Source organism: Rhizobium sp. 21-4511-3d (genome assembly GCF_053522545.1).
This window is the reverse complement of sequence record NZ_JBNWCF010000005.1, coordinates 166,635-224,305: the sequence shown is the minus strand read 5'-3', so window position 1 is coordinate 224,305 and position 57,671 is coordinate 166,635. Positions and strand designations below refer to the sequence as shown.

Here is a 57,671-nt window from a genome sequence, read left to right as displayed (position 1 = left end):
TCTTGTTGTTGATGCGGTCAGGGTAAAGCTTGTGCAGGTCGGCGAAGACCGTGACCTTCATCAGATCGGTATGCAGCGCCGAGACGCCGTTGATCGAATGCGAACCGACGAAGGCGAGGTTGCCCATGCGCACGCGGCGATCGCCGCTTTCGTCGATCAGCGAGATCGAGCGGATTTCGGTGTCGGAGAAGTTCTTCTCGCGGCGCGCCTCGACCAGAACCTTGGCATTGATCGCATAGATCAGCTGCATGTGGCGCGGCAGCAGGCGCTCGAACAGCGGGATCGGCCAGGTTTCCAGCGCTTCCGGCAGCAGCGTGTGGTTGGTGTAGGAGATCGTGCGGCGGACGATATCGAAGGCGGTTTCGAAATCCAGGCCGTGAACGTCGCAGAGCAGGCGGGTGAGCTCGGCCACCGAGACGGCCGGGTGCGTGTCGTTCAGCTGGATCGCGACCTTGTCGGGCAGTGAGGTGAAATCCTCATATTGCTGCAGGTGGCGGCGCAGGATGTCCTGCAGCGAAGCCGACGAGAAGAAGAATTCCTGGCGCAGGCGCAGCTCCTGCCCGGCGGGCGTTGCGTCTGCCGGGTAGAGAACGCGGGTCAGGCTTTCTGCCTTGTTGCTCTCGCGCAGCGCGCCGATGTGGTCGCCGGCATTGAAGGCGTCGAGCAAGATCGGGTCGATCGGCTGGGCCGACCAGAGGCGCAGCGTATTGACGCGCTTGCCGCGCCAGCCGACAACCGGCGTATCGAAGGCGGCGGCGATGACGCGCTCCGCGGGCTTCCACACGTAGCGCGGTTCGCCATCGTGATCGCCGACCACTTCGACGGCGCCGCCGAAGCCGATTTCATAGGCGCTTTCGCGGCGCTCGAATTCCCAGGGATTGCCGTGGGCGAGCCAGCTTTCCGGCAGCTCGACCTGCCAGCCGTCGGCCAGCTGCTGGCGGAACAGGCCGTGGACATAGCGGATGCCGTAGCCATAAGCGGGGACATCGACGGTCGCCATCGATTCCATGAAGCAGGCGGCGAGACGGCCGAGGCCGCCATTGCCGAGCGCGGCATCGGGCTCAAGGCCGGCAATGACGTTGATATCGACGCCGAGAGAGGTCAGCGCATCGCGCACCTCTTCCATCAGGCCGAGATTGGAGACGGCATCGCGCATCAGGCGGCCGATCAGGAACTCGAGGGATAGATAGTAAACGCGCTTGTCGCCCGTGGCGTAAACCTTGCGCGTGGAATCCATCCATTTGTCGATGATGCGGTCGCGGACCACGAGGATCGTGGCGGTCAGCCAGTCATGCGGCTTGGCGACTTTGGCATCCTTGCCGATGCGGTATGTGAGGCGCTCAATAATTTCTTCTGCAAGAATTTCAGGCCGGGAGCTGCGAGGAGCGGGGGAGGGGATGGTCGGCTTGGAAGCTGTGTTCATCGTCAGGTCTCGCCAATTTTGATTGGATTTCAGTATGTTATGCCTGAGGTAATCGCTTTGTCACACACACGAATACTGTCAGTTTATGCACCGTTACCAAGCACTTGCAACAGCCGATTTAACCAAAGCAAAAATTTGCGAAACCTTCACATTCCCCTCCGCCCCGGGACTTGATTTCAATCGATTTTCCCGATTTGATACAGAGCATTAGCAGACAACGAAAAGCCGCCCCGGTTTGTTCCGGAGCGGCTTTTGTTTTGGGAGGATTTGGACGGGTTAGTTGGTGAGCAGAGTTTTGTCTTTGCCGGTGTCTTCGCCGATTTTCTGGAAGGCATCGAGAAGATCCTTCATGCTCTCCGCTTTGAAGTAAAACCCTGTTCCGCTTGAGCATGCTTCCAAGAGTTTTTGACCTGCGTCAGGCGCCATGAATGCGATCGAGTAAATCTTGATGCCGTCGGTCTTTGCACTGGTGCATGTCTTCAAGGTCGAGGTATCCGATGAGGAGGCGTTGTTCTCGCCGTCTGTCATGAAAACGATGTACTTCGTGAGGCTGGTATTTCCTGCAGCCTTCTGAATTTCGGTTTCCGACTGCGAATTCGTGGTTATCAGATCCTCATAGGCCTTTTTCATTGGCGCGGCGGACTCTGTGTTACCACCTGCCGACATCGTGTTGATCACCTGTGTTCGGGTTTTGGCCGTCCCCCAAGAAAAGGCGTTGGAGTCCTGGATAGTGCCGCTCCAGGCTATCGCATTTGTTCTAACAAACTTGGCCTTGGGATCTGCTTCGTCCAGTTCGTCAAGCAGCAAGTTGGACGCGCTCTTCAAGGCGTCAATTTTCTTCACATAGCAAGGGCTGATATTACCGATCGACCTGCCGCTGGTGTTGTACTGTTGGCAAGATGTGGTCGGGACGATTTTTGTTCCGGTATTCGCGAGCATCGAGCCCGATTCATCCAGTACCAGCGTCATGGACACTGCGCTGCGAAATTGATTGACACCGCTCGTCGTCGTGCTTCCTGCCGCGACGTTGAAAGTGCTGTAGCCGAAGACCTTCGACAGCGGCGTCGTTGTCAGCGCGTAGTTGCTGTTGACATTGATTTTGTAACTCGTGCCATTTGATGTCACTGTTGTCTGAACATCCACTACGAGTGATTGTTTGATCGCCGCAACGGTTGCCTGATCGACAAAGTTAGACATTTGTCCGGCGACAAAATCCTTCGCCAGCGCCTTCGCCTCGTCGGCATTGGCCACTTTGCCATTTTTGAGTGCTGTCGCTGCCGCGAGCGCCGCAGAATCGGAGGCTTCTTGCAGTTGCCTTTGCGAAACGACGATATTCGAGACATCGATGGCGAGACTAGCGGCTCCAACGAGAACCGGAACGAGGATCGCGGTCACCATGCCAAAATTACCGGAGCGATCGCGAAGCAGGGCGGATGCCTCGGAGAGCAAAGTCGAAATGGGAGACATCATGTCACCTGCAAAGGGGTTGAGTTAACATGACGGTTTACAGCCCGATTGTTACCGTACTCCTTAAGGTAAAACCTAAAATTGAATGCAACTCACGATTTCGGCACAGAACTTATGCGTATCAATGCATCATTGATATTGAAGCCGGAATATTCGTGACATCGGCCCATTAATATCTATGGCACGGGCCTTTGCGGCTTCACTGCTTCAGCGGCACCACATCCACCGCCTGCACCGCCCGCTGCCCCCCATAGCTCTTGAGCACGCCGATCACCGGCGCCACATCGCTGTAGTCGCGGCCATAGGCGACGACGATGTGGTCGGTGCTGGCGGGGATGTTGTTGGTCGGGTCAAGCTCGACCCAGCCGAGCGTCTTGCCGCACCAGACACGGACCCAGGCATGCATGGCATCGGCGCCTTCGAGGCGTTCCTTGCCGGGTGGGGGGATGGTGCGCAGGAAGCCGGAGACGTAGCCGGCGGGGATGCCGAGGCTGCGCAGCGCCAGGATCATCACGTGAGAAAAATCCTGGCAGACGCCGCGTTTCAGCTCGAAGGCATCGAGCGGCGTCGAGTCCACCGAGGTCGCCTCGGTGTCATAGGTGAAATCCTTGTTGATGCGGGCGCAGACGGCCGTGGCGATCTGCAGCACGGTGCGTGAGGCATCGGCGCTTTCGCGGGCGTAATCCGAAATCGCTTTGGTCTCGCTGAGGCGCGGGCTGTCGCCCAGAAAATGGTGCGGCGATTCCGGGTCGAGCGACCAGATGGCTGCGACTTCTCCGGGTAAGCCCGTCAGCATCGGCGAGAAGTCGGCGGCGATCGAATGGCTCTCCACCTGGACGCGCGCCTGCATGCGGATATCCAGCGTTTCGTGCGGCGAGCGCAGCAGGAAGGATGTGGAGGGATGGCGGAAGAAATCGGTGAAATGCGACTGCTCGTCGGGTGACGGCGAAATGGTGATCGAGCCGGCGATCAGCCGCTGGCGGTCGGGCAGGGACAGCGGCATCAGCCGCATGATGTGGCGGGCGCCGGAGGCCGGGCTGTCGTAGATGTAACCCATATGGAGCGAGAGGTCGTAGAGCACGGCGTCACCCCAGATAGGTCTGTGCGAGCAGATCGGAGAGCGCTTCGAGTTCGCGCTCCAGCTTCTTGTAGACCTCGACGCTCATCGTTTCCGGCGTCATCACGGCGAGGCCGGAATGCAGGCGCATCGCCTCGCGGTAGAAGGGCGACATCTGGCCGTTGATGAACGCGTTCGGCAGCTGCTCGACTTCGCGATGGATCTCGTTCATCTGGAACAGGATGGAGCGCGGGTTGAGCGGATCGAGCGCCAGCAGGTCGGTCACCGTCAGCCGGGCGGTGTTGACGTTGTAGCGGCGACGATGGGTCATGACGCTGTCGCCGATCTCGAGCAGCATGTCGAGCGCGCCATCGGGTGCATCGGGGCCGGACATGTGGCTGAGCAGGCGGGTCAGATGCAGGCCGCGCTCGATATAGCGGCCGAGCGACAGGAAGCGCCAGCCGGTGAAGCGGTACATGTTTTCGTGGACGAGACCGGCAAAGCCCGCGAGCTTGCGGAGCAGGATGGTCATCGCATGGCTGGCGTCGTCGCCGGCGGCCACCGTCATGCGGAAGCGGCGGGCGGTCTTGGCCAGATCGTTCAGTGCCAGCCAGCCATCGGGCGAGAAGCGGTCGCGGATATTGCTGGCGGAATAGACGGCGCTGTCGATATTGCGCAGCAGTGTTTCCGGCACCGGTTCCTCGGTGTCGATGTCGAGCGCCGCCAGATATTCCGAGACGTCTGCCAGCAGCGGCTGGTTCGGGTCGGCGGCCTCGGCATAGCGGGCGTGCCAGGCACGCAGAATGCGCAGCGCGCCTTCGGCCCGCTCGATGTAGCGGCCGAGCCAGAAGAGATTGTCGGCGGCGCGGCTCGGCAGGCTGCCCGGCATGTTGCGGGTGAAGCTGCCTTCGGCAGGTAGAAGTGTATGGCGCTCGACCGGCTTGTCGCTGACGATCCAGACGTCGGCGGCAGCACCGCCGGATTGCATGGCGATCGCCTCGACATCGTCGCTGGCGCCGATGCGGGCGAAACCGCCGGGCATGATCTGCCAGCCGTTCGCGGTACGGGCAGCGAAGACGCGCAGCGACATCGGCCGCGGCGTGAGCTTGCCGTCGACCCAGGCGGGCGTGGTCGAGAGCGTTACGACTTCCTGGCCGACGAGCTTCGGGCCGTCGCTGCCAAGCCAATCGGAAATCGAATCCTTCGCGGTGGCGCGCAGGGAGGAGCCGAGCACGGATTCGCCGTTGTCGTCGAAGAACGGGGCGCGGGAGAAGGCCGGTCCGATCACCATCTTCTCGATATTGCCCGCCACATGTTCCTGCTCACCCTTCTGGCCGCACCACCAGGTGGCGATCGAGGGCAGGCGCAGGTCTTCGCCAAGCAGGCGGCGACATATGGTCGGCATGAAGGCGAGCAGCGCGCGGGTTTCGAGAATGCCGGTGCCGAGGCCGTTGACGATCGTCACCGTTTCGGCGCGGAGCGCATCGAGCAGGCCGGGCGTGCCGATATGCGAATTCTGGTTCAGCTCGAGCGGGTCGGCATAGGCGGAATCGAGGCGGCGCCAGAGCACGCCGATGGGCTTCAGGCCAGCGACGGTACGCACCATGATGCGGCCGTTGACGACAGTCAGATCCTCGCCCTCGAGCAGCATGAAGCCGAGATAGCGGGCGATATAGGCGTGTTCGTAATAGGTCTCGTTCGCGGGGCCCGGCGTCAGGACCGCGATGCGGTCGTCGCCCGAATGCTTCATCGTCTGCAGCGTATCGCGGAAGGCGCCGAAGAAGGAGGCGAGGCGGTGCACCGGCGTTTCGGCATAGACATCCGAGAAGGCGCGGGTGGTGGCGACACGGTTTTCCAGAGCGAAGCCGGCGCCTGACGGTGCCTGCGTCCTGTCGGCGAGCACCCACCAGTTTCCGTCGGGACCGCGGCCGATTTCGAAGGCGCAGAAATGCAGGTAGTGGCCGTTCGCCGGTTTGACGCCGACGAGCGGGCGCTGGAATTCAGGGTTGGAAGCGATCAGGCCGGGCGGCACGAAGCCTTCCTGGACGAGGGAATTGTTGCCGTAGATATCGGCGACGATCGCTTCCAGGAGATCGGCGCGCTGCACGAGACCGGCCGACAGCTGCTGCCATTCGCGCTCGTCGATCAGAACCGGGATATGGGAGAGCGGCCAAGAGCGCTCGCCGGTGCCCTTGTTGCCATAGGCGCGGTAGAAGACGCCGGCGTCGCGCAGATAACGGTCGGCACGGGCGAAGCGTTCGGCAAGCTCGGGTTTCGGCACGCGGCCGAAGGCGGAGAGGAAGCGCTGCCAGACCGGGCGGATGGCGCCGTTGTTGTCGACCATCTCGTCGGCAACGCCGGGCAATGGCGAATAATCGAGGATCGCATCGTTGCCGCTGCGGTTCTCGACTGCCTTGCGTTCTGTTGCCGGTTTCTTGCCCATTAAAACCTAGCCTAAAGCCCTGCCGGGCGCCTGAGATCGAGCGTCAGCGGGAATTCCTGCGAACCTGTTTCGGCGCGCGGAATGAAGCCGCCTGCCGTATGTCCCCACGGTTCGAATCGCGCCAGCCGCCGGGCTTCCGCTTCGTTTCCGTTGACCGGGAAGGTGTCATAGTTGCGGCCGCCCGGATGGGCAACATGATAGATGCAGCCGCCGATCGAACGCTTCGACCATGTATCATAAATGTCAAAGGTGAGCGGCGTGTTGACCGGGAGGACGGGGTGCAGGCCCGACGAAGGCTGCCAAGCCTTGTAGCGCACGCCGGCGACGGAAACGCCCGACGTGCCTGTTGGCGTCAGCGGTACCGTCCGGCCATTGCAGGTGACGGTGTAGCGCGAGGCGTTGTTGGTTTCGAGCCGTACCTGCAGGCGCTCGACGGAACTGTCGACGTAACGCACCGTGCCGCCGATCGCGCCCTCCTCGCCCATCACATGCCAGGGCTCCAGCGCCTGGCGCAGCTCGAGCTTCGAACCCTCGTATTCGACTTCGCCGCAGAAGGGGAAGCGGAACTCCAGCTGCGCCTTGAACCATTCGGGGCTGAGGTCGAAGCCGTTTTCGCGGAGGTCGTTGAGGACATCGAGGAAATCGGCCCAGACGAAATGCGGCAGCATGAACCGGTCGTGCAGCGAGGTGCCCCAGCGCACGAACTTGCCGTCGGCGGGATTGATCCAGAAGCGGGCGATCAGCGCGCGCACCAGTAGTTGCTGGGCAAGCGACATACGGGCATTCGGCGGCATTTCAAAGCCGCGGAACTCGACGAGGCCGAGCCGGCCGGTGGGGCCATCTGGCGAGAACAGCTTGTCGATGCAGATTTCGGCGCGGTGCGTATTGCCGGTGACGTCGGTCAGGAGGTTGCGGAAGAGCCGGTCGACGAGCCAGGGAAGCGGTGCGACGCCGCGGCCGGGCATCGGCACCTGCGCCATGGCGATTTCGAGCTCGTAGAGGCTGTCGTGGCGGGCTTCGTCAATGCGCGGCGCCTGGCTAGTCGGGCCGATGAACATGCCGGAGAACATGTAGGAGAGCGAGGGATGCCGCTGCCACTGCAGCACCAAGCTCTTCAAGAGATCCGGGCGGCGCAGGAACGGGCTGTCGCCCGGATTGGCGCCGCCGACGACGACATGGTTGCCGCCGCCGGTGCCGGTGTGGCGGCCGTCGATCATGAACTTGTCGGCGCCGAGGCGTGTCTCGCGGGCTTCCTCGTAGATGGTGGTGGTGATGTCGATGCAGTCCTGCCAGTTCGAGGCAGGGTGGATGTTGACCTCGATGACGCCGGGATCGGGTGCAACGCGGATGACGTTGATGCGCTCGTCCTGCGGCGGCGAGTAGCCTTCGATATGGACGGGAAGACCGAGATCGCGGGCGGCATGCTCTGCAGCGGCGATCAGCTCGAGATAGTCCTCGATGCGCTCGACCGGCGGCATGAAGATGCAAAGCCTTCCGTCGCGCGGCTCGACGGACATCGCCGTGCGCACGGAGCCGCCGATCTCGCCGATCGTCTGCTCGACACGGGTCTGGCCGCCTTCTTCGGCGTGGCGCGAGGCTTCCAGCATGGCGCGGCCGGGCGGCGTCATCACCTTCGGCAGCGCTTCGCGCGGGATCGAGGGGTCTGCGGTGTGGATATAGGGAAACTGCGCGGGCGAGATATAGGGCAGGGTGCCGAGCGGCAGGCGGTAGCCCACGGGGCTGTCGCCGGGGACGAGGAAAATCTTGCCGCGGCGCGTCTGCCACTTCTCGCTCATCCAGCGGCGGCCGGAGGCCTGGGCGTTCCAGGCCTGGACGGGAAGGATGTAGCCGGTCGGAACCGTCAGGCCGCGTTCGAAGACGCGGGCGATGCGGTTGCGCTCTTCGGGGTCCTTGAGCTTCGAATTCGATGGATCCACATTCTCCGGCAGATTGCCTTCCTTGACGATCCAATCGGCGGGATCCTCATAGGCGGGCAGCACCATATCCGGCGAGATCGCCAGCTCGCGGGCGATGCCGGTCATTAGCCGTTCGGCATCGGCCGGTGTCACGCCGGTATCCTTGCCTTCGGCGGCAATCAGGTTCGGGTCCTGCCAGATCGGCATGCCGTCCTTGCGCCAGTAGAGCGAGAAGGTCCAGCGCGGCAGGCTTTCGCCTGGGTACCACTTGCCCTGGCCGTAATGCAGGAAGCCGCCGGGCGCGAAGCGCTCGCGCAGCTTGCGGATCAGGCTATCGGCCTTTTCGCGCTTGGTCGGGCCGACGGCGGCGGTGTTCCATTCGGCGGATTCGAAGTCGTCGATCGACACGAAAGTCGGCTCACCGCCCATGGTGAGCCGGACGTCCTCGGCTTCGAGAATGCGGTCGATCTTCTCGCCGAGTTCGTTCAGCTCGTCCCAGCTCTCGTCGGAGAAGGGCTTGGTGATGCGCGGATGCTCGGCGACGCGGGCGACCTTCATGTCGAAGGCGAATTCGGTATTCGCCTCGCCGAAATAGCCGCCGGAGATCGGCGCCGCATTGCGGAAATGCGGAGTGGCGGCGAGCGGGATATGGCTTTCTCCGGTGAGCAGGCCGGAGGTCGGGTCAAGGCCGATCCAGCCGGCACCCGGCAGATAGACTTCCGCCCAGGCATGCAGGTCGGTGAAATCGACTTCGGTGCCGGAGGGGCCGTCGAGCGCCTTCAGATCAGGCGTCAGCTGGATCAGGTAGCCGGAGACGAAGCGGGCGGCGAGGCCGAGATGGCGCAAGATCTGCACCAGCAGCCAGCTGGTGTCGCGGCAGGAGCCCTTGGCGGTTTCCAGCGTCTGCTCCGGCGTCTGGACGCCGGCTTCCATGCGGATGACGTAGCCGATCTGCTGCTGCAGCCGGGCATTGAGGCCGACGACCATATCGACGGTCGGCTGGCCCGGCGTGTAGTCGAGCGTTTCCAGAAGCGCCTTGAGCCGCGGGCCGGGCTCCTCGGGCTTCATGTAGATCGACAGGTCTTCGCGGATGGTCTCGGGATAGTCGAACGGCCATTTCGTCGCTTCCTCTTCGACGAAGAAGTCGAAGGGGTTGTAGACGGTCATGTCGGCGACGAGATCGACCTCGATCTTGAATTCGGTTACCGGCTCCGGAAAGACGAAGCGGGCGAGATAGTTGCCGTAGGGATCCTGCTGCAGGTTCACGAAATGGTTCGACGGCGTCACTTTCAGCGAATGGCTGAGCACGCGAGTCTTCGAATGCGAGGCGGGTTTCAGGCGGATGACCTGCGGCCCGAGCCGGACCGGCTTGTCATAGGTATAGTGCGTCAGATGATAGATGCTGGCCTTGATCGACATATTTCGCCTTATCCACGGCTGTTCCCAAGGCGATAGTGTGCAATGCAGCGAAAGAATGCAAGGCACAAAGGTTAACGGCTGGAAGGCTTTACGACAGTTTTGCGAAGGTGACCGAAGCCTTGAGGCCCTTTCCATCCGGGCCATTGGCGAGCGTCAGGCTGGCATTGAAGAGATTGGCGATCTCCTCGACGATCGGCAGGCCGAGACCGGCGCCGGGCGCGCCCGAATCGTTGCCGCGCGAGAAGCGCTGGCGCACGGCTTCAAGCTTTTCCGGCGGAATGCCGGGGCCGTTGTCCTCGACTTCGAGCGCCACCGTCTCGCCGTTGCGGCAAACGCGGACGGTCACCTCGGCGCCCTTTCCGGCATAGGCGATGGCGTTGCCGGCGAGATTGCGCAGGAGTTCGCCGATCAGCAGCGGCTCGGCGCGGATCATCGCGGCACCTTCGCCTTCGAAACCGAGATCGATCCCCGCCTCGGCGGCGGTCGGGATCAGCTCGCCGGTGATTTCCTGGGCGATCGGGGTGAGATCGATCGCGGTCGCCGTCAGCGCCTCCTTGGCGGTTGCGGCATCGATCTTCGCCATCAGCAGCAGCTGGGCAAGGATGCGCTCGGCATGAGCGACCGCCTGGTCGCCTTTCAGGGCTGAACGGTGGGCTTCGTCCAAGGTCGCGGAGCGGGCGGAGAGCGCAAGCTGCGTGCGGATGATTGCCAGCGGCGTGCGCAGCTGATGGCTTGCATTGCCGGTGAAATTGCGCAGCGCGTCGAGCGCCGACTGCAGGCGGACCATGAAGCTGTTGACGGTATCGACGAGCGGCTCGACTTCTGTCGGGACCGACTGGCGGATCGGGTGAAGGTCGTCGGGGCTGCGCTCGCCGATGGCGTCACGGAGCTTGTAGAGCGGGCGAAGCGCCACGGTGACCGAGATCCAGACGATAACCGCAGCGCCGGCGATCATGAACAGCAGGCGCAGCGCCGAGCGCAGCAGGATGGCGCGGGCGAGCTGGCGGCGGGCGATGGTGGTCTCGGCAACGGTGACGGCGAATGGCACGGAGCGGATACCCGTCGAGGCCGAACGCCGGAGCGTGGCGACGCGGATCGGCTCGCCGCGGAAGGTATCGTCGGCAAAGCCTGCGACTTCGCCGGATGTGTCGGCAAGCGTCGGCAGGTTCTGATAGCCGGTGATGAACTCGCCGGGCGGTCCATCGACGCGGTAGAAGACCCGGTCCTGGGCGGCCGAGGTCAGCATTTCCAGTGCGACATAGGGAATGTCGACCTCGAGCGTTCCGTCTTCGGCAACGACGACACGCTCGGCGATCGCCAGCGCCGAACCGGCGAGCACGCGGTCGGAAACGATGTTCGATGTCTGGATCGCCTCGCGATAGGTATCGGCGAGCGCCAGCGTTCCGATGATGGCGGTGGAGATCAGCAGCCAGAACAGCAGCCTGCGGCGCAGCGAATAGGCAGCGCTCATGCGGCCTCGGTCAGTTTGTCGAGATAGTAGCCGATGCCGCGGGCGGTCTTGACCGTCAGGCCATAGGGCGCGAGGCGCTTGCGCAGGCGGCTGACATATTGCTCGATCGCATTGGCCGAGATGTCATCGTCGAAGGCCGTCAGCGACTGGATGATGGCTTCCTTGGCGACGACCTTTCCGGCGCGCATGAAGAGGATTTCGAGCAGGCCGAGTTCGCGGGCGGGGATATCGATCTGCACGCCGGCTGCCGAGAAGGTGCGGGAATTGAGATCGAACGAAACCGGGCCATACATCACGGTCGCCGAATGCAGCCCCGCCTGCCGGCGCAGCAGAACGCGCACGCGGGCCTCGAATTCGGCAATGTCGAAGGGCTTGATCAGGTAATCATCCGCACCAAGATCGAGGCCGCGGACGCGCTCTTCGGGCGTCCCGCGTGCGGTCAGGATCAGGACGGCGGCCTTGCTCTGGCGGGCGCGCATGTTGCGCAGCACTTCGAGCCCGTCCATCTCCGGCAGATTGAGATCGAGAATCACCAGATCGAAGTTTTCAGCGGCGATGACGGCATTGGCGGAGGCTCCGTCATGCACGACATCGACCGCATGCCCCGTACCGCGCAAGATCGCGGACAGGCCATCGGCAAGCGCGACATTGTCTTCGGTCAGCAGGATGCGCACGGATGTTTCCTTTTTTGGAAAGGAGATTACAGGGCGGGTGTGCCGCTGTCATCAGCCGTGCTGTCGGTGTTTTTGCTGATGCGGGGGTGAGCTGCCTCTTCCTGCTGCGCAATCTCGCGCAGCCTGATGAAGCGCGGGTGGGTACGGACGTTGTCCAGGTCGGAATCGTTGTCGAACCATTTGATATGGTAGATCGAGCTGCGCACCAGCAGCCTTTCCAGGAGCACCATCGCCTCGTCCACATCGCCGAGGACGGAATAGACGCAGGCGAGATTGTACTGCGCGACGATGTCATCGGGGTCGATGGCGATGGCGCGGGCCGCCCAGTTGCGGGCTCGGCCGGCATCGCCGAGATGGGCGAGCGCCAGCGCGCCGCGATGCGCCGGCCCGGAATTTTCCGGGTTGAGGTTGAGGGCCCGTTCGGCGCGCAGCAGCCCGAGCTTTGCCCAGTTTTCGGTGTCGGCGGCGCGCCCGAGCGAGCGGTAGGCGCTCATCAGGTGGATCGGCGATACGTAATCGTCGGTGCGGATATGGGCGGCGCGGGTGAAATAATGCACCGAATTCGCATAGTCGCCGCGCATGAAGAAGAAGCGGCCGTAGTGGAAATTCGCTTCATAGAGGTTCGGGTCGAGGGCCAGCGCGCGCTCGAAGGATTCGATCGCCTGCTGCTCCTCGCCGTTCTGATGCAGCGCCAGCCCGTGTGAGGCATGGGCCTCGGCCAGATCAGGATTGAGCTCCAGCGCCCGGGCGCTCGCCTTGAGAATCTGCTCGACGGAGACCTGATCCGGATCCCAGTCGCGGATGGCGGCGTCACAATCGGCAATACCGGCATAGGCGCGGCCATATTCGGGATCGAGCTCGACGGCCTTTTCGAACATGCGGCGGGCAAGGACGAGATAGGATTTCGTCCAGGTATGGGAGAGCTGCCGGCCGCGGAGGTAATAGGTATAGGCCTCGACATTGGCGGTCGGCTCTTCGGCGATCGCCTTGCGCTCCTCCGGCAGCAGCCGGATCTTCAGCTGGCCGACGATCGAATTGGCGATCTCGTCCTGGATGGCGAAGATGTCGGTCAGGTTCCGGTCATAGCGGTCGGCCCAGAGGTGGTCGCCATTGGTGGTGTCTATCAGGTGGCTGGAGATGCGCACGCGGGTGCCCGCCATGCGCACGCTGCCCTCCAGCACATAGCGGACGCCGAGTTCCTGGGCGACCTGCTTGATGCGCACCGAAGTGCCCTTGTAGGTGAAGACTGTGTGGCGCGGCACGACATGCAGGCTGGAGACCTTGGAGAGATCGGTGATGATGTCCTCGGTGATGCCGTCGGAGAAGTAGTCCTGCTCGGTATCGCCGCTCATGTTCGTAAAGGGTAGCACCGCTATGAAGCAGGTGTTGCGGCGCTGGGTGGCGCTGCGGCTGCTGCCGGAACCCTTGGTGATGTCGATGGTATAGACCTGCACCGGCTGCTTGATGTTTTTCAGCGCATGCTCGCCCTGCAGCTCGAAGCCGACATTCAGGCGGGTGCCGACTTGGTCACGGACCGAGCCGGACACGCAGATGCCGCCGGGCTGCGCGAGCTTTTCCAGCCGCGCCGCCACGTTGACGCCATCGCCGAACACGTCACCATCCTGGACGACGACGTCGCCAAGATTGATGCCGATGCGGAATTCGATGCGTTGTTCCTTCGGTACGCCCTCGTTGCGCGCCGCCATGTTTCGCTGGATTTCGACCGCGCAGGCAACGGCATTCACGACGCTCTGGAACTCGACAAACATTCCATCGCCTGTCAGCTTGAATGTCCGGCCCTTGTAGTCGGAGATCCTGACATCGATCAGTTCGCAGCGGTGACGGTTGAGAGCCTGGAGGGTGCCGGACTCGTCGATACCCATCAGGCGGCTATAACCCACGACGTCGGCAGCGAGTATTGCACTCAGCCGTCGTTCCAACATCCCCTCCATGAAAACGGTCTAATTTAGCTTAACTTCTTTTGAAGTTCTTGTCGCGGGGCGACTGCGATTTTGCCGCTTTGACTAGAGTATCGGCGCTTGCTCCCGTTTTGCACGCATGCAATCCTTGGGGCATGAGGAGACTTTTCATTCTTTTACTAATGCTCTGTCCGGGCTTTGCTTACGGCAACCAGACCTTCTACCCGGCAAAGTCGGGCAAGGCGGATGCCAGGGTGCTGACGGTTTATTCGTCGCTGGACGAGCCGCTTGCCAAGCCGATGATAACGGGCTTCCAGCATGCCAATCCCGATGTGGCGATCCGCTATGAGGATATGCTGACGGGGGAGATCTACGACCGGATCGTGCGGGAAACCGATGCCGGCAAGAAGACGGCTGATTTCGCCTTTTCATCGGCGATGGATCTGCAGGTGAAGCTGTCCAACGACGGTTACGCGCAGGTCAGCAACCTGCCGATGAGCGGGCGCTGGCCGAAATGGGCGAACTGGCGCAACACCGCCTATGCGTTGACCTTCGAGCCCGCCGTCTTCGTCTATCACAAGCCGAGCTTCAAGCATGAGGCGGTGCCGTCGTCGCGTGCCGAGTTCGTCGATTACCTCACGCGCAAGGGCAACGCCGTTTATGGCCGTATCGGTACCTATGACATCGAGCGGTCGGGCGTCGGCTTCCTGTTCATGGCGCGCGACCAGGAGCAGTTCGGTGATATCTGGTCGGTGATCGGCGCCATGGGAGCGGCGGGCGTCAAGCTTTACTCGACGAGCTCGGCGATCCTCGAGCGCGTTGCCGATGGGCGCTTCGTGCTCGGCTACAACATCCTCGGCTCCTACGCCGCCGACTGGGCAGCCCGGCATCCGGATGTCGGGATCGTGCTGCCGAAGGATTATACGGTGGTGATGTCGCGCATCGGGCTCGTGCCGCAGGCAGCGGCCGACCCGGAGCTCGGGCGGCAATATCTCTCCTTCTTCATGTCGAGGCAGGGGCAGACGATCATGGCGCGCGAGCTGCAGATACCTGCCGTCAGCCCTGAGGTGGCGGGCGACAATACTGCCAACACCATGCAGGAGCTGCTCGGCGCGCAGCTGAAGCCGGTGCCGGTCAGTCCCGGTTTGATGGTCTATCTCGATCAGGTGAAGCGGGCGCGGCTGATCGCCCATTGGAACGAGGTGCTGCGCCGGCAGTAAGTCCGGCTCAGCGTCCCTTGAAGAAGGCCGCGGTCCGGCCTCTCAGTTCTTCATTCTGTTCGGCCGCGCTGTCATAGTCGAAATGGCCGGCATCGAGGATGAAGACCTCCTTCTCGCCCGGCAGCGCATTGGCGACGGAAAACTGGCAGGGGGGTGCCACGGCAGGATCGAACCGGGCGGGTGCGACGAGCATCGGCACGCGGATGCGCGTTGCGGCCGTTGCGGCATCGAAGAAGCGCAGGGTTTCCAGAACGCTGCCGTGCTTTCGCTGATATTGCTGGACGGAATCGGCGCTGCCGACGGTCGGCAGGCGCAGCCAGAGCGGCCGGTTTCCGAAGGTCGGCACAGTCAGGAAGCCGCGGTCGATACGCCGGTCGAAGGGGATCGCCAGGGCGCCCAGCCCGCCGCCGAAGCTGACGCCGGAATAGCCGATTGCGCCATCGAGCCAAGGGTAGAGTGCGATCAGCGCCGACACGCCAAGCCAGATATCCTCGACGCAGCCGCCGATGACATAGCTGTCGCGGCTCTCGATGCCATGCAGCACATGGCCGCTGGCCTCATTCGGGATCGGTGGATGGGCACTTCGCGACATCCCGCGGGCGCAGAAGAACAGCACGGCGGTGTCTTCGACGGGCATGTCGAGGTCCGGCTGATCGCGGCCGCCATAGCCGTGACCGACGACGAGGCCGCGGCGCACCTGTCCGTGCTTCGGCAAAAGCAGCCATCCGCCGATCGTGAGGCCGTCCGTCGAGGCGTAGGTGATATCCAGCACATGCCAGCGGGCATGTTCGGTCTCGCTACGCGAAACGGCAGGTTTCGGGTCGATGGTGAGTGCCCGGGAGTAGCGCTCTTCCCAGAAAGCATCGAAGCCATCGGGCGCTTCCGGCGGACGGATCGATTGCAGCGCCGACAGGGTGGCGCCGTAGGTGGGATCGAAGGGAAACGGATGTTGCTTCGGGATGCTCATGGCACATTCATTTCCCGAAAGCCTGATGTGCGCAAGCGGCTTTGATCCAGCTATTTTAAAGCTGGGTGAGAGCGGGAATTTATACTTACGCATATTCTCAAGTGATAATATTTATGCCATTCCTGCAAAAGAAAATTTTACTCTGAAAGTAAGAAAAACTTACTTCGGCCGAGTGCCGCCGAAAATGCCGCTTTTTTACATCTGATTTTACAAGTTCGTTGTTTTTATTACTATTTTTTCTGTGTCGCATTTAGCGAAAATTAATCGAAAACCGGTGGTTATTCTCGATATGAAACGGCTTGCGCGGGGCCGTCAGAATGTCCGTGCGGGCGGCATGAAGCTGCAAATCATATCTCTCCACAATGACGGGGCGGGGGAGCGCGAGAGCGCGGGGCCCCCTTTTTCAGAGGTTCTTTTTCATGAAGCGTCCAAACGTAAAAACATCGATGGTGGCGATATTCGCGGTCATCGCGGTCTTGTTCGGCCTGACCGGCTTTATTTCGCTGCGCAGCCTCAACACGTTCAACGAAAATGCCGACGACTTCGCGACCAGCTATCTGCCGGGCGTTTCGAAGGCGACCGATATCCAGCTGGCGCGCTACTCGCTGCGCGGCTCCTACGGCGACTACGTCATGGGCCGCACGGAAGGCGGTCCGGATGGCTTCGTGAAGAAGATCAAGTCGAAGCAGGCGGCGCTGCTGAAGGCCGTTGCCGACTTCAAGGATCAGGTCGATACCGATGCCGAGCGTGAGGCCTTCACCTCGATCGACGATACGTCCTCCAAATATGTCTCCGCGGGCGACAATCTGATTGTGCTCGTCCAAGCCGGCGAAAAGCAGAAGGCGATCGATGCCTTCGACAAGGATCTCGGCCCGATCGCCGACGAGCTGGCCGCCAGCGTCGACAAGGTGGTGAAGTCGAACCAGGCACTGGCTGCCAGTGCTGCCGCCGAAAACCGTTCGGAATTCAGCCGGACGCTGCTGATGCTCAGCGTCATTCTCGGCATGAGCGCGCTGCTCGTCTGCGGTGCAGCCTATTTCGGCATTGCCGGCATTGCCAATGCGATCGGCCGGATCACCGGTTCGATGCGCGCACTCGCCAACGGCGATACGCATATGACAGTTGCCGATGCCCATCGCGGCGACGAGATCGGCGAGATGGCAAAGGCCGTCGAAGTGTTCCGTCAGGCTGCGATCGACAATCAGCGCCTACAGGCCGATGCGGAAGCCAACCGCGCCCAGGCCGAGGCCGACCGCGAACGGCTGACGCGTGACGCCGAAAGCGCTGCCCAGGCACGCCTCAGCGAAGCGACCGCCGGTCTTGCGGCTGGCCTGAAGCGCCTTGCCAATGGTGATCTCAGCTTCCAGCTCAACGAAGCCTTCGCGCCCGATTTCGAGCCGCTGCGCCAGGACCTGAACGGCGCCGTCATGCAGCTTGCCAACACGATGAAGGCGATCTCCTCTTCGGCAGGCGCGATCGGCACCGGTACCCGCGAAATCGGCAGCGGTGCTGACGATCTCTCGAAGCGCACGGAACAGCAGGCCGCTTCGCTCGAGGAAACTGCAGCCGCGCTCGATGAGATCACCGTCAACGTCTCGAACTCTTCCAAGCGTGCCGACGAGGCCCGCCAGGTGGCGATCCAGGCAAATGAAAGCGCTGCCCGCTCCGGCCAGGTCGTCTCCAACGCCGTCAACGCGATGCAGAAGATCGAGCAGTCGTCGAACCAGATCTCCAGCATTATCGGCGTCATCGACGAAATCGCCTTCCAGACCAACCTCCTGGCCCTCAATGCCGGTGTCGAAGCCGCGCGTGCCGGTGAAGCCGGTAAGGGTTTCGCCGTCGTCGCCCAGGAAGTCCGTGAGCTTGCTCAGCGCTCGGCGGAAGCCGCCAAGCAGATCAAGGACCTGATCCGCAACTCGTCCGTCGAAGTACAGGGCGGCGTCCAGCTGGTGCGTGAAACCGGCGATGCGCTGAAGACCATTGAGGGGCTGATCGTCTCGATCAACCAGCACATGGATGCGATCGCCACGTCGTCCCGTGAGCAGTCGACCGGTCTCTCCGAGGTCAACAGCGCCGTCAACCAGATGGACCAGGTAACCCAGCAGAACGCCGCGATGGTGGAAGAAACCAATGCCGCCAGCGCGACGCTCGCCTCCGAAGCAGTCCGCCTGCGCGACCTGATCGCCAACTTCAAGCTGGCCGGCGATCACCATCAGGGTGCCTCCGATGCCGAGGCTCTGCGCCGCACGGCCTCTGCAATGGCCCGCAGCGCGCCGAAGGCCGCTGCACCGGTCTATCGCAGCCACGGCAACGCCGCCGTGCAGCAGGAATGGTCGGAATTCTAATTCCAACTGTCTGAAAACAGATCGTAATTCGATCGAACGGCCGGTCCGCTGAAAGGCGGGCCGGCCGTTGCCGTTTGGGTGCCTGGGCGAAAGAATTGCGGCAAAAAAGTGTCAACGGACACTGGATAGGTGGGCGATGTCAGCTAAATGACAGCTTCTTGTGGTGCTTTCGGACACTTCTTCTCCGTGGAGGCGGAGGAAGTTTCGGGAGGACTTGCCGTTCATTTGCGATCGATCGCTCTTTCGCCGGCGGCCGTGCTTCCCCGATCCCTGACAGCAATGACGCGGCTTAAAGCCCGCGCTCAAGGAGGACACGTCTTGAAACATACATTTATCGCCACTCTCTTTGCAGCCGCCATCGCGCTGCCGGCCGTTGCGGCCGATTACACCATCATCGCTCCGGCAGCGCCGGGCGGCGGCTGGGACCAGACGGCCCGTTCGCTGCAGTCGGTGATGCAGCAGGAAGGCATTTCCAGCAACGTTCAGGTTCAGAACGTACCGGGCGCCGGCGGCACCATCGGCCTCGCACAGTTCGCCAACCAGAGCGCCGGCAACCCGAACACGCTGATCGTCGGCGGCTACGTCATGGTCGGCGCGATCCTGACCAACAAGGCGCCGATCACGCTCGCCAACGTTACGCCGATCGCCCGCCTCACCGGCGAATACGAAGCGGTCGTCGTTCCCGCATCGTCCGACATCAAGACCATGGCCGATCTCGTCGCCAAGCTGAAGTCCGATCCGGGCTCGGTCTCCTGGGGCGGCGGCTCTGCCGGCGGTACCGACCACATCACGGCCGGCCTGATCGCCAAGGCTTCGGGCGTCGACCCGACCAAGGTCAACTACATCGCCTTCTCCGGCGGCGGCGAAGCGCTTGCCGCTATTCTCGGCGGCCAGGTCACGGCCGGCATCTCCAGCTACAGCGAGTTCGAATCGCAGGTTAAGGCCGGCACGCTGCGCCTTCTTGCCGTTTCGAGCGACGCTCGCCTCGAAGGCATCGACGCACCGACCCTGAAGGAAGCCGGCACCGACGTCTCGATCCAGAACTGGCGCATGGTTGCAGCCGCTCCCGGCCTGACGGACGAGGAAGTCAAGGTGATCGCTGCCGACGTCGAAAAGCTGCACAAGTCTGCCGGCTGGCAGGAAACGCTGAAGACCAAGGGCTGGGCTGACACCTACCTCGCGGGCGACGAGTTCAAGGCTCAGCTCGAGAAGGACGTTTCGGCGACCGAAGGCATTCTCAAAGAGATCGGACTGGTAAAATGAGCGAGGGTAACACCCCCTCGGCAACGAAGCGCCGCCCTGATTGGGCGGCGCTGGCTATTGCCGTCTTTCTGTTCGCAATCTCGGGCGTGATATTCTGGGATGCGTCTCATCTGAGCGCGATTGCGCAGTACGACCGCGTCGGTCCGGCGACCGTGCCGGAGTTCGTTGCCTTCGGTCTTGCCGCTCTCGGTCTGTGGACGGTCGCGGAAGCCTGGCGTGGCGAGTTCCCGGAGCGCGAGCGCCAGGAAGTTCCGCCGGTTCTCTGGGTGGTCGCTGGTCTGGCCTGTCAGATGATCTTCCTGCGTACCGCAGGTTTCTCGATCGCCACCGGCCTGCTCTTCGGCCTGACGGCGCGCGGCTTCGGCAAGCGCCAGCTGTGGATCTCGATCCCTGTTGGTATCGTCTTCAGTTTCATTGTCTGGATGATCTTCTCCAAGCTGCTGCAGCTGACGCTGCCTGCCGGCTGGCTTGAACATCTGTTCTTCTAAGGTGCAGCCCCCATGAGCACTTTCGAATTCCTTCTTCAGGGTCTCGCGGTTGCATTCCAGCCGATGAACCTACTCTTCGCCTTCATCGGCGTCATGCTCGGCACCGCTGTCGGCGTTCTCCCGGGCATCGGTCCGGCGCTGACAGTCGCTCTGCTGCTGCCTGCCACCTACAAGCTCGACCCGGGCGGCTCGCTGATCATGTTCGCGGGCATCTATTACGGCGGCATGTATGGCGGGTCGACGACCTCGATCCTCTTGAACACTCCGGGCGAAAGCTCGTCGATCGTCACCGCGCTCGAGGGCAACAAGATGGCCCGCGCCGGACGCGGCGGACCCGCACTTGCGACGGCTGCCATCGGCTCCTTCGTCGCGGGGCTGATCGCGACGCTCGGCCTCGCCTTCATCGCGCCCTACATCGTCAAGCTGGCGCTGGTCTTCGGTCCGCGCGAATATTTCGCGCTGATGATCCTTGCCTTCGTGACGGTATCCTCGGCCTTCGGCGACTCGGCGCTGCGCGGTCTGACATCGCTGTTCATCGGCTTTGCGCTGGCCATGGTCGGTATCGACCAGCAGACCGGCCAGGCGCGTCTCTCTTTCGGCATTCCCGATCTGCTCGACGGCATCGAGGTGACGACGCTTGCCGTTGCGATGTTCGCGATCGGCGAGACGCTTTACATCGCTGCCCAGGGCAATCTGGTTGCCGACAAGATCGAGGCCGTGAAGGGTTCGCTCTGGATGACGGCGCAGGACTGGAGCCGCTCCTGGAAGGCGTGGCTGCGCGGAACGGTCATCGGTTTCCCGATCGGCGCGATGCCGGCCGGTGGTGCCGAAATCGGCACGTTCCTCTCCTATGCCACCGAGAAGCGCCTGTCGAAGAACCCGGAAGAGTTCGGCAAGGGCGCGATCGAAGGCGTTGCCGGTCCCGAGGCTGCCAACAATGCATCGGCTGCCGGTACGCTCGTGCCGCTGCTGACGCTCGGCCTGCCGACCTCGGCGACGGCTGCGATCATGCTCGCCGGCTTCCAGCAATACGGCCTACAGCCCGGTCCGCTGTTGTTTGCGACCAATCCGCAGCTCGTCTGGGGCCTGATCGCCTCGCTGCTGCTCGCCAACGCTATGCTGCTGGTTCTGAACCTGCCGCTGATCGGCCTCTGGGTGCGTCTGCTGACCATCCCGAAGCCGTGGCTCTACGCCGGCATCCTGCTGTTTGCGACGCTCGGCACCATCGGCGCCAACCCGTCGGTCTTCGAACTCGGCATGCTGCTCGCCTTCGGCGTGCTCGGCTACATCATGCGTCTCTTCGGCTATCCGATCGCGCCTGTCGTCGTCGGCCTGATCCTCGGACCGCTTGCCGAACAGCAGCTGCGCCGTGCGCTGTCGATCAGCCAGGGCGACCTGACGACGCTGGTGATGTCGCCGATCGCGGCAGGCCTTCTGCTCGTTGCGGCAGCGGCCTTCATCATTCCGCTGATCCTTCGGTTGCGCGGGCGCGGGCAGGTCCTTTCCCAGCTCGCTGCAAACGAAGACTAACAAAAAGACGCCACTAACCCCTACCTGCCAACCGGCCCGCGCAAGCGGGCCGGTTTTTTCGTTTTGACTGCAAGATGATTGGATGGACCGCTTTGTATTCCATAAATTTCGCTAGTGAAATTTGCGGTATTGGCAACCTCTTAGAGTTAATTCTGTTTTAATCCCTCAGTCATTACTTTCATAAGAATCGTATATGATGTCGCATCTTCGTATTTCTATTGCTGATGTCATATACTTTCATATTTTCATTTTAGGATCATTCGATGAAGCGCCCCCGCATCAAGATGTTATTGTCTGCCATTTTCGCCGCCGTCGCGATCATGTTTGCATTGCTTGGATGGATGGCGATCAGCAGCATGAGCATGCTGCACGGCCAGACCGAGGTGATCGCCACGAACTGGATCCCGAAGATCTCGACGGGCAAAAGCATCGAGAGCGCCTTCTACCAGCTCGACAACGCCTATTCGCAGCACATCCTGGCTTCGACGCCTGAGGAGATGAAATCTGCCGAAGCGCTGATTGCCGAGCGGAACGGCGCACTTCAGAAGCAGCTGGAGACCTATCATCCGCTGATCTCGACGCCGAAGGGCGCAGACTTGATCAAGTCTATCGAAGACAGCATCGATGCCTATCGCAAGGCGTCCGAACACATGGTCGAGCTTTCCTCGGCAGGCAAGGATGCGGAGGCCAAGGCTTCGCTTTCCGGCGAGATGCGCACGGCGATGAACAATGCCAGCGCCCATCTGAACGAACTGCTCGACTTCAACACGGCGAGCTCCGAGAAAATCCATCAGCAGGGTGCTGACGTGTTCCGGTCGACGCTGGTATTCGCCTGCAGCCTGATTGCCGGATGCCTTGCCATCCTCATTGCCTCGGTGGTCTTTGCGATTGCCGGTATTGCGCGGCCGATCGAGGCGATCACGGCATCGATGCGCGTACTTGCCGGCGGCAACGACGAGGCGGCGATTCCCTTTGCCGGGCGTACCGACGAGATCGGCGACATGGCGGCGGCGGTCGAGGTGTTCCGTGCCAATTCAGTCGCCAACAAGCGGCTGGAGCGGGAAGGGGCCGAGCAGCGCCATCTCACCGAAGAGCAGCGGCTTCGCACGGCCGAAAGCGATCGCATCAGGGCCGAGCAGATGCGCCAGGCGACGTCGGGCCTTGGAAATGGTCTCAAGCATCTGGCATCCGGCGACCTGTCCTTCCAGCTCGACCAGCCTTTCGCGGAAGATTTCGAATCCCTTCGTGCCGATTTCAACGGCTCGGTGACACAGCTTGCTGAGGTTCTGCGCGCCGTTTCCGCCAGCGCCTCGTCGATAGACAGCGGCAGCCGCGAGATCAGCCAGAGCGCCGACGACCTGTCGCAGCGCACCGAGCGTGAGGCCTCCTCGCTGGAGGAGACGGCGGCGGCACTCGACGAGATCACGGCGAACGTTGCCAATTCCTCGAAGCGTGCCGAAGAGGCGAAGGTCGTTGCCGTTGAGGCGAATGAGAGTGCCGCAAAGTCTGGCGCCGTCGTCTCCGATGCGGTCCGGGCGATGGAGCGCATCGAGCAGTCATCGAGCCAGATTTCCAACATCATCGGCGTCATCGACGATATCGCCTTCCAGACCAACCTGCTGGCGCTGAACGCCGGTGTCGAGGCTGCGCGTGCCGGCGAGGCGGGCAAGGGCTTTGCCGTTGTTGCGCAGGAGGTGCGCGAGCTGGCGCAGCGATCCGCCCAGGCGGCACGCGAGATCAAGTCGCTGATCGGCGCCTCGACAGGCGAGGTCGAAGCGGGCGTGCGGCTGGTGCGCGAGACCGGCGATGCGCTGACGGCGATCGGCGAGCATGTTGCCGTGATCAACCGCCACATGGAGGCAATCGCCACGTCGTCGCGCGAGCAGTCTCTCGGCCTCAACGAGGTCAACGCTGCCGTCAACCAGATGGACCAGGTGACCCAGCAAAATGCCGCGATGGTCGAGGAGACGAGTGCGGCCAGTGCCACACTTGCCACCGAGAGCGGCCGCCTGCGGGACCTGATCGGCAGGTTCAGGCTTGGCCAGCAGCAGGCGACTGCACCTGCGGCAAGGGCTGTCAGCGGGTCGGCTCCGCGTGCGGCGCGCTACGCAGCTTCGGGCAACGCGGCACTGAAGCAGGAATGGTCGGAATTCTGAGTTTCACCACAGCCTGAACGCGATCGAAGCCCGGCTCTCATGTGGCCGGGCTTTTGCATTTCGGCCGCCGCATCGGCGTTTTTGCATGGCAGCGCTGAATTTCCGCGACTTGTGGTAGATGCTGCGATGCACCATATGTGAGCAGTCAATAATGAAGCTAAAGCGAGAAGACAATGTCCTACGTTAAGTCCATCCGTGAAGGTTTCCTTGGCCGCGCCTTCGCCGTCATCGGTGCCGCAAATGCAGTCAGCGCCGCAGTCGATGCAGGCCGCCGTCCGCAGGGCCGTCATCTGAAGACGCTCGGCATCGATGCCGATGTGTTCGATCACATCCGCCGCTAAGCGCCGCTGAAACCTACGCATGAAAATAGCCCGCAACCGGTTGGTCGCGGGCTTTATTTTTATCTTGGTGACTGCGGCTGATGCCCCGCCGCAGTCTTGTTATCAGGCCTCCACGCTCTTGGCGTGATGGCCGTGGGCCAGTCCTTCCGCCGCTTCCTTGCGGTTATGACGGATCGAGGACCAGAGCGAGATGCCGATCAGCGTCGCGCCACCGAGACCGGTGATCACCTCAGGAATGTGGTAGAGCGTCTGGACATACATGATCACTGCCAGGATCAGGATCGCGTAGAACGCGCCGTGTTCCAGGTAGCGGTATTCCGTCAGCGTTCCCTTTTCGACCAGCATGATCGTCATCGAGCGAACATACATGGCGCCGATGCCAAGGCCGATGGCGATGATGAAGAGGTTCTGCGTCAGGGCGAAGGCGCCGATGACGCCGTCGAACGAGAAGCTGGCATCCAGCACTTCCAGATAGATGAAGGCGCCGAGACCGCCGCGGGCGGCTTCGCTCATCGCCCTCTGCGAGGCATCCAGCAGGCCGCCGATGACTTCGACAGCCAGGAAGGTGACGAGACCATAGATCGCGCTATAGACGAAGGTGGTGGCTTCCTCGCCTTCCAGAAGCGACGAGAAGAGCAGGATGAGCAGGAGAACGACAGCGATCTCGATGCCCTTGATGGCCGCACCGCGCGACATCATCCGCTCGAGCGAGGAGATCCAGTGGATATCCTTCTCGTGGTTGAAGAAGTAGGAGAGGCCGACCATCATCAGGAACGTGCCGCCGAAGGCTGCGATCGGCAGGTGGGCGTCGTTCATGATGCGGGCATATTCGGCCGGTTCGCGGGCGGCGAGGATGATCGCGTCGATCGGGCCGATACCGGCGGCGATGACGACGATCGCCAGCGGAAAGACGATACGCATGCCGAAGACGGCGATGACGATACCCCAGGTCAGGAAGCGATGCTGCCACTCCGGCGTCATCTCTTTGAGCTTGTTGGCGTTGACGATGGCGTTGTCGAAGGAGAGCGATATTTCCAGCACGGCCAGAACCGCGCAGATGAAGAAGACGGTCGCCATGCCGCCGATCGTGCCAGTCGATTGCCAGCCGAGAATGGCGCCGAGCGCCAGGCCGACTGCGGTGATGATGAAGGACCAGCGGAAATATCCAAGGGTCGACTTATGGCTTTGTGCCTGGTTCATGGCCGCACCTCATTGGTGCGAACATCGTTTCTGACATTGGGTGTCGTGGAGGAACGCGGCATGCCAGAACGGGCATGCGCGAAAGGCATGGTGAACTTGTTCATCGATTGAAAATCCGCCGGCTCTCTGCAGGCGGTACCGACATCACGAGAGCGCCGTAAAAACTCTCGCCAGAGGGGCCCGGCACCAGTGTTTGTCCATCGCCGATGTTTTTCGCATGGGGGGCAACCACGCACATCTCTGCGGCGACAGATCAGCCCTTAGGTAATCAACTTATACAGGCAGTCAAGAGGGGAGACGTCTGATCCCAGCACGATTTTCTTTGGAACCTTACGCAGCCCCGGCCGTTTGAATGAGGTTGAGCGATGCGATGCATCGCGGGTGCGATGATAAGGAGGCCGATGATGCAGACTTCGACCCACTCCCCCGACAAGAGAACCGAGGCAGCCGACCGCATGAAGCGGGCACGCCCGAACCGCATGCAGAAGGCACAGGTGCTGCCGCCGCATCAGGTGGATCTCACCCTGCCGCAATCGCCGGTGCATGACGTTCATGTTCCCGCGCATGTGACCGGCAGCGATCTTTCCAAGGGCGGCCCGGATATTGCCGCCGATGCCATCAAGAACAAGCGCTAAGCCAGTAGCCACTATGAAAGGTGATACGCGAATGGACACTCGTCTTGTGCCGCAGGACATCTATCTCCAGCATGAAGAAGAATGGCGGATGATCCGCACAGCCGAAGACAGCGGCAAGGATGAGCGCAGAGGCAGCGTTGCCTGGAAAGGCATCAAGGCGAAACCGAAGGCTTCGCCATCCCTCGATCAGGAAAGATCGGTCCGCAATTGATGCAGATGAGCCCGGCCCAGCCGGGCTTTTTCTTTAGTGGTGATCTTTCTTGTCGGAAGCAGAGAGGCGCTTTTCCATCTTGCCGAAGGCATAGAGAACGCAGACGGCCGCCACGGTGGCGAAGAAGGCGATCGGCCAGTAGCCGAAGCCCATGGCGAGACCGATCGCGCCGGACAGCCACATGCCTGCCCCTGTCGTCAGTCCCTTCACCCGGCCGCGGGCAAAGACGATCATTCCCGCGGCCAGAAATGCCACGCCTGCCGTGACCGCTTCGATGACGCGGAGCGGATCGATGCGGACCTGCTGGTCGTCGGCAATGCCGGGCATATGCACGGCCTCGATCGAGATGATGCCGAAGAGGGCGGCGGCGAGACTGATCAGGATATGCGTTCGAAAGCCCGCCGGGTGATCACGGGCCTCGCGCTCGATGCCGATCAGGCCGCCAAGGATGACCGCGCCGATCAGGCGGGCGAAGATAACAGGATAGTGGATGCGCGACTCGGGAAACATGTCGGCAAAGACAAGGTCCATGGCTTTAGTTCTCCAGCGAAGAATTCTTCGCTGACTAACGCCGGCAGGTCACCTTTGTTCGGCTTCAGAAACCGATCGTCTCTTCGTATTTGTCCCAGGAGCTGTACATGGCGTAGCGGCCAAGGCCCTTGATGGCGAAGTTTCCGTAATAGGGGCTGAGCTGGAATTCGGCAGCCGTCTCGCTCATCTTCTCAACTGCGCCGACATAGATCGCCGAGGCAAGGCCGGTCCGGTTGGCGCCGTGTTCGCAGTGGATGAGAAGCGGCTTCGGCGCATCGGCCATGATCTTTGCCAGCTTCTGCGCTTCCGCGATCGGCAACTCGCGCGAGGAGGACATCGGGAAGTCGATAAGGGTGATGCCGTTTTCGGCAGCCGCCTTCTGTTCGTCCGTGTACCATTCCGTGCGCTTTTCGTTGCGCAGGTTCAGGATAGTGCGGATGCCATAGTTCTTTGCGTAGGCGTTCACGTCGGCGCCGCTCGGCTGCGCTGAGCGATAGAGCTCTCCGGCGATCACCTCGTGGAAATTGCCGGTCGCCTGTCCGAGTGCCGCATGCGCGCCAATAAGGGCTGCCAATCCGAGGATGGCGCCTGCGGGCCAGGCTATGAAGGACAGATAACGCATCAGACACCGGTTGCTTTGCGCGCGACTAGCCACCAAAATGGGGGCTCAATGTGACGGATGCCAGACCGCACGCATATTATTCTCAGATAGACCTTGTTCCGCTTCGTTGTCCAGCCTCGGCAGAAGCCTGTGCATAGCCATGCCGCTCGCCAACCTTTCGGAAAGGATTGCCGTCCAATAATCCGGCTACTCACGGGATTCGGGACAATGGCGAAGACAGCGACTCGCGGCCGTAGCCGCAAATCATCGGGACGCAGCAAGAGCAGCGGCAGCGGCATCCTGCCCTGGGCGGCGATCGGCATTCTGACCGTCGGCGGCATCTATGCGCACGACAACTGGAAAAGCGTGAAGCCGATGCTGGCCCGCGCACCCGATGTCTCGACGATCACGGCTGCAATCAAGCCGGATGCTCCGAAGGCCACAGCGCCCAAGACTGCGGAAACGAGGACTGCCGAGCCGAAGCCGGCTGTTGCTCTCGCTCAGCCGCAGCGTCCGCTGCCGCCGGCCGATGTGCCCGTGCCCGCCGCCCAGCCGGTCAAGGCATCGCCGGCCGATACGCTAAGCGGCAAGGCCGCCTTCGGCTATTGCGGCCAGGGCGAGCATGTGAACTGCGTCGGTGATGGCGGGGTGTTCTGGTACAAGGGCGAGAAGATCGTCGTTGCCGATGCGCTGGTGCCAGATGTCACCAATGCGCGCTGCGAAAACGAGCGGCGTCTCGGCTTTGCCGCCAAATCGCGTGTCTTCAAGTTCCTGAATGCCGGACCCTTCACCATGAATACGGCCGGCAAGGGCGGCAATGACGGCGCCCCGCGGGTGATTTCCCGCGACGGCCGTTCGCTTGGGGCGCAGCTCACGAACGAGGGGCTGGCACGCAAGCCAGGCGCCGGCGGCGCCTGGTGCGCCTGATCTGATTATTTCTTGGCGGGTTTGCCCTCGGGCGCAGGCGCTGGTGATGCTGCCGGCGCCTTCGGCTGAACCGGCGCCTTGCCGTTGGTCTGGAAATTGGCAGCGAAGGTGCTGTCCTTGCTCTCGGCGGTGCATTCGATCGCAACCGGCTTGCCGCCATAGGGATTGCCGAAGGTGCAGCTGCCGGCAACCTTCACTTCGCCGGTCATCTTCTGTCCGACGCCCGTGGTCACCAGCGTCAGCGGGATCCGGGCATTGCCGTTCGAGGCAGGCTTGATCGCTTTGCCGTCACCCTGGAAGCCCAGCATCTTGCCCTGTGCCGTGAAGATGAAGGTCACGTCGCCGTTCGGCAGCGCCACGGCCGCGATCTCGTTCTTGCAGGGCTTGGAAACATCGAGCTTGCCGACGACAAGCTTGGAGCACCGGCCGGCCAGCGTGGTGACGCCTGCGCTCGGAAAGTTCTGGGATTGGGCGGAGGCCGAACCGGCAAAGGCAAAGGCGGAAATGGTGGCAGCGGAGAGGGCTGCCGCGGCGGTAATCAGTCGTCTCATAAGGTTGCAAATCCTGTCATGCTGCTCGTCTGATCTGTGACTGGCATGTTTGTGTGTCGGAATTTTGCTTTGTTCAAGCCTTCGAGACCCGCAAAGATAGATGGCAGGCAAAAATGAAACGGGCCGCTACAGGGGATCGCGGCCCGTTCCAGGAAGCGGGGGCGCCTTGGCGGCAGCCGCCCTCTTTATCTCTTCAGTGCTGGCGGTTGGCGTCTTCCATCGACCAGCCAAAACGCCAAGCCTCATAACGCGCGTACCAAGTTTCGAGGGCTGCAGCGTCCCAGATGGGCATGAATTCCGGGTGCGACATAGGGTTGTCACTCAGCCGGCATCCCAGGATGCGATCGCGGATGCCCCGCTCCTGCATATTCAGCAGCTCTTCGATTTCCATATGCGTGCCCTCAACCACCGGCCCCTCAGCCGACCCGTTCAAGGAAACATTTCCCTTTGCTAATGTCCACAAAAGCCGAACTCATCCCCGTTATTCACAGGATTAATCACGAAAAAGCCTTGACGCACTCGGTGATGCGCCAATGCAACTTCTATCTGTTTAATCCAGTGCGAATTTAACCTTATTAGAATCTTGTGATGGATGTGTGCTGTTACGCCAACTATAGATTTTTATGGGTTGTAAGAGGGCGTGATGGGCAAGGTCGTATCGAAGATCATCCGGATATTGTTGCATCCGGCATGTGTTTGCATTGCCGCGATATTGTTTTTCGCGCTGATCCGTTACCTCGATACCCGCTGGCGGTTCCTGCCCTATACATTCGCCGTGACGCTGGTGATCGCGGCGATCTTCTTCCTGTTTTCGCGGCGCCCCGTCTTCTCGTTCTATGGCGCGGCGGCGATCGTGCTGTTGCAGACGGCGGCGTCGATCGTGAAGTTCAAGCTCAAGGGCTATTCGCTGCACGTCTTCGATTTCATCTTCACCAGCACCGATACGGCAATCCTAGGGTTCCTCATCAAGTATTATACGCCGCTGGTGGTTGGGGCGGTGCTGGCACTCGCTGCGACCGGCGCATTCCTCTGGGCGCTGTTCCGCGCTGAGAAGCCATTGAATGCGCCGGTGCTCGTCCGGTTGCCGGCGTTGCTTCTGGCCGTCGGCGTCTCGATCGGCGCACATCCGACGGCGCGGCCGGGCGATCCGCCGTTCATCTTCGGCTTCAACGCCTCGTCGCTCTTCATGTCCTTCTGGCATATTCCGAGCCTGATCGGTGAACCGCCGCTGGCCGCCAAGCTGCGGGCCGTCCAGACGCAGGGTGCGCTTGCGGATACGGTGGAATGCGGGCCGGAGGTGGGAAGGGCCGACCTCTATCTTGTGCTGTCGGAGAGCCACGCGTCGCCGATGCGGTTTCCCGAGATCAGCTTCCCGCCCGAGATCGCCGACACGTTCCGCTCCGGCGACGGTACGATCAAGCCGATGTTCGTCGAAACCTTTGGCGGCGGCACCTGGATGAGCAATTTCTCGATGCTCACGGCACTTTCCAGCGCCGATTTCAGCTGGCAGGCGCCCTATGTGAACCAGCTGCTCGAAGGCAAGATCAAGGGTGCGCTGCCGGAGATGCTGGCGCGCTGCGGCTATCGCACGGTGGCGATCATGCCGATGAAATATAATGCGGTAAACGAAGGGCCGTTCCTGCGCTCGATCGGCTTCCAGGAGGTCTACGACGCCGCCGATCTGGCGCTGCCGGAATGGGGTGTGAGGGACAAACTCTACTTCGACTTTGCCGAAAAGCTGATTGCCGAGCACCGCAAGACCGACACGCGGCCGCTGTTTCTGTCGATGGAGACGATGTTTGCCCATGCGCCCTACGACAAGGAAATGGTGCCGCAGGCTCTCGTGCCCGCCGAGAGCTTTGCCGATGACCGGAAGGTCAATGAATATGCCAGGCGCGTGGCGCTTGCCCGCGCAGATTTGCAGGCGTTTCTGGATCGACGTGCCGAGGAGGCGCCGGAGCGGCGCAGCGTCGCCGTCGATTTCGGCGATCACCAGTCCGAAGCGACGCTCGGCTACGCGCTGGCGCTCGATCCCGCGAAGAACATGTTCGCCGATTTCCGCTCGCCCGTTTACGAAACCTACTTCGCGGTCAGGGGCTACGGCGTCGCTATCGACTATGCAAAACTCGATCAGGCGGAGGACATCGCCTTCGTCATGGCCCGAATTCTGAACGCCACGGGGCTGCCGATCTCGCCGAAATTCAGAAACCTGAATGAACTGAGTGAGGCCTGCGGCGGGCGCTATCACACCTGCAATGACCGCGGGATTGTCGATGAACACCTGAAAAAGCTAGCAAATTCAGGGCTTCTGGATGCCAGCTGACGGCTAAAATCGTCATCACTAATGTTGTAAAAATATCGTTAAAATTGCCCATAACAAGTTTTTGTTCATCTGCCGTTCAGAAAACTGTTTGGGAAAGACGCAAAGTGGCGCACACTCCTCCTTGTGAATAAGGAGATAGTGCATGATTCGATTGACCGCGGCTCTGACGCTGTTCTCAGTCTATGCGTTTACGATGTTCTTCATCGCATCCATTCCTGAGACCCCGTACCTGCAAACCGCAGCAACGACGATAACCGAAGACGCATCGCTTACGAAGTGAGTTGGGCGAAGAGGGCAGGCTTGGGGGCAAGCCTTTGTACAGGGTGGTGGCGTAAATGATACGCTTCCCTGTGTGACAGAGCTTTTATTGCTTTGTCGTGGTGTCAGGAGTTGCGGCCGGGCCGCCTGACTTTGCTGCGAAACCCTCCCATCACCGCGCTGCCGATTTTTATCCAAGCTTTGCCGGCTAGGTTTCAGCGCGTTTCTCATCCCGCTAATAATCAAGACAAAACAAGCTGCCAGAAGCTGGACGACAGCCGTCTGCCGTACGCTTAGGTTGTGCATTTTTCGCCGCTACGAATCGGGCGTTGTTTCTCCATCCTCGCGCAAGCTTAGTGCGACACATATCCCAGCAGGACAACGGCACATTAAGTTGTAATTGCTGGTTGTATGTGCGCCTGGATTTGCAGTTCGCAAATTGAGGCTTCGAGCGCAACGATGTTGCGATTGCCGTGCCGAGGCCGTGGTTGGGGGACCGTGGCTCGGCTCTATGTGCACTGTCCTGGCATCGGCTCCGTCGAGCGATGTCTTCCAAAGCAGTCTGTCGAACCATCCCCTCATGTAGCAACGCGCGGTGCGCGAAGGCTCCGGTCGTGGCTGGAGCGCGCGGACTGCGGCTTCAGGGATGCGAGAGGCAGAGAAATGTAATCGCCAACGCCGGGGCAGGGCAATTTCATGACGTCGATCATCTCCTCCTTTACCAGCAGCCAGATCAAATCCCTGTCGCCGAAGACGATCCGGGAACTCTCGGCAGAGGATATTGCAGGGCTTTCGCCCGAACAGCTCAAGAACCTCAGCAAGGATCAGGTGGCGGCTCTTGAGGCCGAGGATATCCAGGCGCTCAGCTCCACCCAGCTGGGCGCGATCTCGACGAGCGCGATCGGCGGGCTGAAGCCGGAACTGCTCGCCGTGCTCGATGCGGCAAAGATCGCAAGCCTCGGCAAGGATCAGCTGGCGGCATTCAGCGCCACCCAGATTGCATCCCTTACTCCCGATCAGATCGAAGGCCTGACGGTCGACCAGATCAAGGGGCTGAGCGCCACGCAGATCGCGTCGATCGGCCCTGACGATATCATCAAGTTCACGCCTGATGAGGTCGCCGCCATCACGCCTCAGGCGATCAGCGGCCTGAAGCGCGAGACGATCGCAGCGCTGAGCGACGAGCAGATCGCCAAGCTGAGCGCCGACCAGATCAAGGCGCTGACGGCGCAGCAGATGCCAGGTTTCAGTGCTGCCCAGCTCGGCACCTTCTCGGCCGTTCAGATGGGCGCCCTGACGGCAACGCAGGTCGGCGCATTGAGCACGCTGCAGATCGTCGGCTTCAGCGGCAGCCAGATCGGCCAGCTGAGCACAGCGGCGATCGCCGGCCTCAAGGCAACGCAGATTGCGGCGATGACGGAAACGCAGCTTGAGGGCCTTAACGTGGCTCAGGCGGCCGCGTTGACGGCGGCGCAGGTGGCGGCCCTGACACCCGCAGATATCGAGAAGTTCACGCCGGACGAAATCGGTGCCATCGGTGCTAAAGTCATCGGCAGTCTGAAGCCGGAAGCCGTGGCCGCGCTCAGCGCCGAACAGATTGCCAAGCTGAGCCCTGACCAGATCAAGGGTCTGGCGTCGAAGCAAATCGTGATGTTCACGGCCGATAAGCTTGCAGGCTTCTCCCCGGCGCAGATGAGCGCGATGACGGCTGTGCAGGTCGGCGCCCTGACCAACGCACAGATCGCCGGCCTCAGCGCCGCGCAGATCGGCCAGCTCAGCACGACGGCGCTTGCCGGTCTCAAGGCGACCCAGATCACCGCGATGACGGCCGATCAGGTCTCCGGTTTCTCGGCCGCACAGACCGCCGTTCTGACGGCTGTCCAGGTTGCCGGCTTCACCGCTGCAAACTTCGCCAAGCTGTCCGATGATGCTGTCGTGGCTATCGGCTCCAAGGCCATCAGTGGCCTGAAGGGCGAGGTGATGCCCGTCTTTAGTGATGCGGTCTTGAGCCGGTTGAGCACGGATCAGATCAAGGCGCTGACACCGAAGCAGATCGCCGGTTTCACGCCGGCCCAGGTCGGATTGCTGTCCGAGACACAGATTAAGACCCTGTCGGCTGCGCAGGCGGCGGCGCTGACCACCGCGCAGATCGGCGGCCTTAGTGCCACCCAGATTGGCCAGCTGAGCAATGCCGCCTTCAGCGGCCTGAAGGCGACGCAGATCGCGGCGATGACCGGCGATCAGATCGCCGGGCTGACGGCCAGCCAGATCGGCTTTCTCACCGTCTCGCAGATCGCCGGCTTCGGTGCCGGCAACATTGCCAAGCTGAGCCCGGAGGCATTCGCCGCCATTCCTGCAAAGGTCATCGGCAGCCTGAAGGGTGAGGCGGTTGCCGCTCTCACCGATGCGCAGATTGCCAAGCTCAACGCCGACCAGGTCAAGGGCCTGACCTCAAGGCAGATGATGAGCTTCACGCCGGAACAGCTCGGCCTGTTTTCCGAAACGCAGATGAAGGCCCTGTCGGCGGTCCAGGTCGGATCGCTGAGCAACACGCAGATTGCCGGGCTTAGTGCGGCCCAGATCGGCCAGCTCAGCAACTCGGGTGTTGCCGGCCTGAAGGCAACGCAGATCGCATCGATGAGCGCGACGCAGCTCGAAGGGCTCAGCGTAGCGCAGGTCGCGGCGATGACGGCAGCGCAGATCGCCGGGCTGACGCCGGAAGATATCGCCACCTTCACGGACGACGAGATTGCGGCCATCAGCACCAAGGCCATCAGCGGCCTGACGAATGATGCGATCGCCAAGCTCAGCGAAAGCCAGATCGGCCATCTCAGCGCCGATCAGATCAAGGCTCTCACAACCAAGCAGATCGCCGCTTTCACGCCCGAGCAGTTCAGCAAGTTCACCGATACGCAGCTCAAGGGGCTGACGGCGGCGCAGGCCGGATCTCTCACCAGCGCGCAGATCGCCACACTTTCCGCAGCCCAGATCGGCGAGCTTACCAACGTTGCCGTCAGCGGTCTGAAGGCCACACAGATTTCGGGCATGACGGCGGATCAGGTGGCCGGCTTTACGGCGGCGCAGACCGCGGTGATGTCGGCGGCTCAGGCCGCCGGATTTACCGCGACCAATATCGTCAAGTTGGCGGACGATGCCGTCGCAGCCCTCAGCACCAAGGCCATCAGCGGCCTGAAGAATGAGGCGATTGCCAAGCTCAGCAATGATCAGGTCTCGATGCTGAGCGCAAATCAGCTCAAGGCCTTCACCGCAACGCAGATCACCGCCTTCACGGACACGCAGCTCGGCACCTTCACCGACGAGCAGATGAAGGCGCTGTCTGCAGCGCAGACCGGTTCGCTGACGGCCCCGCAGATCGGCGGGCTGTCCGGCGAGCAGATCGGCGAGCTTACCAATTCGGCCGTGACAGGTCTGAAGGCTGCGCAGATCGCGGCCATGACGCCGGGTCAGGTTGCGGGTCTGACCGCGGCTCAGCTTGCCGTCCTGACGGCAGCGCAGCTGGCCGGGTTCACCGCTACAAATGTCACCAAGCTGTCGGATGACGCGATTGCCGCCATTAGCCCCAAGGCGATCGCCGGTCTGAAGGGCGAGGCGATGGCGGCGCTCACCGACAGCCAGATCGCCAGTTTGAGCCCGGATCAGATCAAGGGCCTCAGCGCGCAGCAGATTGCAAGCTTCACGCCGTCCCAGCTCGGCAAGTTCAGCGGCGATCAGATCGCGGCGCTGTCGGGCGTTCAGGCCGCGGCCTTGACCAACGACCAGATCGCCGGTCTCTCCGCCGCCCAGATCGGCCAGTTCAGCAATGCGGCGGTCGCCGGATTGAAGCCGGCGCAGATCGACGCGATGAGCGATGCGCAGCTCGAAGGTTTGAGCGTTGCTCAGGCCGGTGCGCTGACAGCCGCGCAGCTTGGTGCGATGACGGCGGCGGATCTCGCCCGGTTCACCGACGAGGAACTGGCAGCGATCAGCCCCAAGGCGCTTGCCGGCCTTAAGAGCGAAGTCATCGCTGCTCTGAGCGACAGCCAGATCGGCAACCTGACGCCGGAGCAGATCGCCGGTCTGCTGCCGGCCCAGATTGCCAGTATCAAGCCCGCCCAGGTCGCCCGCTTCACCGACGAACAGATCGGCGCGCTGTCGGCCGCACAGGCCGGAGCGCTGACGGATGCGCAGATCGATGGCCTGTCCGCCGGTCAGATCGGTCAGCTCAGCAATGCGGCCGTTGCCGGTCTCAAGGCCTCGCAGATCACCGGCATGACGGCTGACCAGGTGGCAGGCTTCACGCCTGCCCAGGCGGCTGTGCTGACCGCGGCGCAGACGGCCGGTTTCACGGCGGCGAATATCGCCAAGCTCAGCGACGAAGCCGTTGCCGGTCTCACGCCTGCCGCGATCGCCGGCTTGCCGAATGAGGCGGTTGCCGCGCTGACCAGCAGCCAGATCGGCGAGCTCAGCACGGACCAGGTCAAGGCGATCGCGACAAAGCAGATCCCGGGCTTTACCGCCGCGCAAATCGCGCAGTTCAGCGAGGCGCAGATCGGCGCGCTGACGGCGGCGCAGACAGGCGCGCTCACCGGAGCGCAGATCGGGGCGCTGACACCGGCGCAGATCAGCCAGCTCAGCAGCGCGGCGATTGCCGGCCTGACGGCGGCACAGATCTCCGCCATGTCGGCAGACCAGGTGGATGCCCTCGGCGCTGACAAGATCGCGCTGCTGACGGCCGCCCAGGTCGCCGGCTTCACGGCCGCCAATATCGCCAAGATGAGTGACGAGGCATTTGCCGCGATCAGCCCCAGCGCGATCGGCGGGCTCAAGCCTGAAGTGCTCGCCGGTCTCAGCGACAACGAGCTCGCTTCGCTCGGCCCCGACAAGATCAAGGGATTGACCGCCCAGCAGATGGCCGGCTTTACGGCCGGTCAGCTCGGCAAGTTCACCGAAGAGCAGATCGGTGCGCTATCGGCGGCGCAGACGGCCGGTCTGACCGAGACGCAGGTCGGCAGCCTCAGCGCGGCCCAGATCGGCCAGCTGAGCAGCGCGGCGGTTGCCGGTCTCAAGCCTTCGGTGATCGCCGCCATGTCGGCGGCGCAGCTTGAAGGTCTGAGCGCGGCCCAGACGGCGGCGCTGACGGCGGCCCAGGTCGGCGCATTGAGCCCCGAGGCTATCGCCAAGTTCTCCGCCGATGAAATCGGCGCGATCAGCGCCACCGCGATTGCCGGCATGACGAATGCCACGATCGCGGCTCTCAGCACCGAGCAGGTCGCGAGCCTCAGCAAGGAGCAGATCGCCGGGCTGCAGCCTACGCAGATCCCGGGCTTCACGGCGGCGCAGCTTGGCAATTTCACCGATGAGCAGATCGGTGCCCTGTCGGCAACGCAGGCCGGGGCGCTGACCAATACGCAGATATCGAGCCTCTCTGCCGCCCAGATCGGCAAGCTCAGCCCCACGGCCACGAGCGGCCTGAAGGCGAGCCAGATCACGGCCATGTCCGCCGATCAGGTCGCAGGCCTGACGGTGGCGCAGGTAGGCGCACTGACGGCGCTGCAGGTCGCGGGTCTCACGCTTGCCAATATCGCCAAGATGAGTGACGAGGCCTTCGGTGCCATCAGCCCCCGGGCGATGATGGGCCTGAAGGACGAGATCATCGCGTCGCTGAACGACAGCCAGATCAGCAAGCTCACTGCCGATCAGCTCAAGGCGGTCACCGCGCTGCAGATGACGCACTTCACCTCGGACCAGCTCGCCAAGTTTACCGATGCGCAGCTCGGCGCGCTGCTGCCGTCGCAGGTGGGGGCATTGACCACCGCTCAGATCACCAATCTGACGCCGGCGCAGATCGGCAAGCTCAGCGATGCCGCCATCACCGGCCTGAAGCCCAGCCAGATCGCTGCCATGACGCCTGCCCAGATCGAAGGTCTGACGCTGTCGCAGACGGCGAAGCTGACCGCCGAGCAGATCGCCGCAATGGCACCCGAAGATGTGGCAAAGTTCGCCATCGACGAAATCTCGGCGATCAGCGTCGGCGCCATTGCCGGCCTCTCCGTCGATGACATCTCGAAGCTCGACAGTGCGCATGCAAATGCGTTCACGACGCAGCAGGTCGAGGCGATGACCAACGACCAGCTTGCGGCAGTGATCGCGGCCTACAACGCCGTCTGAACACCAGACAGGGCAGGGGTGCGCTAGCACCGCTGATCGCAATCGGGTCCGCAATCTTGCGGGCCCCTTTTTCGTTTCCGAAGTCAGATTTCGATTCGCGGCGCGAACCGGCGATCATCGCGTGGCGTCGAAACGAATTGTCGAGGATGTGAGATCGGATGGTGGGCGTGACAGGGATTGAACCTGTGACCCCTACGATGTCAACGTAGTGCTCTCCCGCTGAGCTACACGCCCATCCGATGGCGGCGCATAGATCACAAAACCTTTGGGGCCGTCAATAGGCTTTTTTGAAGTTTTGTGACGCGACGCCTGGAAGCCTTATGCGGCAAGCATTTTATTCACTTCATCGACCAGGTCGCGGAGGTGGAAAGGCTTGGAGAGGACCTTGGCGTCCTTCGGTGCCTTCGAATCGGGGTTCAGCGCGACGGCTGCGAAACCGGTGATGAACATGACCTTCAGGTCCGGATCGAGTTCGGTGGCGCGGCGCGCCAGCTCGATGCCGTCCATTTCAGGCATGACGATATCGGTCAGGAGAAGGGAAAAGGGTTCTTCGCGGAGCCGGTCATAGGCGCTCGCGCCGTTGTCGTAGGACAGAACCTTGTAGCCGGCCTTTTCGAGCGCCTTCACAAGGAAGCGGCGCATGTCATTGTCGTCTTCTGCAAGCAGTATCTTCTGAGTCATTATCCAGACCGCTGGTGAGATGAATTTTTATGGAAGGCTCCAGCCATTACACTAGTCCTTCCCCAGTAAACAACCGGTGAAGTGACGGCCCAAGGCTGTCATCCCCTGTACATAGTATGGACTTGAGGCCGGGCAACTGGCAACATAGGCCAAGTCAGCCTCGAACGACATGGTTAAGAGGGCAGAAGGTGCCGGAAATCCGCGAATACGAGCTTTTTGAGATACGTGAGCCCGTGTCGCAGACCATTCCCTTCGTTTATAATTCCCCCCATAGCGGCCGTATTTATCCACCGGAATTTATCGCTCAGTCGCGTTTGCAGGGCATTTCGATCCGCCGTTCGGAGGATCATTATGTCGAAGAGCTGTTCTCGGCGGCGAGCATGCTCGGTGCGCCGCTGCTCTTTGCAAACTTCCCGCGCGCCTATCTCGACGTTAACCGTGAACCGTACGAACTCGATCCGCGGATGTTCGACGGCATGCTGCCGTCCTATGCCAACGTCAATTCGCTGCGGGTTGCCGGCGGTCTCGGGACGATCCCGCGCATCGTTGCCGAGAACATGGAGATCTACTCTCACCGGATCCCGGTCCAGGAGGGGCTCGACCGCGTCGAGAGCGTCTATAAGCCCTACCATGCGGCGCTGCGGCGGCTGATTGCGCGTACCCATGTGCAGTTCGGCTTCGGCGTGCTGATCGACTGCCACTCGATGCCGGGCAATATCCGTATCGCCGGCAGCAACCAGCGGCCGGATTTCATCATCGGCGACCGCTACGGGACGTCGGCCTCGGCGGAGCTGTCGCGCACTGCGATCAGCATTTTCGAGGAAATGGGCTTCAACGCCATCCGCAACAAGCCTTATGCCGGCGGCTTCATCACCGAGCATTACGGCCGCCCCTCGCGCGGGCTGCATGCGCTGCAGATCGAGGTGAACCGTTCGATCTATGTGGATGAGGTGACGCTGGAGAAGCGGGCCGATTTCCCTGTCATCGCCAATGCGGTGACCAGCTTCATGCGGCAGATGGCCGATTATGTGCAGCGTTTCGCCGACGATACGGCGCTTGCCGCAGAATAATTCCTTCCTCCAGGTCAAAAAAAACCGCGCTCTGCAGCGCGGCTAAGTCTAGGGAGGAAACACCCAAGGAGGGTATTTACAGTCAGAAGACTGTAAGAAGAAGCTACTATTGCATTGCACAATCGTCAAGCAAAATATTGCGGTGCAAAATATTTAGGCAGATAAACGCCGATTGCCTGAAGTGTTTGCATTTTAACGCAGTTTCGCTATGAAAAGCGCCATTCCCGAGGCTAAAAACGGATCCGCCATGCTCCCCGACCGCTCGTTCTTCAATCGCCTGGCGGAAGCCGCCAAGGCTGAGACTTTGCCGCGTTTCCGTTCCGGCCTCAGCGTCGTCAACAAGCTCGCCAGCGGCTTCGACCCGGTCACCGAGGGTGACCAGGCCGCCGAAGTCGCGATCCGCCGGCTGATCGAGGAGCACTATCCCGAGCATGGCATTCTCGGCGAAGAGCATGGCAGCGTCGGTCTCGACCGCGAATATGTCTGGGTGATCGATCCGATCGACGGGACCCGCGCCTTCATTTCGGGCGTTCCCGTCTGGGGCACGCTGATCGGCCTGCAGAAGAACGGCCGGGCCGTCATGGGCATGATCGAGCAGCCGTTCACCGGCGAGCGCTATTTCGCCGACGAGAACGGCGCGATCTATACGGGTCCCGAGGGCGAGCGGCGGCTTCAGGTGCGCGATTGCGGCAGCCTTTCCAACGCCATCCTGTTCACCACCTCGCCGCATCTCTTTACCGGCAGCGAGATGGACAAGTATCGCGAGATCGAAAGCCAGGTACGGCTCTTCCGTTACGGCTGCGATTGCTATGCCTACGCGCTGCTCGCGGCCGGTCATATCGATCTGGTGATCGAAAACAGCCTGAAGCCCTATGATGTCGGCGGCATCATCCCGGTCATCGAGAAGGCGGGCGGGATCATGACGACATGGGATGGCGGACGGCCGGAAAATGGCGGTTCGATCATCGCCGCAGGCAGCCGCGCCGTTTATGAGCAGGCGATCGCCATTCTGCAGCGCTAAAGGGCGCGGGCGTCAGACGCCGATTCCTTCGACCTCCTGCTCAGCCTCGGCATCGCTGCCGGGGATGAAGGCGTGGAAGGCGGCGAGCGCGGCGGCGCGATAGGCGTCACGCTCCTGGAAGATCTCGTGACGGGCGCCGTTGATCGGCACCAGCTGGCCGGCGCGGAAATAGCGCGACAGCCGCTCCTGGGCGATATAGGGCACGACGCCATCGCGGGTGGGGGCGATCACCACCGTCGGGATGGTGATCGAGAACAGGTGGTTCGGCGTCATCACCTTGTCGATTGTCTTGAAGGATTCGACCAGCCAGCGGGCTGTCGGCGGCCCGAGCGTCAGCTCGGGATGGTCGCGCATCATCGAAACGTTGCGCTCGAAGCGCACCTCATCCGAGGTCAGCGGATTGTCGCGGAATTCCGGCTCGCGCAGCTTACCGGTCAGCGGCATGGAGCCGAGCCCGATGGCGCAGGCGGCCGATGCCATTCTCCTGATCGTCGAGGCGGAGGCCGCCTGGCCGATCAGGCCGATGAATGGCGCCGAAAGCACCATGCGCTCGATACGGGTGGCGAGATAGGGTGCTGCCGAAAGGGCGATCAGCGCGCCGGTCGAATGCGCCAGAATGTAGAAGGGCAGGCGGGTATCGGGCAGCACGACCTTCTCGAGGAAGATATCGAGATCGCGCTCGTAATCTGAAAAGCGGCGGACATGGCCATGCTGGCGCTTCTTGACGAGGCGTGGAGAGCCGCCCTGGCCACGCAGATCGAAGGTGGCGACCCAGAGACCCCTGGCAGTCAGGTCGCGGATCGTCTCGAAATATTTCTCGATATATTCGTTGCGCCCCTGCAGAAGGACGACGGTGCCCTTGGCAACGGAGGCGTTGGAGCGGAAGACGGCATAGCGCAGCTTCTGACCGTCGAACGTCTCGAAATAGCCTTCGGTCCGGTTGTCGGGTGCCGGATTGTCTGGTGTCGAGATGAGAACCTGATCCATGAGCATTGCCATCGTTCGCTGAGCTTCCAGTCTAGGGGATAATGCACGAGGGCGTGAAATCAACTCTTAAAGATCGCCACCTGCCAAGAGCAGTGGAGAAAAAAGAGACCGGCGGGGCGAGAGGGATGCCCGGCGCCGGTCCATAATCGGACTGAAGAAGAAGGGACGATGCACTTCAGCCATCGGGCCAGTTTGATCACCCGACGATCCGATTCCTAAGGCAGGGCGGCTGAACGCATGCCGAACCAGGTGTTCATGCGTGGTTCACGGGTGTTAACGGCAGGGCTTGAACTCGCCAAAAACCATCACCATCTGAATTCTGCAGGCGCCGGAAGGGCCTGCGAAACCGTCCCGAAGCTGCCGAATATGGGGTTTCAGGGGCATCTTTATCGCAACTCGTCGCTTCCCAAGGAGGACACTATGCGTCACGTCGATTTCTCTCCCCTCTACCGTTCCACCGTCGGTTTCGACCGTCTTTTCACGATGCTCGACAGCCTCGCTCAGCCGGATCAGGGCCAGACCTATCCGCCTTACAATATCGAGCGCACCGGTGAGAACACCTACCGTATCACCATGGCCGTCGCCGGGTTTGACGAAACCGAGATCTCGATCGAAGCCCAGGCTCACGCTCTGAACGTCAAGGGTGAAAAGAGCGAAGACAATGCCGAAGGTAGCGAATTCCTCTATCGCGGCATCGCCAAGCGCACTTTCGAGCGCCGCTTCCAGCTGGCCGACCATGTCGAGGTCACCGCCGCTTCGCTGAAGAACGGTCTCCTGCATATCGACCTTCTTCGCAGCATTCCCGAGGCCATGAAGCCCCGCAAGATCGCGATTGCCGCCGAGCCGGTGAGCGCGCCGAAGGCGATCGAGGCTCAGGTCAACAGCTAACCAATTCCTCCCAGGAATAGGAAAAGGCAGGCGGCGCTCCGTTGGAGCGCCGCTTTTTTATTTGCGTCATGTTCGGGAGGATCAGGCCGGGCTTGCGGCCTGTTCGATTTCCTTGGCAGTCGCCCGCTTCTTGGCGGCGGCTGCATATTTCTGGGCGATGACGGCGCAGGCCATCAGCTGGATCTGGTGGAACAGCATGAGCGGCAGAACGATGGCGCCGATCGGCTGGCCGACGAAGATGACGTTGGCCATCGGCACGCCGCTCGCCAGGCTCTTCTTGGAGCCGCAGAAGGTGATGGTGATCTCGTCGGCCTTGTTGAAGCCGAGCAGGCGGCTGCCGAACATGGTGAAGAGCAGCACGAAGCCGAGCAGCAGCATATCGACGATGATGACGGCGGCGATGTCGCCGATCGAGAACTGGTGCCAGAGGCCCTCGATGACCGCCTTGCTGAAGGCCGCGTAGACGACCATCAGGATCGAGCCGCGGTCGACGGGCATCAGGATCTTCTTCTTGGAGCGGATCCAGTCGCCGATCCAGGGCTGCAGCACCTGGCCGAGCACGAAGGGCAGCAGCAGCTGCAGCATGATCTGTTCCAGCGCATCCCAGGAAAAGCCGCCATGGCCGCCGACCGAGAAGAGCAGGCCGACGAGCAGCGGCGTCAGGAACATGCCGAAGATATTCGATGCCGAAGCCGAGCAGATCGCCGCCGGAACATTGCCACCGGCCATCGAGGTGAAGGCGATCGACGACTGCACCGTCGAGGGCAGGACGCAGAGGAAGAGGATGCCAAGATAGAGCGGTTGCGGCAGGATCCAGTCCGGGATGAAGCCAATCGCCAGGCCGAGCAGCGGGAAGAGGGCAAAGGTGACCAGCAGGATCGCCAGATGCAGGCGCCAGTGCAGCACGCCGGCGATCACCACATCCCGCGACAGGCGGGCGCCGTGCAGGAAGAAGAGAAGGGCGATGGCGAAATCCGTTGCGATGTCGAAATAGCCTGCGAACGCGCCATTCGCAGGAAACAGCGAGGCGAGGATGACGGTGCAGACAAGCAGGATCGTGAAGGTATCGGGCAGGAAACGGCGCATGGTGGTGGTCCCGGGCAATAACAAGTTCATTGTCTTGTCATCCATTATGATTCAGGATGCAAGGAATAACAGTTATCACGAAATGGGATCGTTATGCTTGATCTGACCCAATTGCGCAGTTTCGTCGCCGTCGAGCAGATGGGCAGCTTTACCCTTGCGGCGGAGCGGCTCGGGCTTGGACAATCGACCGTCAGTCAGCATATTCAACGGCTTGAAAGCTCGGTCGGCCGGAAGCTCCTAGCCCGCGATACGCATAAGGTGGTGCTGACTGGCGATGGCGAGGCGTTGCTGTCGCATGCCCGCGCCATGCTTTCCATCGAAGGACAGGTACAGTCGCTGTTTCGGGGAAACAGCCTGCGCGGCAAGCTGCGGCTCGGCGTTTCCGAGGATTTCGTGACCAGCCAGCTGCCGGCCGTGCTTGAGGATTTCGTCCGCTCGCATCCGTCTGTCGATCTCGAGCTGACCGTCGCGCTCTCGGGTGCGCTCTATGAGATGCAGGACAATGGCGAGATCGATCTGGTTCTCGCCAAGCGCAGGCTCGGCGATGCGCGCGGCAAGCTCGTCTATCGCGAGCCGCTGATCTGGCTGGCGCGCGATCCCGAGCATGTGCTGCAGCAGAGCCCACTGCCGCTGATCGCCTTTCCGGCGCCCAGTGTCACGCGCAGCATCGCGCTGGAGGCGCTGGGGCGGACGCAGGTGGCCTGGCGGATCGTCTGCACCTGCGGTAGCCTGAGCGGCCTGACGGCGGCGGCGCGGGCCGGGATGGGCGTGCTGGTCCAGCCGCGCAGCATGGCGCCGGCGGGATTGAAGGAGATCGCGCCCGGGCGGTTGCCTGTTCTCGAAGATGTGGAATTCGTGCTGGTGCCGCGCAAGGGGGCGGACCGGGCGCTGGTTTCTGCTCTGTCGGACGACATTCTCGGGAAGGTTCGCAGCCTTCGCTCCGGCGGCTGACAAGAAAAACCCCGCCGGAGCGGGGCTTCTCTTCGATCAATAGGGGCCGACGCACTGCTGGCGGGGACCGTTATAGGGCTGGAACGTGTTGTCCGATGCCCTGTAGGAGCGATAGCGGCTGTAGCACCAGCGGGTATGCGAGTTGCCGCCGTAGTAGCGCGGCTGCGTGGCAGCGCTCAGCGCACCACCGATGATCGCGCCTGCTGCCAGACCGCCGATGATCGCACCGGCATTGTTGTGGTGGTGGTGATGGTAGTAGCGGCCGCGATAGTAGCGGTTGTTGTAGTAGCGCCTGTTGTTGCCGTGCCACCCATGGCGGATCCAGCGGCGGTCGCGGACCTGTTGTACATCCGAGGCAATGCCGGGCGATGTGATGTCGGGCCTCTGGATTGCCATGACCGGGAAGGCCTGAGCGGGGGCGATGCCTGTAAAACCGGTTACAAGCGAGACGAGTACGATTGCGAGCTTTTTCATGATTTTTCACCTTTCGCCTGTAAAGTCCTGAGGCGAGGGTAAAGTTCCGCAACACTTTGCTTTTGTTTGTATCTTCACGCAAAAGTTAACGCCCTACTTACTATTTTAAGCAGGTCTCAACCCTGTCGCTTAGGCGTTTGGTCAGATTTCGGTTCGTAATTTAGCACCAGGTAAAGGTCGTCGTTCGGGGCAAGGGAGAACGGACCGATGATTTATGGTGCAGTGTTCATATCCGGGCTGGTTGCCTGCGTGATGATGATCGTGGTGATCGGCCACGAAGCAGAAAAAGCGGATCAGGGAGCGCCCCAATCCGCCGTCTTCGGGCATCAGAATTGATGCTGTCTTATGCCGCCAGGCATTTCAGGAAGCCGTCGACATCGGCTTCCGTCGTGGCGAAGCTGGTCACCAGGCGGATCAGCGTTTCGTTGTCGCTGACAAGTTCCGGCATGGAAACCGGGATCGGCCATTCATAAAATTTCGCACCGCGGCTTTCGGCCGTCTTCGCAGCACTCTTGGTGATCACCGCGAAGACCTCGTTCGATGCCGTCGGCCAGGCAAGGCGGGCGGAATTGCTGGCGCCGATGCCGGCGCGCAGGTGATCGGCCATGCTGTTCGAATGGCGGGCGAGGCCAAGCCAGAGCTCTTCCTCGAAATAGGCATCGAACTGCGCGGCAATGAAGCGCGACTTGGAGAAGAGCTGGGCGGCGCGCTTGCGGATGAACGGCATTTCCTTTGCTTCATCCGGATTGAAGAAGACGATCGCCTCCGCACACCAGCAGCCATTCTTGGTGCCGCCGAAAGAGAGAATATCGACGCCGCGCTTCCAGGTCATTTCGGCGGGTGTGGCGCCAAGCGCCACGAGCGCATTGGCGAAACGGGCGCCATCCATATGCAGCGGCAGATTGCGCTTCCTGGCGATCGAGGAAATCTCGCCGATCTCCGGCAGCGAATAGACGGTGCCGATCTCGGTCGCCTGGGTGATGGTGACGGCGCTGGCGCGACCGTGATGCACGGCGTCCTCGGGGTAACCGGCGATCTTTGCCGAAAGTTGCGCCGGATCGATCTTTCCGAACTCGCCGCTGACGGCAACGAGGCGCGAGGCGTTGGAAAAGAACTCCGGGGCGCCGCATTCATCTTCGATCACATGGGCTTCCGAATGGCAGAAGGTGATGCCGCCGGGGCGCTGGACGCTGGCAAGCGACAGCGAATTGGCAGCTGTGCCGGTCGAGACGAAGAAGACGGCGACATCGCGCTCGAAGACTTCGGAAAAGCGGGCCTGGACCTTTTTGTCGAGGTCGCTGTTGCCATAGGCGGCAGCAAAGCCGGTGGAAGCGGAAAGCAGGCGCTGGGCAATGGCTTCGTGAGCGCCGGCCCAGTTATCGGATGCGAAGAACATGAGGAAACCGTTTATCAAATGAAAAGGCGGGGCAAATCCCGGCACGGACATTACGCCATTGCGGTGAGCGATCAAGGCTCCATTGCAGTGAGCGACAAGGGGCCGCTGGCCGATCCATCACGAAATCTGATTTCGGCAATCAACAAACAAAATAATGCAAAACTGTGTAATTTTATTGCGTACCAAAAATACAGATTGTAATTTTCGTTCGGAAGTTCATGTTTTTTTAATTTGATGGTCTTGCGGGCGCCCCAGCCTTCTGTCATAGAGCTAGTGAATTAGGGCAGGGTTGCTGTCCTATTTTGGCCTTTATGGCCGAAGAGGCGCCGAGAGTCCTGACGTTTTCAGGCTTTCACGTTATAGTCGCCAGGAGCGCGGGCAATCGGCCCAAGCGGAGGCGGCTGGCAGGCGCGGAGCGCGGCGGATCGCTTTTGGCGGACGCATGCGGCCGGATCTTCACAATGCAACAGCGCTGTCACGCGCCGAACCTAAGATCGGGGACGGTGCATGACGAAAGGCCGCCCGCAGTCCCCGCGGGCTTTGACAGGAGCGAAGACGATGACGAAGAAGACGCCATCCACGAGTTTTGACCAGATTGCTGCAGCCGATGCGCGCGCAACGGCCAAAACGCGCAAATTCGCTTCCGGTCTACCTGCCAAGCAGGGTCTTTACGATCCGCGCAACGAGCATGATGCCTGCGGCGTCGGCTTCGTTGCCCATATGAAGGGCCAGAAGTCGCATCAGATCGTCAAGGACGGTCTCTTCATTCTCGAGAACCTGACGCATCGCGGTGCCGTCGGCGCCGATCCGCTGATGGGCGATGGCGCCGGTATTCTCGTGCAGATCCCCGACCGCTTCTTCCGCGAGGAGATGGCGAAGCAGGGCATTACCCTGCCGAAGTTCGGCGAGTATGGCATGGGCCATATCTTCATGCCGCGCGACGAGAAGCAGATCGAGCATTTCAAGAAGGTCATCAAGGACGTCATCGTCGAAGAAGGCCAGGTCTTCCTCGGCTTCCGCGATGTGCCCGTCGATAACTCCTCGCTCTCCAAGGCGCCCGAGATCGCCGCCACCGAGCCGCATCACGTTCAGGTCTTCATCGGCGCCGGCAAGGATGCTGCGACCAACGACGAGTTCGAGCGCCGCCTCTTCACGCTCCGCAAGGTGATCTCCAACCGTATCTATGACGAGTTCGACGGCGAGGAGAGCAACTTCTATCCGGTGTCGCTGTCGTCGGCGACCGTCGTCTACAAGGGCATGTTCCTGGCCTATCAGGTCGGTGACTACTACAAGGACCTGGCGGACCCGCGCTTCGAATCCGCGGTCGCCCTCGTGCACCAGCGCTTCTCGACCAACACCTTCCCGTCCTGGAAGCTGGCGCATCCGTACCGCATGGTCGCCCATAACGGCGAAATCAACACGCTGCGCGGCAACGTCAACTGGATGGCGGCGCGTCAGGCTTCGGTTTCCTCGCCGCTCTTCGGTGAGGATATCTCCAAGCTCTGGCCGATCTCCTATGAGGGTCAGTCGGATACCGCCTGTTTCGATAACGCGCTCGAGTTCCTCGTGCGCGGCGGCTATTCCATGGCGCATGCCGTGATGATGCTGATCCCGGAAGCCTGGGCCGGCAACCAGTCGATGGCTGCTGAACGCAAGGCATTCTACGAATATCACGCCGCTCTGATGGAGCCGTGGGACGGCCCGGCGGCCGTTGCCTTCACCGACGGCAAGCAGATCGGCGCCACGCTCGACCGCAACGGCCTGCGCCCGGCCCGCTATCTCGTCACCAACGACGACCGCATCATCCTCGCCTCGGAAGCTGGCACGCTGCCGGTTGCCGAAGAGGATATCGTCCAGAAGTGGCGCCTGCAGCCAGGCAAGATGCTGCTGATCGACATGGAGAAGGGCCGTATCATCTCGGACGAAGAGGTGAAGTCCGAGCTTGCGACCAAGCATCCCTATCGCAGCTGGCTGGATCGCACCCAGCTCATCCTCGAAGACCTGAAGCCGGTCGAGCCCCGTGCGCTTCGCCGCGACGTGTCGCTCTTGAACCGCCAGCAGGCCTTCGGCTACACGACCGAAGACACCCGCATCCTGATGTCGCCGATGGCGACGACGGGCCAGGAAGCCGTCGGCTCGATGGGCACGGATACGCCGATCTCGGCGATGTCCGAGAAGTCGAAGCTGCTCTACACCTATTTCAAGCAGAACTTCGCGCAGGTCACCAACCCGCCGATCGATCCGATCCGCGAAGAGCTGGTCATGAGCCTCGTGTCGTTCATCGGCCCGCGTCCGAACCTGCTTGACCATACCGGCATGGCGAATGCCAAGCGTCTGGAAGTGCGCCAGCCGATCCTGACCAATGGCGATCTCGAAAAGATCCGCTCGATCGGCCACACGGAAGACCGCTTCGACACCAAGACGCTCGACTTCACCTATGATGTCGAGCGCGGCGCCGAAGGCATGCCCGAGATGCTCGATCGCCTCTGTGAGCGCGCCGAAGCTGCGGTCAAGGGCGGCTACAACATCATCGTTCTCTCGGACCGTCAGCTCGGCCCGGACCGTATCGCCATCCCGGCGCTGCTGGCGACCGCTGCCGTCCATCACCATCTGATCCGCAAGGGTCTGCGCACGTCCGTCGGCATCGTCGTCGAAACCGGCGAACCGCGCGAAGTGCATCACTTCTGCCTGCTGGCCGGCTACGGCGCCGAAGCGATCAACCCGTATCTCGCCTTCGACACGCTGCTTGACATGCATGCCAAGGGCGAGTTCCCGAAGGAAGTCGATGCCTCGGAAGTCGTCTACCGCTATATCAAGGCTGTCGGTAAGGGCATCCTGAAGGTCATGTCCAAGATGGGCATCTCGACCTATCAGTCCTATTGCGGCGCGCAGATCTTCGATGCGATCGGCCTGCAGCAGGAACTGGTCGACAAGTATTTCTTCGGCACGGCAACGATGATCGAAGGTGTCGATCTCGCGGCGATCGCCGAGGAAACCGTTGCCCGTCACAATTCCGCTTTCGGCAAGGATCCGCTGCTCGCCACGACCCTCGATATCGGCGGCGAATATGCCTACCGCATGCGCGGCGAAAGCCACGCCTGGACGCCGGATGCCGTTGCGACCCTGCAGCACGCCGTTCGCGGCAATGCCGAGGACCGCTACCGTGAATTCGCCGAGATGGTGAACACCTCGGCGCTGCGCATGAACACGATCCGCGGCCTCTTCAACATCAAGAGTGCCGAGCAGCTCGGCCGCAAGCCGGTCTCCATCGATGAGGTCGAGGCTGCTGCCGATATCGTCAAGCGCTTCTCGACGGGCGCCATGTCCTTCGGCTCGATCAGCCGTGAGGCGCATACGACGCTGGCAATCGCCATGAACAGGATCGGCGGCAAGTCGAACACCGGCGAAGGCGGCGAAGAGAGCGACCGTTACATGCCGCTGCCGGATGGTTCGTCCAACCCGGAACGCTCGGCGATCAAGCAGATCGCGTCGGGACGCTTTGGTGTGACCACCGAATATCTCGTCAATGCCGACATGCTGCAGATCAAGGTCGCGCAGGGTGCAAAGCCCGGTGAAGGCGGTCAGCTGCCCGGCCACAAGGTCGATGCGACTGTCGCCAAGACCCGTCACTCGACGCCGGGCGTCGGCCTGATTTCGCCGCCGCCGCACCACGACATCTACTCGATCGAAGATCTGGCACAGCTGATCTACGACCTGAAGAACGTCAACCCGACATCCGATGTCTCGGTCAAGCTCGTCTCGGAAGTCGGCGTCGGCACGGTTGCTGCTGGCGTTGCCAAGGCGCGCGCCGACCATATCACGGTCTCCGGCTTCGACGGCGGTACCGGCGCATCGCCGCTGACGTCGCTGAAGCATGCCGGTTCGCCCTGGGAAATCGGCCTTGCCGAGACGCAGCAGACGCTGGTGCTGAACGGCCTTCGTTCGCGCATCGCGCTGCAGGTCGATGGCGGTCTGAAGACCGGCCGCGACGTCATCATCGGCGCGCTGCTCGGTGCCGACGAGTTCGGCTTTGCGACGGCTCCGTTGATCGCGGCAGGCTGCATCATGATGCGCAAATGCCATCTGAACACCTGTCCGGTGGGCGTTGCGACGCAGGATCCGGTCCTGCGCAAGCGCTTTAAGGGCACGGCAGAGCACGTCATCAACTACTTCTTCTTCGTCGCCAACGAAGTGCGCGAAATCCTGGCCTCCCTCGGCTTCACCAAGCTCGATGACATCATCGGCGCTTCGGAGCTGCTCGAGAAGGACGAGATGCTGGCGCATTGGAAGGCCAAGGGTCTCGATTTCAGCCGCATCTTCCACAAGGTCGAGGCTGAGAAGGAAGCGACCTACTGGACGACCCGCCAGAAGCACCCGATCGACGACATTCTCGACCGCAAGATGATCGAGCAGGCGCAGCCGGCTCTCACATCCAAGACCCCGGTTGCCTTCGAAGTCGACATCAAGAACGTCGACCGTTCGGCCGGTGCCATGCTGTCGGGCGAGGTGGCCAAGCGCTACAATCACCGCGGCCTGAAGGAAGACACGATCAACGTGACCCTCAAGGGGACGGCTGGCCAGAGCTTCGGCGCGTTCCTCGCCCGCGGCGTCACCTTCAACCTGATCGGCGATGGCAACGACTATGTCGGCAAGGGTCTCTCGGGCGGCAAGATCATCGTTCGTCCGCCGGAGAATTCGAAGATCGTCGCCGAAGACTCGATCATCGTCGGCAACACCGTTCTCTACGGCGCGACGGAAGGCGAGTGCTACTTCCGTGGCGTCGCGGGCGAGCGCTTTGCGGTCCGTAACTCCGGCGCGATCGCTGTCGTCGAAGGCGTGGGTGACCACGGCTGCGAATACATGACGGGCGGCGTCGTTGTCGTGCTCGGCGCAACGGGCCGCAACTTCGCGGCTGGCATGTCCGGCGGTGTGGCCTACGTTTTCGACGAGAGCGGCGACTTCGCCAAGCGCTGCAACATGGCCATGGTCGAACTCGAGCCGGTTCCGGAAGAGGACGACATGATGGAGAAGCTGCATCATCACGGCGGCGATCTGGCGCACAAGGGACGTGTCGACGTCTCCGGCGACATGACGCGTCACGATGAAGAGCGCCTCTACCAGCTGATCTCCAACCATCTGCACTACACGGGCTCCACCCGCGCCAAACAGATCCTGGACGCCTGGGCCGACTACCGCCCGAAATTCCGCAAGGTCATGCCGGTCGAGTACCGCCGTGCGCTTGAGGAAATGGAGCGCGCCCGGATGGGGATCGCTGCCGAATAACTTGCAGAGAAGTCCGCCGTGCCGGTGCATGGCGGATGACCGGACTATCTTCAAATGACCCGCGCCGATCGGCGGCAGCATCCTGCTGCTGGTCCGCGCGGATGGATCTCAGGGGATAAGTGCTGATGACGGTCGAAAGAAGCAACCTGCCTCCGAAGTTGAGGCTGATGATGGACAACTGGCCGCAGGCGAGGCGGTCATGAGTGTAAGGGACGAAAATATGGGTAAGGTTACAGGCTTTCTGGAAATCGACCGGCAGGTTGCGAAGTATCAGCCGGCGTCCGATCGTATCCGGCATTTCCGCGAATTCACGATCCCGATGTCGGACCCGGAAGTGCAGAAGCAGGCGGCCCGCTGCATGGACTGTGGCATCCCCTATTGCCACGGCCCGACCGGCTGCCCGGTGCATAACCAGATCCCGGATTGGAACGACCTCGTCTACAACAACAACTGGGAAGCAGCGATCCAGAACCTGCATTCCACCAACAACTTCCCGGAGTTCACCGGCCGCGTCTGCCCGGCGCCCTGCGAGGAAGCCTGCACGCTGAACCTCGAAGATACGCCGGTCGCGATCAAGACGGTCGAGCAGGCGATTGCCGACAAGGCTTACGAGCTCGGCTTCATCCGGCCGCAGCCGGCAACGGTTCATACCGGCAAGAAGGTTGCGATCATCGGCTCCGGTCCTGCCGGCATGGCGGCTGCCCAGCAGCTCGGCCGCGCCGGTCACGAGGTTCACCTCTACGAGCGCGAGTCGAAGCCCGGCGGCCTGCTGCGCTACGGTATTCCTGACTTCAAGATGGAGAAGAACTTCATCGATCGCCGCGTCGAGCAGATGAAGGGCGAAGGCGTGACCTTCCACTGTGGCGTCAATGTCGGCGTCGATGTGAAGATGGAGCAGCTGCTCGCCGATTACGACGCCGTTCTTTATTGCGGCGGTTCGGAAACGCCGCGTGAGGCAGGCATTCCGGGTACGGATTTCGCCGGCGTCCACGATGCGATGCCTTACCTCGTGCAGCAGAACAAGCGCGTCGGCCGCGAAAATATCGACAGCGTTGGCTGGCAGGCGGATCCGATCCTTGCCGGTGCCAAGCACGTCGTCGTCGTCGGCGGTGGCGATACCGCGTCGGACTGCGTCGGCACGGCTTTCCGCCAGGGCGCCGTGAAGGTCACCCAGCTCGACATCCGCCCGCAGCCGCCGGAGAAGGAAGACAAGCTCGCCGTCTGGCCGTTCTGGGCCACGAAGATGCGTACCTCTTCCTCGCAGGCCGAAGGCGCGGTACGCGAGTTTCAGGTCGCGACGCTGGAGTTCATCGGCGAAGACGGCCAGCTCACCGGCGTCAAGTGCTGCGAAGTCGACGAGCGCCGCAAGCCGGTTCCCGGCACGGAGTTCATCATCAAGGCCGATCTCGCCTTCATCGCCATCGGCTTCCGCGGCCCGTTCACCGATAGCGTGCTGAAGGATCTGGACGGCAAGCTGACGCTCAACACCGACCGCCGCGGCTCGACTAACGTCGTTGCCAACGACAGCGACTACAAGACCTCGGTCGACAAGCTCTGGACCGCTGGCGACGTGCGCCGCGGCCAGTCGCTGGTCGTCTGGGCGATCCGCGAAGGCCGCCAGGCTGCCCGCGCCATCGACGAAGCGCTGATGGGTTCGACGGTTCTGCCGCGCTAATCTGCCGGTCCGTCCGGTTTCAGACGAGCCGCTTGCGAGACATCGCAGGCGGCTTATCTATGCCTGCCATGACCTACTCGTTTCGAAAAGCCGTGCCTGAGGATGCCGCCAATGTTGCGGCTCTGGCGATCCAGGTCTGGCTGCATACCTATGCGAAGACAGGCATTCGCCGGGCGATTGCCGACTACGTTCTGCAGCAGTTCACCGAGGAAAACTTCAGGCGCCAGATCGCCTCGGATCCGCAATATTTCATCCTCTGCGAAAGCGAAGGCCATCTCGTCGGCTATCTGCGGCTGGATTTCGAGGCGCCATGCCCTGATGAGCCCGATATCGATACCGAGATCGTCACGCTCTATGTTCAGGAGCATTTTCTAGGGAAGGGTCTTGGCGCGAAGCTTCTGGAAGAGGCTGACCGCGTGCTGTCAGCGCGCGGCAAGCGTCATGCCTGGCTTGGGGTCAACCATCAGAACCTGCCGGCAATCCGCTTCTATGAGAAGCAGGGGCTTCGGCGGGGCGGCTCGACCTATTTCGAGTTTGAGGGAGAGCAGCACGTGAATTTCATCTACATCCGCTCTGCCGGTTAGCCGTTACTTCGCCGAAACCTGCTTCGGTTCCTTGGCCGGAAGGCGGTAGTCGTCGACGCGCCCGGCGGGAGCCTCTTCGACCATGCCGTCCTGCACCAGCATGTCGCGCGGCGACTTGGTGAGCGAGACCGGCGGTGCCTTGGCGCCGAGCAGTTCGGAGCCGCCGTCGAGATTGGGATCGGAGAGGCTGATCGGTTGGGTATGCGGCACGTTCGGCTCCGGCAGGCCGAGGCTCGGCAGGTTGCTGGTGTCGAGGCGCACGAGGTCCGGGCTCGCCTGGGTGCCGAGGATGCGACGGGCGGGCTTTTCGACATAGAATGCGACTTTGCGGCGGCCGGCCTGCGTCAGGTTGATGCCGTCGGAGGTGCGCAGGCGCACCTGCTGGCCGTTGATATCGGAACCGGTGACGATGAACTGGCCGCCTTCGTCGACGAAGCCGTCCCAGATGTCGACGAACTCGCCGCCGACGCTTTCCACCTGCTTGCGGTAGAGCTGGTTCATCTGCACCGCGTCCGAGGTCATCGAATCGGAACCGAAGGCGGGAAGACCGACCCAGAGCAGCGGGATCTTGCGGCTCGTGACTTCCTTGCCGAAATTCAGCACGCGTTTCTGATATTCGGCATACCAGGCCTCGGTGCGGAATTTCTCCTTGTCGCCGTTGATCGCCATCTGCTGGCGGTCGTTGGCGCCGATCATGACGACGACGATGGCGGGCTTCACCTCGTCCATCATCTTCAGGAGCTGCTCGGGCCAATTGTAATAATCGTCGCGCACCAGGCCGGAGGAGACGTTGCCGCGCGCATCGATGACGACGCCCGGCGAGGTGTTGAACGCATCGGTCATGCCGTCGCCGAGGCCGCTGGCCAGGAAGTCGCCGACGATCAGGATCTTCTGGGCGTTTTCGAGCTTTTGGACCGTCTCCTCTTGCGGAACGACAGGTGCCGGCTTCGGCGCGGATGTTACCGCCTTCGGCTTGGCCGGAGGGCGCTTGCGCTGCGGGCGGGGGCGCTCGACATCCGGCGGCGGCGGATAGTCGTCGACATAGGTGCGGCGGCCGAAGAAGAAATCGAGAATCGAGCGGCGCTCGTAGCGCTCCTGTGCATCGGCGAAATGAACGGGCGCGGTTACGCCGAAAGACAGGGCCAACAGCGCGATCGTCGCCGTCCGCCAGCCGGATTTACGCTTGTTGCCCTGTGGTCGCATGGTCATGTCCCGCATCTCGCGGCATTTTCGCATGGAGTGGGCGCGAGCGTCCACTCCGGATAGGATTTATGTCGCGAAATCTTGCCGTCTAGCGGCGCAGCGCGTTGAGCAGCGGAAGCGAGGGCTCGCCGTCGGCCTGCATCCCCAGGCGCTCCTGCACGGCCGAGATGGCGGCTTTCGAGCCGGAGCCGAAATTGCCGTCGACTTCGCCGTTGTAATAGCCGAGCGTCTTCAGGCGCGTCTGCAGCTCGAACTTTTCCTTCACGTCGAGCGTGCCGTCCGGCCGCGGCCAGCGCTGCTTCATGCCGCCATAACCGGCGATCTCGTCGGCGAGCAGGCCGACGGCAAGCGCGTAGCTGTCGGAGGCGTTGTACTTCTTGATGGTGAAGAAGTTCGAGGTCATCAGGAAGCCCGGACCACCGGCGCCGCCCGGCATCTTGAGGATCGCCTTGGTGCCGGCATCCTTGAAGCTCTTGCCGTTCGGACGCGTCAGCCCCATCGCCGCCCACTGGGCCAGCGTGTGGGTCTTGCCCGCCTGCTTGGCGGCAGAGGCCGGAACCGAAACTTCGTAGCCCCAGGTCTTGCCGGTCTGCCAGCCGTTCTTGGCAAGCAGGTTGGCCGATGTCGCCAGCGCATCGGGAACCGAATTCCAGATGTCGCGATGGCCGTTGCCGTCGGCATCGACCGCGTAGAGCAGGTAGCTGGTCGGAATGAACTGCGTATGGCCCATGGCGCCGGCCCAGGAGCCGGTCATGCCATCGGCGGAGATGTCGCCGTTCTGCAGAATCTTGAGGGCTGCGATCAGCTGCTTCTTGGCGAATTTCGCCCGGCGCTCGTCGGCATAGGCCAGCGTCGCAAGGGCGCGCGGCACGTAATGCAGGCGATCGTCCTTTTCGAGAACGGCGCCGTAATTCGATTCCATCGACCAGATCGCCAGGATGATCGTCTTGTCGACGCCGAAATGGCGCTCGATGGCGTTTAGAGTCGAGGCGTGCTTTGCGGCCATTTTGCGGCCGATCTCGACCGTGTAGGGGTTCACGCGGGAATCCACATAGTCCCAAATCTTGGTTGTGAATTCCGGCTGAAAGGCCGCCTTTTCAAGGACTGTAGGGTCGGGTTCGCTCACACCGGAGAAGGCTTTCCGATAGGTTGCCTTGCTGATGCCATTTTGCGCGGCAGTTTGATAAAAATCCGCGATCCACTTCTGGAACCGCTGGTCGGCAGCCGCGTTATGGGGTGCCAAACCGGCGGACGCGGTCACAACGAGGGCGAGGGCAAGACCACGAAGGGAGTATTTGTGATTTTTGGTCATCGGCAGTCCGTATCCGTCATCTCTGTTACAAGTGCGGCGGAGGGGCATTCCGTCCGGACCCGAGACTACCGGAACGAAGTCAACAAATTCTTTACCATGACAACGTCTTCCCGTCATCATTTGTAAAACAGTAGCGAATTTAGCTTAATTCACCCCAAATAGCTTGAGTTCAAAGCGATAAACCCCCCAGGAGGTTCTACGTGACGCAGCAGAAAAAAGTTCGTAAAGCGGTATTCCCGGTCGCAGGTCTTGGAACCCGGTTCCTTCCAGCGACGAAGGCCGTTCCGAAGGAAATGCTGACCGTCGTCGATAAACCGATCATTCAGTACGTGGTCGACGAGGCTCTGGAAGCCGGTATCGAACATTTCGTTTTCGTCACCGGCCGCAACAAGCACATCATCGAAGACTATTTCGATATCCATTTCGAACTGGAGCAGACGCTGCGCGAGCGCAGCAAGAAGGCCGAAATGACGCTGCTCGAAGCGCAGCTGCCGAAGGCCGGCACCGTCAGCTTCACCCGCCAGCAGGAACCGCTTGGTCTCGGCCACGCCGTCTGGTGCGCCCGCGAGATCGTCGGCGACGAGCCCTTCGCGCTGCTGCTGCCCGACATGATCATGAAGGCCGAAGGCAAGGGTTGCATGAAGGGCATGATCGACCTTTACGGCCAGAGCGGCGGCAACATCATTGCCGTCGAGGAATGCGCTCCGGACCAGGCTCACAAATACGGTATCGTCGGTGTTGGCGACGCGATCGGCGACGGCTTCCGCATCACCGGCATGGTCGAAAAGCCTGCCAAGGGCACGGCGCCCTCGAACTTCTTCATCAACGGCCGCTACATCCTGCAGCCGGAGATCTTCAAGATCCTGGAAACCCAGGAACGCGGCGCCGGCAACGAGATCCAGCTGACCGACGGCATGCTGAAGCTGCTGAAGGATCAGGCCTTCGCCGGCTACCACTTCCGCGGCACGACCTATGACTGCGGCGCCAAGGATGGCTTCATCCTCGCCAACGTCGCCTTCGCGCTCGACCGTGCGGATATCCGCCCGACCGTCGAGGAAGGCTTCAAGGCTTTGCTGAAGGGTCTCTGAAGTCCAAGCATCGGCCCGAAAATCGAAATCGATTTTCGGAAAGCCTGATGCGTAGATTCAAAGAGTTAGAGCGTTCTTTGTGCGTCCATATGGACGCACGGCGCTCTAGCGCTTTAACCGCAAACCGACACCGGCTCGCCATTGCTGCGAGTCGGTGCCTTCATCCCGCGTCGTCAGCTCGTAGCCGACAGTGCTCGTCAGATCGAGATAGCGGTTGATGTTCCAGATCAGACCGGCGCTCGTCGTGTAAACGGTCTCATCGCTGCTTGCTCCGGCCGGATAGTCGCGGAGCGTCACCCCACCCAGAACCGTTGCCTGCAGATTGTCGCGCAGCTGATGCGTGATCGTTGTCGACAGAGCATGCGAGACGTAACCGCTCAGGCCCGGCGTGGTGGAGGGCTGAATGCTGGTCTGCAGGTCGAAGCCGACATTGGTGCCGCGCAGCGGCGACCAGACGATATTGGCGTC

The 57,671-nt window shown here is 61.9% G+C and carries 45 protein-coding genes and 1 tRNA gene (2 of these 46 cut by a window edge); 23 read left to right on the top strand and 23 right to left on the bottom strand.

The annotated features are described in order from the left end of the window. From ACQZ5H_RS13685 to ACQZ5H_RS13650, 8 genes are all read right to left on the bottom strand, one after another. On the bottom strand, window positions 1-1,423 hold the 5' portion of the coding sequence (locus tag ACQZ5H_RS13685) for a glycogen/starch/alpha-glucan phosphorylase (protein ID WP_199628982.1). Its footprint begins 1,040 nt before the window's first position; the window shows 1,423 of its 2,463 coding nt (coding positions 1-1,423); the start codon lies at window positions 1,421-1,423; its stop codon lies beyond the left edge, outside the window. A 276-nt stretch (window positions 1,424-1,699) separates the two neighbouring features. After that, window positions 1,700-2,893, bottom strand: a complete 1,194-nt coding sequence (locus tag ACQZ5H_RS13680) for a pilus assembly protein TadG-related protein (protein WP_449098022.1) — start codon at window positions 2,891-2,893, stop codon at window positions 1,700-1,702. Window positions 2,894-3,089: 196 nt separating this feature from the next. Further along, a complete protein-coding gene (locus ACQZ5H_RS13675) occupies window positions 3,090-3,971 on the bottom strand; it encodes a transglutaminase family protein (RefSeq protein ID WP_449098021.1) in 882 nt (293 codons plus the stop codon). A gap of 4 nt (window positions 3,972-3,975) precedes the next feature. Then, entirely contained in the window at window positions 3,976-6,390 is a 2,415-nt protein-coding gene (locus ACQZ5H_RS13670) for a circularly permuted type 2 ATP-grasp protein (protein ID WP_130282158.1), read from the bottom strand. A gap of 11 nt (window positions 6,391-6,401) precedes the next feature. Further along, window positions 6,402-9,725, bottom strand: a complete 3,324-nt coding sequence (locus tag ACQZ5H_RS13665) for a transglutaminase family protein (protein ID WP_449098020.1) — start codon at window positions 9,723-9,725, stop codon at window positions 6,402-6,404. Window positions 9,726-9,813: 88 nt separating this feature from the next. Next, the gene (locus ACQZ5H_RS13660; RefSeq protein ID WP_199628984.1) at window positions 9,814-11,196 is read right to left on the bottom strand and encodes a sensor histidine kinase; all 1,383 of its coding nucleotides are present in this window, start codon (window positions 11,194-11,196) and stop codon (window positions 9,814-9,816) included. Beyond that, on the bottom strand, window positions 11,193-11,870 hold the full coding sequence (locus ACQZ5H_RS13655) for a response regulator transcription factor (protein ID WP_199628985.1): 678 nt from the start codon (window positions 11,868-11,870) through the stop codon (window positions 11,193-11,195). The genes ACQZ5H_RS13660 and ACQZ5H_RS13655 overlap by 4 nt, the downstream gene beginning before the upstream one ends. 26 nt (window positions 11,871-11,896) lie before the next feature. Continuing rightward, window positions 11,897-13,810 (bottom strand): adenylate/guanylate cyclase domain-containing protein, encoded by a 1,914-nt coding sequence (locus ACQZ5H_RS13650; protein ID WP_112719840.1) that lies wholly within the window; start codon window positions 13,808-13,810, stop codon window positions 11,897-11,899. A gap of 134 nt (window positions 13,811-13,944) precedes the next feature. On the opposite strand from ACQZ5H_RS13650, the gene ACQZ5H_RS13645 reads away from it, so the two are divergent. Continuing rightward, window positions 13,945-15,009 carry an ABC transporter substrate-binding protein gene (locus ACQZ5H_RS13645; RefSeq protein ID WP_449098019.1) on the top strand — a complete coding sequence of 355 codons (1,065 nt, stop codon included), beginning with the start codon at window positions 13,945-13,947 and terminating at the stop codon, window positions 15,007-15,009. 7 nt (window positions 15,010-15,016) lie between these two features. On the opposite strand, the gene ACQZ5H_RS13640 is transcribed toward ACQZ5H_RS13645, so the two are convergent. Continuing rightward, on the bottom strand, window positions 15,017-15,976 hold the full coding sequence (locus ACQZ5H_RS13640) for an acetylxylan esterase (protein ID WP_449098018.1): 960 nt from the start codon (window positions 15,974-15,976) through the stop codon (window positions 15,017-15,019). Here ACQZ5H_RS13640 and ACQZ5H_RS13635 point away from each other — a divergent pair. From ACQZ5H_RS13635 to ACQZ5H_RS13605, 7 genes are all read left to right on the top strand, one after another. Beyond that, complete coding sequence (locus tag ACQZ5H_RS13635) at window positions 15,975-16,181, top strand: hypothetical protein (protein WP_148194692.1); 207 nt, start codon at window positions 15,975-15,977, stop codon at window positions 16,179-16,181. The two genes, ACQZ5H_RS13640 and ACQZ5H_RS13635, sit on opposite strands and share 2 nt — an antisense overlap. Window positions 16,182-16,395: 214 nt before the next feature. Then, window positions 16,396-18,321, top strand: a complete 1,926-nt coding sequence (locus ACQZ5H_RS13630; protein WP_449098017.1) for a methyl-accepting chemotaxis protein — start codon at window positions 16,396-16,398, stop codon at window positions 18,319-18,321. 318 nt (window positions 18,322-18,639) lie between these two features. Beyond that, the gene (locus tag ACQZ5H_RS13625) at window positions 18,640-19,584 is read left to right on the top strand and encodes a Bug family tripartite tricarboxylate transporter substrate binding protein (protein ID WP_112719701.1); all 945 of its coding nucleotides are present in this window, start codon (window positions 18,640-18,642) and stop codon (window positions 19,582-19,584) included. Beyond that, window positions 19,581-20,072 (top strand): tripartite tricarboxylate transporter TctB family protein, encoded by a 492-nt coding sequence (locus ACQZ5H_RS13620; RefSeq protein ID WP_112719700.1) that lies wholly within the window; start codon window positions 19,581-19,583, stop codon window positions 20,070-20,072. Before ACQZ5H_RS13625 ends, ACQZ5H_RS13620 begins: the two co-directional genes overlap by 4 nt. A 12-nt stretch (window positions 20,073-20,084) precedes the next feature. Further along, window positions 20,085-21,602 carry a tripartite tricarboxylate transporter permease gene (locus tag ACQZ5H_RS13615; protein WP_112719699.1) on the top strand — a complete coding sequence of 506 codons (1,518 nt, stop codon included), beginning with the start codon at window positions 20,085-20,087 and terminating at the stop codon, window positions 21,600-21,602. Between the two features lie 263 nt (window positions 21,603-21,865). Next, on the top strand, window positions 21,866-23,758 hold the full coding sequence (locus ACQZ5H_RS13610; RefSeq protein WP_449098016.1) for a methyl-accepting chemotaxis protein: 1,893 nt from the start codon (window positions 21,866-21,868) through the stop codon (window positions 23,756-23,758). Window positions 23,759-23,931: 173 nt separating this feature from the next. Then, window positions 23,932-24,099, top strand: coding sequence for a hypothetical protein (locus tag ACQZ5H_RS13605; protein ID WP_165402725.1), 168 nt, complete (start codon window positions 23,932-23,934; stop codon window positions 24,097-24,099). 102 nt (window positions 24,100-24,201) lie between these two features. Here ACQZ5H_RS13605 and ACQZ5H_RS13600 read toward each other — a convergent pair whose 3' ends face one another. Beyond that, window positions 24,202-25,299 (bottom strand): DUF475 domain-containing protein, encoded by a 1,098-nt coding sequence (locus ACQZ5H_RS13600; protein WP_199628991.1) that lies wholly within the window; start codon window positions 25,297-25,299, stop codon window positions 24,202-24,204. Between the two features lie 401 nt (window positions 25,300-25,700). On the opposite strand from ACQZ5H_RS13600, the gene ACQZ5H_RS13595 reads away from it, so the two are divergent. Together ACQZ5H_RS13595 and ACQZ5H_RS13590 are read left to right on the top strand one after the other, a co-directional pair. Then, on the top strand, window positions 25,701-25,934 hold the full coding sequence (locus ACQZ5H_RS13595; protein WP_199628992.1) for a hypothetical protein: 234 nt from the start codon (window positions 25,701-25,703) through the stop codon (window positions 25,932-25,934). 31 nt (window positions 25,935-25,965) lie between these two features. Then, window positions 25,966-26,145, top strand: a complete 180-nt coding sequence (locus ACQZ5H_RS13590) for a hypothetical protein (RefSeq protein WP_449098015.1) — start codon at window positions 25,966-25,968, stop codon at window positions 26,143-26,145. A gap of 33 nt (window positions 26,146-26,178) precedes the next feature. Here the strand turns inward: ACQZ5H_RS13590 and ACQZ5H_RS13585 are convergent, their stop codons facing one another. Both ACQZ5H_RS13585 and ACQZ5H_RS13580 read right to left on the bottom strand, forming a co-directional pair. Continuing rightward, window positions 26,179-26,676, bottom strand: coding sequence for an MgtC/SapB family protein (locus ACQZ5H_RS13585; RefSeq protein ID WP_449098014.1), 498 nt, complete (start codon window positions 26,674-26,676; stop codon window positions 26,179-26,181). Window positions 26,677-26,740: 64 nt separating this feature from the next. Beyond that, window positions 26,741-27,298 carry a fused DSP-PTPase phosphatase/NAD kinase-like protein gene (locus ACQZ5H_RS13580; protein WP_449098013.1) on the bottom strand — a complete coding sequence of 186 codons (558 nt, stop codon included), beginning with the start codon at window positions 27,296-27,298 and terminating at the stop codon, window positions 26,741-26,743. A 207-nt stretch (window positions 27,299-27,505) separates the two neighbouring features. On the opposite strand from ACQZ5H_RS13580, the gene ACQZ5H_RS13575 reads away from it, so the two are divergent. Next, a complete protein-coding gene (locus tag ACQZ5H_RS13575) occupies window positions 27,506-28,204 on the top strand; it encodes a hypothetical protein (protein ID WP_112719692.1) in 699 nt (232 codons plus the stop codon). Between the two features lie 5 nt (window positions 28,205-28,209). Here the strand turns inward: ACQZ5H_RS13575 and ACQZ5H_RS13570 are convergent, their stop codons facing one another. Both ACQZ5H_RS13570 and ACQZ5H_RS13565 read right to left on the bottom strand, forming a co-directional pair. Then, window positions 28,210-28,755 carry a hypothetical protein gene (locus ACQZ5H_RS13570; protein ID WP_449098012.1) on the bottom strand — a complete coding sequence of 182 codons (546 nt, stop codon included), beginning with the start codon at window positions 28,753-28,755 and terminating at the stop codon, window positions 28,210-28,212. Between the two features lie 193 nt (window positions 28,756-28,948). Further along, the gene (locus ACQZ5H_RS13565) at window positions 28,949-29,146 is read right to left on the bottom strand and encodes a CrpP-related protein (protein WP_130282132.1); all 198 of its coding nucleotides are present in this window, start codon (window positions 29,144-29,146) and stop codon (window positions 28,949-28,951) included. Window positions 29,147-29,398: 252 nt separating this feature from the next. Between ACQZ5H_RS13565 and ACQZ5H_RS13560 the strand changes: the two genes are divergently transcribed. From ACQZ5H_RS13560 to ACQZ5H_RS13550, 3 genes are all read left to right on the top strand, one after another. Continuing rightward, window positions 29,399-31,078, top strand: coding sequence for a sulfatase-like hydrolase/transferase (locus ACQZ5H_RS13560; protein ID WP_449098011.1), 1,680 nt, complete (start codon window positions 29,399-29,401; stop codon window positions 31,076-31,078). 142 nt (window positions 31,079-31,220) lie between these two features. Beyond that, the gene (locus ACQZ5H_RS13555) at window positions 31,221-31,358 is read left to right on the top strand and encodes a hypothetical protein (RefSeq protein ID WP_199628999.1); all 138 of its coding nucleotides are present in this window, start codon (window positions 31,221-31,223) and stop codon (window positions 31,356-31,358) included. Window positions 31,359-32,032: 674 nt separating this feature from the next. Further along, window positions 32,033-37,504 carry a beta strand repeat-containing protein gene (locus ACQZ5H_RS13550; protein WP_449098010.1) on the top strand — a complete coding sequence of 1,824 codons (5,472 nt, stop codon included), beginning with the start codon at window positions 32,033-32,035 and terminating at the stop codon, window positions 37,502-37,504. A gap of 159 nt (window positions 37,505-37,663) precedes the next feature. On the opposite strand, the gene ACQZ5H_RS13545 is transcribed toward ACQZ5H_RS13550, so the two are convergent. Both ACQZ5H_RS13545 and cpdR1 read right to left on the bottom strand, forming a co-directional pair. After that, window positions 37,664-37,738, bottom strand: a tRNA-Val gene (locus ACQZ5H_RS13545). Window positions 37,739-37,822: 84 nt separating this feature from the next. Then, window positions 37,823-38,185, bottom strand: coding sequence for a response regulator CpdR1 (gene cpdR1 / locus ACQZ5H_RS13540; protein ID WP_003542883.1), 363 nt, complete (start codon window positions 38,183-38,185; stop codon window positions 37,823-37,825). Window positions 38,186-38,373: 188 nt separating this feature from the next. Here cpdR1 and ACQZ5H_RS13535 point away from each other — a divergent pair, with 188 nt between their 5' ends. Both ACQZ5H_RS13535 and hisN read left to right on the top strand, forming a co-directional pair. After that, complete coding sequence (locus ACQZ5H_RS13535; RefSeq protein WP_112719962.1) at window positions 38,374-39,255, top strand: N-formylglutamate amidohydrolase; 882 nt, start codon at window positions 38,374-38,376, stop codon at window positions 39,253-39,255. Between the two features lie 247 nt (window positions 39,256-39,502). Further along, the gene (gene hisN / locus ACQZ5H_RS13530) at window positions 39,503-40,276 is read left to right on the top strand and encodes a histidinol-phosphatase (protein WP_199629001.1); all 774 of its coding nucleotides are present in this window, start codon (window positions 39,503-39,505) and stop codon (window positions 40,274-40,276) included. Window positions 40,277-40,288: 12 nt separating this feature from the next. On the opposite strand, the gene ACQZ5H_RS13525 is transcribed toward hisN, so the two are convergent. Continuing rightward, complete coding sequence (locus tag ACQZ5H_RS13525) at window positions 40,289-41,263, bottom strand: alpha/beta fold hydrolase (protein WP_449098102.1); 975 nt, start codon at window positions 41,261-41,263, stop codon at window positions 40,289-40,291. A 420-nt stretch (window positions 41,264-41,683) separates the two neighbouring features. Between ACQZ5H_RS13525 and ACQZ5H_RS13520 the strand changes: the two genes are divergently transcribed. Beyond that, complete coding sequence (locus tag ACQZ5H_RS13520) at window positions 41,684-42,151, top strand: Hsp20 family protein (protein ID WP_112719960.1); 468 nt, start codon at window positions 41,684-41,686, stop codon at window positions 42,149-42,151. An 81-nt stretch (window positions 42,152-42,232) separates the two neighbouring features. Here the strand turns inward: ACQZ5H_RS13520 and ACQZ5H_RS13515 are convergent, their stop codons facing one another. Continuing rightward, entirely contained in the window at window positions 42,233-43,282 is a 1,050-nt protein-coding gene (locus tag ACQZ5H_RS13515) for a bile acid:sodium symporter family protein (RefSeq protein WP_112719959.1), read from the bottom strand. A 48-nt stretch (window positions 43,283-43,330) separates the two neighbouring features. On the opposite strand from ACQZ5H_RS13515, the gene ACQZ5H_RS13510 reads away from it, so the two are divergent. After that, the gene (locus tag ACQZ5H_RS13510; RefSeq protein WP_112719958.1) at window positions 43,331-44,188 is read left to right on the top strand and encodes a LysR substrate-binding domain-containing protein; all 858 of its coding nucleotides are present in this window, start codon (window positions 43,331-43,333) and stop codon (window positions 44,186-44,188) included. A 36-nt stretch (window positions 44,189-44,224) separates the two neighbouring features. Here ACQZ5H_RS13510 and ACQZ5H_RS13505 read toward each other — a convergent pair whose 3' ends face one another. Further along, window positions 44,225-44,662, bottom strand: coding sequence for a BA14K family protein (locus ACQZ5H_RS13505; RefSeq protein ID WP_199629003.1), 438 nt, complete (start codon window positions 44,660-44,662; stop codon window positions 44,225-44,227). Window positions 44,663-44,869: 207 nt separating this feature from the next. Between ACQZ5H_RS13505 and ACQZ5H_RS13500 the strand changes: the two genes are divergently transcribed. Continuing rightward, complete coding sequence (locus tag ACQZ5H_RS13500) at window positions 44,870-44,998, top strand: hypothetical protein (protein WP_281438203.1); 129 nt, start codon at window positions 44,870-44,872, stop codon at window positions 44,996-44,998. A gap of 7 nt (window positions 44,999-45,005) precedes the next feature. Here ACQZ5H_RS13500 and ACQZ5H_RS13495 read toward each other — a convergent pair whose 3' ends face one another. Next, window positions 45,006-46,058, bottom strand: a complete 1,053-nt coding sequence (locus ACQZ5H_RS13495; protein ID WP_449098009.1) for a threonine aldolase family protein — start codon at window positions 46,056-46,058, stop codon at window positions 45,006-45,008. A 558-nt stretch (window positions 46,059-46,616) separates the two neighbouring features. Between ACQZ5H_RS13495 and gltB the strand changes: the two genes are divergently transcribed. From gltB to ACQZ5H_RS13480, 3 genes are all read left to right on the top strand, one after another. Further along, complete coding sequence (gene gltB / locus ACQZ5H_RS13490) at window positions 46,617-51,341, top strand: glutamate synthase large subunit (protein WP_449098008.1); 4,725 nt, start codon at window positions 46,617-46,619, stop codon at window positions 51,339-51,341. Between the two features lie 220 nt (window positions 51,342-51,561). Continuing rightward, a complete protein-coding gene (locus tag ACQZ5H_RS13485; RefSeq protein WP_112719954.1) occupies window positions 51,562-53,016 on the top strand; it encodes a glutamate synthase subunit beta in 1,455 nt (484 codons plus the stop codon). A gap of 59 nt (window positions 53,017-53,075) precedes the next feature. Beyond that, a complete protein-coding gene (locus ACQZ5H_RS13480) occupies window positions 53,076-53,600 on the top strand; it encodes an N-acetyltransferase family protein (protein WP_449098007.1) in 525 nt (174 codons plus the stop codon). Window positions 53,601-53,603: 3 nt separating this feature from the next. Here ACQZ5H_RS13480 and ACQZ5H_RS13475 read toward each other — a convergent pair whose 3' ends face one another. Beyond that, window positions 53,604-54,809 carry an SGNH/GDSL hydrolase family protein gene (locus ACQZ5H_RS13475; RefSeq protein WP_449098006.1) on the bottom strand — a complete coding sequence of 402 codons (1,206 nt, stop codon included), beginning with the start codon at window positions 54,807-54,809 and terminating at the stop codon, window positions 53,604-53,606. Window positions 54,810-54,891: 82 nt separating this feature from the next. Continuing rightward, window positions 54,892-56,115, bottom strand: coding sequence for a lytic murein transglycosylase (locus tag ACQZ5H_RS13470; RefSeq protein WP_112719952.1), 1,224 nt, complete (start codon window positions 56,113-56,115; stop codon window positions 54,892-54,894). 200 nt (window positions 56,116-56,315) lie between these two features. Between ACQZ5H_RS13470 and galU the strand changes: the two genes are divergently transcribed. Next, window positions 56,316-57,203: a UTP--glucose-1-phosphate uridylyltransferase GalU gene (galU, locus tag ACQZ5H_RS13465; protein ID WP_112719951.1), complete on the top strand. Its 888-nt coding sequence runs from the start codon at window positions 56,316-56,318 to the stop codon at window positions 57,201-57,203. Between the two features lie 105 nt (window positions 57,204-57,308). On the opposite strand, the gene ACQZ5H_RS13460 is transcribed toward galU, so the two are convergent. Further along, window positions 57,309-57,671: the 3' end of an outer membrane beta-barrel protein gene (locus ACQZ5H_RS13460; protein WP_449098005.1), read on the bottom strand. 1,212 nt of this gene lie beyond the right edge of the window; only the last 363 of its 1,575 coding nucleotides appear in the window; its start codon lies off the right edge, out of view — the gene reads right to left on this strand; its stop codon occupies window positions 57,309-57,311.

Bases quoted from the DNA above. Each gene is read 5' to 3' on its own strand.
- ACQZ5H_RS13680 (WP_449098022.1), bottom strand. From the start codon at position 2,893: ATGATGTCTCCCATTTCGACTTTGCTCTCCGAGGCATCCGCCCTGCTT.
- ACQZ5H_RS13670 (WP_130282158.1), bottom strand. From the start codon at position 6,390: ATGGGCAAGAAACCGGCAACAGAACGCAAGGCAGTCGAGAACCGCAGC.
- ACQZ5H_RS13665 (WP_449098020.1), bottom strand. From the start codon at position 9,725: ATGTCGATCAAGGCCAGCATCTATCATCTGACGCACTATACCTATGAC.
- ACQZ5H_RS13660 (WP_199628984.1), bottom strand. From the start codon at position 11,196: ATGAGCGCTGCCTATTCGCTGCGCCGCAGGCTGCTGTTCTGGCTGCTG.
- ACQZ5H_RS13645 (WP_449098019.1), top strand. From the start codon at position 13,945: ATGAGGAGACTTTTCATTCTTTTACTAATGCTCTGTCCGGGCTTTGCT.
- ACQZ5H_RS13635 (WP_148194692.1), top strand. From the start codon at position 15,975: ATGGCACATTCATTTCCCGAAAGCCTGATGTGCGCAAGCGGCTTTGAT.
- ACQZ5H_RS13640 (WP_449098018.1), bottom strand. From the start codon at position 15,976: ATGAGCATCCCGAAGCAACATCCGTTTCCCTTCGATCCCACCTACGGC.
- ACQZ5H_RS13630 (WP_449098017.1), top strand. From the start codon at position 16,396: ATGAAGCGTCCAAACGTAAAAACATCGATGGTGGCGATATTCGCGGTC.
- ACQZ5H_RS13620 (WP_112719700.1), top strand. From the start codon at position 19,581: ATGAGCGAGGGTAACACCCCCTCGGCAACGAAGCGCCGCCCTGATTGG.
- ACQZ5H_RS13615 (WP_112719699.1), top strand. From the start codon at position 20,085: ATGAGCACTTTCGAATTCCTTCTTCAGGGTCTCGCGGTTGCATTCCAG.
- ACQZ5H_RS13610 (WP_449098016.1), top strand. From the start codon at position 21,866: ATGAAGCGCCCCCGCATCAAGATGTTATTGTCTGCCATTTTCGCCGCC.
- ACQZ5H_RS13605 (WP_165402725.1), top strand. From the start codon at position 23,932: ATGTCCTACGTTAAGTCCATCCGTGAAGGTTTCCTTGGCCGCGCCTTC.
- ACQZ5H_RS13600 (WP_199628991.1), bottom strand. From the start codon at position 25,299: ATGAACCAGGCACAAAGCCATAAGTCGACCCTTGGATATTTCCGCTGG.
- ACQZ5H_RS13595 (WP_199628992.1), top strand. From the start codon at position 25,701: ATGATGCAGACTTCGACCCACTCCCCCGACAAGAGAACCGAGGCAGCC.
- ACQZ5H_RS13590 (WP_449098015.1), top strand. From the start codon at position 25,966: ATGGACACTCGTCTTGTGCCGCAGGACATCTATCTCCAGCATGAAGAA.
- ACQZ5H_RS13585 (WP_449098014.1), bottom strand. From the start codon at position 26,676: ATGGACCTTGTCTTTGCCGACATGTTTCCCGAGTCGCGCATCCACTAT.
- ACQZ5H_RS13580 (WP_449098013.1), bottom strand. From the start codon at position 27,298: ATGCGTTATCTGTCCTTCATAGCCTGGCCCGCAGGCGCCATCCTCGGA.
- ACQZ5H_RS13575 (WP_112719692.1), top strand. From the start codon at position 27,506: ATGGCGAAGACAGCGACTCGCGGCCGTAGCCGCAAATCATCGGGACGC.
- ACQZ5H_RS13570 (WP_449098012.1), bottom strand. From the start codon at position 28,755: ATGAGACGACTGATTACCGCCGCGGCAGCCCTCTCCGCTGCCACCATT.
- ACQZ5H_RS13565 (WP_130282132.1), bottom strand. From the start codon at position 29,146: ATGGAAATCGAAGAGCTGCTGAATATGCAGGAGCGGGGCATCCGCGAT.
- ACQZ5H_RS13560 (WP_449098011.1), top strand. From the start codon at position 29,399: ATGGGCAAGGTCGTATCGAAGATCATCCGGATATTGTTGCATCCGGCA.
- ACQZ5H_RS13555 (WP_199628999.1), top strand. From the start codon at position 31,221: ATGATTCGATTGACCGCGGCTCTGACGCTGTTCTCAGTCTATGCGTTT.
- ACQZ5H_RS13550 (WP_449098010.1), top strand. From the start codon at position 32,033: ATGACGTCGATCATCTCCTCCTTTACCAGCAGCCAGATCAAATCCCTG.
- cpdR1 (WP_003542883.1), bottom strand. From the start codon at position 38,185: ATGACTCAGAAGATACTGCTTGCAGAAGACGACAATGACATGCGCCGC.
- hisN (WP_199629001.1), top strand. From the start codon at position 39,503: ATGCTCCCCGACCGCTCGTTCTTCAATCGCCTGGCGGAAGCCGCCAAG.
- ACQZ5H_RS13525 (WP_449098102.1), bottom strand. From the start codon at position 41,263: ATGGATCAGGTTCTCATCTCGACACCAGACAATCCGGCACCCGACAAC.
- ACQZ5H_RS13520 (WP_112719960.1), top strand. From the start codon at position 41,684: ATGCGTCACGTCGATTTCTCTCCCCTCTACCGTTCCACCGTCGGTTTC.
- ACQZ5H_RS13515 (WP_112719959.1), bottom strand. From the start codon at position 43,282: ATGGATGACAAGACAATGAACTTGTTATTGCCCGGGACCACCACCATG.
- ACQZ5H_RS13510 (WP_112719958.1), top strand. From the start codon at position 43,331: ATGCTTGATCTGACCCAATTGCGCAGTTTCGTCGCCGTCGAGCAGATG.
- ACQZ5H_RS13505 (WP_199629003.1), bottom strand. From the start codon at position 44,662: ATGAAAAAGCTCGCAATCGTACTCGTCTCGCTTGTAACCGGTTTTACA.
- ACQZ5H_RS13500 (WP_281438203.1), top strand. From the start codon at position 44,870: ATGATTTATGGTGCAGTGTTCATATCCGGGCTGGTTGCCTGCGTGATG.
- ACQZ5H_RS13495 (WP_449098009.1), bottom strand. From the start codon at position 46,058: ATGTTCTTCGCATCCGATAACTGGGCCGGCGCTCACGAAGCCATTGCC.
- gltB (WP_449098008.1), top strand. From the start codon at position 46,617: ATGACGAAGAAGACGCCATCCACGAGTTTTGACCAGATTGCTGCAGCC.
- ACQZ5H_RS13485 (WP_112719954.1), top strand. From the start codon at position 51,562: ATGGGTAAGGTTACAGGCTTTCTGGAAATCGACCGGCAGGTTGCGAAG.
- ACQZ5H_RS13480 (WP_449098007.1), top strand. From the start codon at position 53,076: ATGCCTGCCATGACCTACTCGTTTCGAAAAGCCGTGCCTGAGGATGCC.
- ACQZ5H_RS13475 (WP_449098006.1), bottom strand. From the start codon at position 54,809: ATGACCATGCGACCACAGGGCAACAAGCGTAAATCCGGCTGGCGGACG.
- ACQZ5H_RS13470 (WP_112719952.1), bottom strand. From the start codon at position 56,115: ATGACCAAAAATCACAAATACTCCCTTCGTGGTCTTGCCCTCGCCCTC.